Source organism: Marinobacter alkalisoli, from assembly GCF_045449855.1.
GTDB lineage: Bacteria > Pseudomonadota > Gammaproteobacteria > Pseudomonadales > Oleiphilaceae > Marinobacter.
On the sequence record NZ_JBJJLC010000005.1, the window covers coordinates 56,575 to 113,136 of the forward strand.

Sequence of the window (56,562 nt, forward strand, 5' to 3'; positions counted from 1 at the left end):
CACGCTCTCTGAGAACGGGGAGTTGACACGCGTGGTCCTGCCGATTCACGGGTATGGTCTGTGGTCCACCCTGTACGGCTTTGTGTCCCTGGAAGGCGACGCCAACACCATCGAAGGGCTTGGTTTCTACGCTCACGCTGAAACACCGGGGCTTGGTGGCGAAGTGGACAATCCTCGCTGGAAAAGACAGTGGGTCGGTAAGGAAGTCTACGGCGATGAGCTGGAAGAGCCCCAGATCCGCCTGGTCAAAGGTGGTGTAAGCGCCGATGCTGCTGACAAGGAGCATAAGGTTGATGCGCTCTCCGGTGCGACCCTGACGAGCCGCGGTGTGCAACAGCTGGTTAACTACTGGATGAGTGACCGTGGCTACGCACCGTTCCTGAAAAAACTTCGTGAAGGGGAGGTCTGATCATGGCAGACGCTTCAGCCAAACAGGTTCTCTTCGAACCGATTTTCAGTAACAACCCGATCGCGTTGCAGATTCTTGGTATCTGTTCCGCGCTGGCGGTAACCACCAGCATGAGCGTAACCCTGGTTATGTGTATGGCGGTTATCTCGGTAACGGCCTGTTCCAACCTGGCGGTTTCGCTGGTACGCACCCAGATTCCGGGCAGTATCCGGATCATCGTCCAGATGACCATCATCGCGTCACTGGTTATTGTGGTCGATCAGATACTCAAGGCTTATGCCTACGAGATCTCCAAGCAGCTGTCGGTATTTGTTGGTCTGATCATCACCAACTGTATCGTGATGGGCCGTGCGGAAGGTTTCGCCATGAAGAACGGCCCGTGGCTGAGCTTCCTGGACGGCGTTGGTAACGGTCTGGGCTACTCGGTGCTGCTTATCTTCGTTGCGTTCTTCCGTGAGCTTCTGGGTGCGGGGTCACTGTTTGGTGTGTCCCTGATGCCAGTGGTGAACGAAGGCGGCTGGTACGTGCCGAACGGCCTGTTGCTGCTGCCGCCGAGCGCGTTCTTCATCATCGGTCTGGCGATCTGGGGCCTGCGTACCTGGAAGCCGGAGCAGGTTGAAGAGCCTGACTACAAGATGTCTCGCCACACCGCCAAGGAGGCCTTCTGATGGAACATTATATCAGCTTGATTCTGAAGGCCATTTTCGTTGAAAACATGGCGCTGGCCTTCTTCCTGGGGATGTGTACCTTCCTGGCGATCTCCAAAAAGATTGAGGCCGCCGCCGGTCTGGGCATCGCGGTTGTTGTGGTGCTTACCATTACGGTCCCGGTGAACAACCTGCTGTACAACAGCATTCTCCGTGAGGGAGCGCTGGCGTGGGCAGGTTTGCCGAATGTTGATCTGAGCTTTCTTGGCCTGCTGACGTATATCGGTGTCATCGCCGCACTTATCCAGATCATGGAAATGATACTGGACAAGTACATCCCGACCCTCTACGCGGCATTGGGGGTGTTTCTGCCGTTGATTACAGTGAACTGCGCCATCCTGGGCGCCTCACTGTTTATGGTAGAGCGCGATTATACCTTTAGCGAAAGCGTGGTGTACGGGTTTGGTGCAGGTGTTGGCTGGGCGCTGGCAATACTGGCCCTGGCCGGTATCCGTGAGAAGCTCAAGTACAGCGACGTTCCCGAGGGGCTGCGAGGCCTGGGTATCACCTTCATTACGGTTGGTCTGATGTCCCTGGGCTTTATGTCATTCTCAGGTATTTCACTGTAATCAACCCGGTGATTCGGTTTAACGAAAAGGCGAGACCATGAGTACAGAAATTATTCTCGGCGTGGTCATGTTCACCGTTATCGTACTGGCCCTTGTCGCAGTCATCCTCGCGGCACGGTCCAGGCTGGTAAGCACCGGTGATGTGACTATCGAAGTCAATGACGACCCGGAGCACACCCTGACCACCGAGGCCGGTGGCAAGCTCCTGGGGACGTTGGCGAACAACGGCATTTTCCTGTCATCAGCCTGTGGCGGTGGCGGTACCTGTGCCCAGTGCAAGTGTAAGGTTCTGGACGGTGGCGGCGCGATGCTGCCCACGGAAAAGACCCACTTCACCAATCGTGAAGAGAAAGAAGGCTGGCGCCTGTCCTGCCAGGTTCCTGTCAAGCAGGACATGAAGGTCGAAGTTCCGGAGGAATTCTTCGGGGTCAAGAAGTGGGAGTGCGAGGTCATCTCGAACCACAACGTGGCCACTTTCATCAAGGAACTGGTATTGAAGCTGCCTGAGGGCGAGGAAGTCGACTTCCGCGCCGGCGGTTACGTTCAGCTGGAGTGTCCTCCCTACGAGATCAATTTCAAGGACTTTGATATCGAGGAAGAGTTCCATGAAGACTGGGACAAGCACGACATCTGGCGTTACAAGGCGATCAACAAGGAAGAGACCATTCGCGCCTATTCCATGGCGAACTACCCGGAAGAGAAGGGTGTTCTCAAGTTCAACATCCGTATCGCCACGCCGCCTCCAGGCACGGATTACCCGCCGGGCATCATGTCCAGCTACGTGTTCAACCTGAAGCCGGGTGACAAGGTGACGGTCATGGGGCCGTTTGGTGAGTTCTTCGCCAAGAAGACCGACGCCGAAATGGTATTCATCGGTGGTGGTGCCGGTATGGCGCCGATGCGTTCCCACATTTTCGACCAGCTCAAGCGCCTGAACTCCAAGCGTAAGATCAGCTTCTGGTATGGTGCGCGAAGCGTCCGCGAGATGTTCTACGTGGAAGATTTCGACGGTCTGGCCGAGGAAAATGACAACTTCGAGTGGCACGTGGCCCTGTCCGACGCGCTGCCTGAAGACAACTGGGAAGGCCCCACAGGGTTCATCCACAACGTATTGTACGATAACTATCTGAAGGACCATCCGGCCCCTGAAGACTGTGAGTACTACATGTGTGGGCCCCCAATCATGAACGCGTCCGTGATCAAGATGCTCAAGGATCTTGGTGTCGAGGACGAGAACATCATGCTGGATGACTTCGGAGGGTAATTTACTCACATGACATCCCGCATGTTTCGGCCCGTCAGGGTGGTAATGGTCAGCGTCTTTTGGACGCTGGCTGTTGCCGCCCTGGCGGGTTGTTCGTTTGAGCCTGAGGAAAAGATCTGGGAAATTGCCGGCCCGGTGTTTGGCACCCAGTACCATATCAACGTCGTATTGACCGAGGACGAGTCCCGCCTTGAGAATCTGGGAAGCGGTATTGAACAGGTTCTGGAAGATGTGGACGCTTCCATGTCGACCTGGCGCGAGGATTCGGAGCTTTCCCGCCTTAACCGTCGGGAAGACCAATCGGAGTGGATTGAACTCTCGGAACCTCTCTACGAAGTACTGTTTGTGGCAGCAGAGGTGTCCAGTCTCACTGACGGGGCGTTTGATGTCACTATCGGCCCTGTGGTTAACCTCTGGGGGTTCGGCCCCGATGCCCGGCCAGACCAGGTCCCCGATGATCAGGAACTCAAGGCGAAGCTGGACCAGACCGGATACGAGCACATCGAGCTGAAGTCAGACCCGCCAGCGATGCGGGCCCATCGTCCTCAGTACATCGATCTGTCGGCGATTGCCAAGGGCTATGCGGTGGACGCAGTTGCCCGCTATCTTGAGGAGGCGGGAGTAGGCGCTTACCTGGTGGAGATAGGCGGCGAAGTTCGTGTCAACGGCCGCAAACCCAACGGTGATGCCTGGCGTCTGGCCATTGAGGAGCCCGTGTCGGAACGCCGTCAGATCAATCGCGTGGTGGCACTGGATAGGCAGGCCATGGCAACCTCCGGGGATTATCGTAACTATTACGAATCGGAAGGCCGCCGTTATTCGCATACAATAGACCCTGAGACCGGTAAGCCAATTCGGCACAAACTCGCTTCCGTAACGGTGATCGCCGAAAACACCATGCTGGCGGATGCGCTGGCGACCGGTTTCAACGTCATGGGTTTTGAGCGGGCACAGGCATTGGCCACCCGTGAGAACATGGCGGCTTATTTCATCGTACGAGGTGATAACGGGTTTGAGGCGCATTACACACCCGCATTCACTGCGTACCTAACAGACTAGGGGAGGGCTTATGGGTACCTTTCTGTTGGTTTTACTGATTGTTTCCGTGTTGGTGGCAGCCATGTCGATCGGCGTGATTTTCGGCCGCAAGCCGATCAGCGGTACCTGCGGTGGCATTGGCGCCATGGGTATCAGCAAGTCCTGTGATATTTGTGGCGGTAATACGCAGAAGTGTGAAGAGGAAAACGAGCGCCTTGCCAATGAGGGCAACACGGCGAGCGAGCTGAGCTACGACGCTACCAAAACCGGTGATCGCTGATCCCGCACCAATAAATAAGAACACATTTTAACGACGTAGATAAGGAGTCACTGCACGCATGGCAGAACATCATTACGACGTCGTCGTTATCGGCGCTGGTCCTTCCGGAGAAGGCGCAGCGATGAATGCGACGAAACACGGCAAACGTGTCGCGATCATCGAAGACAAGCCCACGGTTGGTGGTAATTGCACCCACTGGGGCACCATCCCCTCCAAGGCGCTGCGCCATTCGGTCAAACAGATCATCACCTTCAATACCAACCAGATGTTCCGGGATATCGGTGAGCCCCGCTGGTTCTCTTTTCCACGGGTATTGCAGAATGCCCAGAAGGTGATCGACAAGCAGGTTAACCTGCGAACCCAGTTTTACGCCCGTAACCGGGTGGACCTGATCAGCGGCCGTGCGTCATTTCTGGACAAGCACCGTGTCGAAGTCCGCGGTAACAAGTCAGTTGAGACCCTGCACTTCAAGCAGGCCATTGTTGCCACCGGGTCCCGGCCGTACCTGCCGCCGGATGTGAACTTCCGTCACCACCGGATCTACAACTCGGACACCATCCTGAACCTGTCCCATACCCCCCGTACCCTGATTATCTACGGTGCAGGTGTGATCGGCTCGGAATACGCGTCCATCTTTGCCGGCCTGGGTGTGAAGGTTGACCTCATCAACCCCGGTAGCCGTCTGCTGACGTTCCTGGATGACGAGATTTCTGATGCTCTGAGCTATCACCTGCGTAATAACGGCGTGCTGGTTCGCCACAACGAGGAGTACGAATCGGTTGATGGCGATGATCATGGTGTGGTGCTGTCGTTGAAATCCGGCAAGAAAATCCGTGCTGATGCCTTCCTGTGGTGCAATGGCCGCAGCGGTAACACCGAAAAGCTTGGCCTGGATAACGTCGGGTTGGTGCCCAACGGCCGTGGCCAGTTGGCGGTGGACGAACATTACCGTACCGAAGTGGATACCATCTATGCCGCTGGCGATGTGATCGGCTGGCCCAGTCTGGCCAGCGCCGCCTACGATCAGGGCCGCTCAGCGTCGTCCGATATCCTGCACGACGAATTCTTCCGCTTCGTATCGGACGTGCCGACCGGTATCTACACCATTCCCGAGATCAGTTCCGTGGGCAAGACCGAGCGCGAGCTGACCGAAGCCAAGGTGCCCTATGAAGTGGGCCAGGCGTTCTTCAAGGATCTGGCCCGCGCCCAGATCACCCGTGAAGCCGTGGGTATGCTGAAGATCCTGTTCCACCGCGAGACCCGCGAGATTCTCGGCATCCACTGCTTTGGTGACCAGGCGGCGGAGATCGTCCACATCGGCCAGGCCATCATGAACCAGGAAGGGGAAGCCAATTCCCTGAACTATTTCATCAATACCACGTTCAACTACCCGACCATGGCGGAAGCCTACCGGGTAGCGGCATTGAACGGATTGAACCGGATCTTCTGATCGGTGTGGCTGACGGGAACCGGGCTGCGGCTATCCGCACCCCGGTTTTTTTGTGCCTGTGATATCAGCTCGTGGATACGGCGGCGTCTTCCGCCTTGTTCTCCGTGGCGTTTCCCCGGGGCAGGCTGATCAGAGAGCGGGCGCGATTGTCAAAGTACATGCGGGTGCTGGTGGGGAAGTCGGAAATGATGCTGTCGACCCCCTGCTGCTCCAGTTCCAGCATGTCGTGGATCCGGTTGACGGTCCAGGCTGACACATGCATGCCGCGACGATGGGCGTCGTCCACCAGGGATTTCGAACAGATCTTCCAGTTTACACACAGGAACTCGCAGTGCAGCCGTGAGGCGACGTTAATCGGGCGCGGGAACTTGCGCTCGGCGACAAGGCCAATGGGAATGCCCGTGTCCCGCCGCCGGATTTGCTGCAGGAACCAGACATCTGACGAGGTCACGGTGACCCGCTGGTAAAGATTTCTGCGCTGGATGATCTCGGTCAGGCGGTTGCACAGTACGTTCAGCCGCTGACGGTTGTCTTTCTTGACCTCCAGCTGCAGGTGCTCCAGATCCGCGAATGCGTCCAGCAGCGTTTCCAGGGCCGGTATGCCGACCTTTCTGGACCAGGATGGGGTTGCGCCCTTTCTCGCATCCATCGCTGCCAGTTCCTCACTGGTGAAACTGGACACGGCGCCTTTCTGGCCGGTGGTGCGGTCCACCGTCAGGTCATGGATGATCACCGGCTTGCCGTCTTTCGACAACACCAGGTCCAGTTCGAAATGGCGGATGCCGTGCCGGTAGGCGTGGGAAAATCCGGCCAGTGTATTTTCAGGGGCTTCTCCCTTGGCCCCACGGTGTCCGTAGACAATCATTCTGTTGCTGTTTCCTTTAGGCGTTGATAAATGGCCTGGCGTTTTTTCCAGGTGTCGTGACACAGGCGGATATCTTCCAGGTAAGCCGGTAATTCGTTCATCAGCAGCGCCTGGGGGCCATCCACCAGGGCTTTCTCCGGTTTCGGGTGGAAGTCCACCAGCACCATGTTGGCGCCGGCAATCACGCCCTGGGCCGTTGCGTGCATGACATCGAGGATGCCGTCCGGCGCTTTCTCACGGCTGCCCACGGAGTGGGACGGGTCTACACACACCGGCATACGCGTCAGCCGCTTAACCGCCGGCACATGGGCGAAATCCACCATGTTACGGTGGGGCTGGCCCGCCTCGGTTTTCATGCCCCGCAGGCAGAAAATGACGTTGGCGTTGCCCTCGCTGGCCAGGTATTCGGCGGCATTCAGGGATTCATTCAGGGTGATACCAAAGCCCCGTTTCAGCAGCACCGGGTAGGTACTCTGGCGGCCAATGGCTTTCAGCAGCTCAAAGTTCTGGGTGTTGCGGGTGCCCACCTGCAACATGACTCCGGTGGGGCGGCCCAGTTGCTCGAGGCAGGTGTCGATTTCTTCGATGTGGCTCTCGTGGGTGATTTCCATGGCAATCACCTTGATGCCATGTTTACCCGCTTTTTCAAACACCCAGGGTAGACAGCCCTTGCCATGCCCCTGGAAGGAGTAGGGGTTGGTACGGGGCTTGTAGGCGCCCATGCGGGTGCAGACCTCGCCATGATCTTCCAGGGCCTGCATCATCATCTCTACGTGTTCGGGCACGTCAACCGCACACAGCCCGGCGAATATGTTCAGGTTGGACTGACTGAACTCCACATCGTTGTAGGTAAAGCCGCTTTGGCGTCTGTCATCCCGGTGGCGGCCCAGAATACGGTAGTCATCGGAGATGCGGATAGCCCGCTCCACCGCCGGCAGGGCTTCAATCTCTTCCTTGTCGAGGGATTTGGTGTCGCCCAGCAGATAGATTTCCGTCAGCCGCTGGCTGGCGCCCTGAACCTCATGAACCCGAACCGAAACGCCCGGCAGGTTCTCCAGAAAATGCATGGTCTGCCGGTAGGCGTCGCTGTCCAGTGGCGTATCGGGGTGGAGAATGGCTAGCATGTTGACTCCTTTAGCAGTCAGCCCGCGCCTTCCGCACGATGGCGAGCCTGCATGTATTCGCGGTGATTAAGATGCAGCAAATCGGCCATGCGGCGAATCAGATGTTCCTCGTATTTGTCGATCCGGCCATCGGCAAATGCCACCCGCCAGATGCTCTCCAGCAGGCTCTGCTTGGCGGTCTGGTCCAGGTGTTCATTGATCTGGCCGGTAAACTCATACAGTGACGTGGCGTCATCCGCGTGGCTGAGGGCATCCTGCAGGATTTCCTCGGCTTCATCGCGGGTGACCTCATGGGCACTCACGGCGCAATCCACAATGGTCTGCAGTTCCCGCTCATCCTCATTGTTGTCAATGCGCGAGAGCTGAACCATCAGCGCAGTGGCAGCCACGGCCAGCGAATGCGGGTCCGGCGCTTCCCGGGTTTCCTCGGTAGGGGCAAATAATTGCTTCAGACGTTCGATCATGACCTGAAGTGTTCTCCTGTATATGTACGACCGTTAATGCACGACAGTTACGCCGCTTTTGCCAGCTGCCTGACACGACCTTCCAGCTCGATCTGGTCTGCGGCAAAGCGGCGAATGCCTTCAGCCAGCTTCTCGGTCGCCATGGCGTCTTCGTTGGATTCCCAACGGAACAGGCGTTCGTCCATCGCACCGAATCCATCGGAGCTGTTGGCGGTGGCCGGTGACAACTGACGCTCCAGCGGCGTGGTATCGTCTTTCAGCTCCTGCAACAGGGCAGGACTGATGGTCAGGCGGTCACAGCCGGCCAGCATCTCGATTTCACCGAGGTTGCGGAAGCTGGCGCCCATCACCACGGTCTTGAAACCGTTGGCCTTATAGTAATTATAGATGCGGGACACAGACTGGACACCGGGATCCTCCGCTGCCGGGAAGCTGTCCCGACCGCTGTGGGCCAGGTGCCAGTCCAGGATACGACCCACGAACGGCGAAATCAGGAAAGCGCCGGCATCGGCACAGGCCGCCGCCTGCACAAACGAGAACAGCAGCGTCAGGTTGCAATGGATGCCTTCTTTCTCCAATTGCTCCGCCGCGCGAATACCTTCCCAGGTGGAAGCAATCTTGATCAGCACCCGGCTGGTGTCCACGCCTTGCTGCCGGTACAGGTCGACCAGCCTGCGAGCCCGGGCCAGAGTGGCGTCGGTGTCGAAAGACAGGCGGGCGTCCACCTCAGTGGAGACTACGCCGGGAATCAGTTCCAGAATCTCGCGCCCGGCCAGCACGGCCAGGGCATCCGTGGCGTAACCCAGCTGCTCGGCGTCAGAACCGCCTTGCTGGCTTGCCATGGCAACGGCCTTGTCCAGCATCGGGCGATAGGCGTCTGACGCAGCGGCTTTCAGCAGCAGGGAAGGGTTGGTGGTGGCATCCTCAGGGCGCCACTGGGCGATGGCATCCAGGTCACCGGTATCGGCAACCACCGTGGTCATGGCTTTCAGTTGTTCAAGCTTGCTGGTCATTCGTCGTCCTGCCGTCCCGTCAGAGTTGTTTTCCCTACAATAACGGCCTGCTCTGACAGGAACAAGACAACAAAACGTATAGACCCGATTAAGCCGTCGCTATTGCCGGCTCCGATGGCTCCTTTACCTTCGTCAGGGCTTCCTGGATGACCTCCAGCCCGGCCCCGGGTTTATGGGCATTCTCGCTGATGTAGCGGCGGAACTGACGGCCGCCGGGTTGTCCGTGGAACAGTCCCAGCAGGTGACGTGACATGTGTGTAAGGAACACGCCCCGCTCCAGTTCGCTCTGGATAAACGGCAGCATGGCACGCAGGGCATCATGGCGGTTTTGTACCGGAGCGGCTTCACCAAAGAACTCGGGATCAACGCCTGTCAGCAGCCACGGGTTATGGTACGCCTCACGGCCCAGCATCACGCCATCCGTGTGTTCCAGGTGCTGGCGGCACTCGTCAAAGGTCTTGATGCCGCCGTTGATGATGATCTCCAGCTCCGGGTATTTGGCCTTCAGGCGATACACCCAGTCGTATTTCAGCGGCGGAATGTCCCGGTTTTCCTTGGGGCTCAGGCCCTCAAGAATGGCAATGCGGGCATGAACAATGAACGTACGGCAACCGGCGGCCGCGACCTTCTCAATAAACTCGCACAGATCATCCCAGGACTCCCGCCCGTCAATACCAATGCGGTGCTTGACCGTTACCGGCAGGCCGGTGGCGTCGATCATCGCCCCCACACCCTCGGCCACCTTGTCCGGGTGCCCCATCAGGCAGGCGCCAATCATGTTGTTCTGCACCCGGTCACTGGGGCAGCCCACATTCAGGTTCACCTCATCAAACCCGTACTGCTCCGCCAGCTTCGCACAATGAGCCAGTTCACCGGCGTCACTGCCGCCAAGCTGCAGCGCCAGCGGATATTCCGCCTCGTCATGACGCAGAAACCGCGCGGTATCGCCGTGAATCAACGCACCGGTGGTCACCATTTCCGTGTAGAGCAGGGTGTGCCGGCTGAGCTGGCGCGCCAGGTAACGGTAGTGGGTGGTAGTCCAGTCCATCATGGGGGCCACGCAGAACTTCCGGGAGGGCCCGGAGCCGGTGCTTACGCTCATTGCCGGTGAATGGTCGACGTTGCCTGTTGTGCTGTTTGCGGTCATTGACTGCCCAATCTGAATCTATCCGTCATCTGCTGTTGTGAGCTACGGAGCAATTAAAAACGGGCATTATTGTATCAGGAAAGCGGACCCGCTGGCCGTAAGGCTTTTGCGAAATTTATAGTCGATAGCTTCGTTGAGTTCCGCTTCCGCTGCGGGATGAAACGTGGGAACTTTTCGCCCTCGTTAAATATATCCGGTTCATTCGCGCGGTTCAGTTCTACCTACGGCAACACTTGGCTAGACTGAAGTTCAAGCCAAATTAGCCACCCCAAACGGAATATGCACCATCGGAATATCCCCGGCATCAGACTCCAGGTGCGACCGCTGATCATCAAAAAACATATGGGGCTTGAGCACACTCAGAATCCGGTCTTTTTTCATGCCGCCCAGGAAGAAAACCTCGTTCGCGTTCACGCCCCAGTGTTCCAGGGTGGTAATTACCCGCTCGTGTGAAGGGGCGTTTCGGGCTGTCACGATAGCGGTCCGAAGCACTCTGCGGTAGTCCGGATCCTCAGCGAGCGCCTGATCTTCGAGCTGCTGCAAGTGAGCAAGTTTGCGGAAAAGACTTCCCAGCGGGCCAGGATTGTGGGGTATGTGGGATCGCGATGTTTCGTGCTCCTGAAATTCCTCCAGAGAACCATCTTTGTATACCCGTTCGGAAGCATCATCGGCAATTACGCCGTCAAAGTCGAAGGCAATACGGAGTTCGGCATCATCGGTGTCGTCAACAACCTGGCTTGGCAGAACAGTGCCGGCCGGATGGCCATAATCAATTGCCTGAAGCACATCGTTCTCATTCCCTGACAGAAACAGAGCCGCGTTGAACGCTGGAATATAGGCATAGGGCGATTTGCCCTCCAGGAATGCCGCGCGTGTAATATCCAGGCCGTGGTGGTGAATGGAGTGGAATACCCGCTTGCCTGTAATCGCCGAGTTGCGAGACAGCAGTACTACCTCCACCGGACACTGCTCCGGAAACTTCTGGTTCACGCTCAGGAAGCGCCGCACAAACGGGAAGGCGACGCCTTTGTCCAACGGCTTGTCCAGATGAGCTTCCTGGTACTGTCGGTACGCCTTCTCACCCTGTTCCCTGAAAACACGATCAGACTCCGCCAGATCAAACAGTGCGCTGGAAGCAACGGCGATAACAAGTTTGTGTTCTATCGGGTATGGCATCGATTCTCCGCTTCCGCATGGGTGGTATTTCAACTGGTAGGGCAGGTTGCCGCTTTTCTATCTCCGTAGCACAACCCTACAACACTATGGCGACAATATTTGTCGCAGCCCGCGGTGATAATAAAGCTTCATGGAAGTGAGGGCTGTGAATGTCAGTTGGCCATTGGATAACCACCTGCTAACCTGGTCCATCGATAAATAGGGTAAACACTAGTAGTAAGGAAACCGCTGATGCCAGACACGCTAGGCTATTACGAAAATAATGCCGCAGCGTTTGTAGAGTCGACATTTGAGGTCTCAATGAACGAACTCTACGATGAATTTCTACCAATGATCTCCGAGGGTGGTCATATTATAGACGCAGGTTGTGGTTCCGGCCGGGACGCCTTGTATTTTAACCAACACGGATACCGAGTAACTGCATTTGATGGTTCCAAGTCGATAACCGCTCTCGCCTCTCAGAAGACCAAATTGTCGGTCCAGCATCGCACGTTTTCCGACGTGTCTGAACTCAGTGCCTACGACGGTATTTGGGCTTGTGCCAGCCTATTGCATCTTCCTGTGTCTGAGGTTCCTGATGCGATTGAGCGTTTGTGGCGTGCCCTGAAGCCCGGCGGTGCGTTTTATATGAGTTTCAAGGTTGGCTCAGGTGAACGTGAGCACCATGGCCGGCACTTTACTGATGCCAACGAGACGTTGGTTGAACAGTGGGCGCATAGCTTGTCAGAGCTGGAAACGTGCCGTCTGTGGCGCACAGATGACCAACGTCCAGGTCGCGATGAGCAATGGCTGAACATTCTCCTAAGCAAACAGCCGGCACCCCATAAACAGTTGACCACAGGCGGCAAGAAGCATCACTTCCTGCCAAAGCTGTGCCAGGCCATTAAATCCGCCGATAAGGTGGATATGGCCGTCGCCTTTGTCAAAACAACCGGCTTGAATCTCTTATTCCCTGACCTGGTCAGTGCATTACAACGTGCTTCTTCACCAGCTAGCCTGCGTATTCTCACCAGCGATTATCTGGACATTACTGATCCGGAGGCGCTACGTAAGTTGATCCTTTTGCAGGAGCAGGGTGCCCAGGTAAGAATTTATGAAAGCAAGGGCAGTAGTTTTCACATGAAGGCCTATCTGTTTGCCGGGCACGTTGACAATTACCAGGCCTGGGGCAGGGCTTTTATTGGATCCAGTAACATAAGCCGGCAGGCACTGCAGGATGGTCTGGAGTGGAATTATCAGGTGGATTTTCCGCCGGATGTCGGTTATCTCGAGGCGGTCAGCCGGTTTGAAGAGTTGTTTCAACATCCCAACGTGGTTCCTCTGACAGATCGGTGGATTGATGAATATGCCCAACGAAGAGTGCCCCCGCCCCAATCGGTGGCGCCGGGTAGCGTAGAGCAAGAGCCGGCCCCTGAACCAAATGAAGTCCAGATAGCTGCGTTGGAGGCGTTAGAGCAAACCCGTGAAGAGGGTTACCGCAGAGGGTTGGTGGTATTGGCAACGGGGCTAGGTAAAACCTGGCTCTCGGCCTTCGATGCGGTACAAATGGGTGCTCGACGTATTTTGTTTGTCGCCCATCGGGAGGAAATTCTCTATCAGGCTGCGGAGACCTACCTCCGCATCAAGCCCGAAAGTCGTGTTGGCTTTTATATGGGCAAGCAACGGGATCGTTCAGTGGACATTCTTTGCGCCTCAGTTCAGACCCTGGGTAAAGATGCTCATCTCGAACGATTCAGTCCACAGCACTTTGATTATATTGTGGTGGACGAGTTTCACCATGCATCTGCGCCGACCTATCACCGACTGCTCAGTTACTTTGCCCCGCAGTTTCTGTTGGGGCTGACGGCAACACCTGATCGGACGGACCGTTCCGATATTCTGTCACTATGTGACGACAATCTCGTCTACGAGTACCCGTTATTTGAAGGTGTCCGAGGTCATTTTTTGGTGCCATTTCATTACTATGGCATTTATGACGATACCGTTAACTACACGGAGATTCCCTGGCGTAACGGTAAATTTGATCCTAATCTCCTCGCTCACAAGCTGGCCACTTTGGGGCGCGCCAGGCATGCACTGAGTGTATGGCGGCGGCACTGTCAAAGCCGGACATTGGCCTTCTGTGTGTCTCGGCAGCACGCAGATTTCATGGCGGCACAGTTCACCCGACAGGGCGTAGCTGCAGCAGCCGTCCATGGTGAATCTGACATGTCTCGTGGCGAGGCACTTGAGATGTTGGAGGATGGACAGCTGGAGATCATTTTCTCAGTTGACCTGTTCAACGAGGGGGTTGATTTGCCCGCCATCGATACAGTGTTATTGCTGCGCCCTACGGAATCCAAGGTTCTTTTCCTTCAGCAGATAGGTCGAGGGCTGCGGCGTAGCTCCGGGAAAAATAAATTGGTCATTCTGGACTTCGTTGGCAACCACCAGAGCTTTCTGCATAAGCCGCAGGCACTGATGGGACAGGCCATGAACCACCGCCAGTTAGCGGACTTTGCCCGTAAGGCCCAGGAAAACAGGCTCGAATTGCCCGATGGGTGCTTCATCAATTACGACCTGGAAGTGATCGACTTCCTGAAAGGACTTGATCAGAGAGGCGCTGAAAAAGACTACCAGGCACTGAAAGACACGCTTGGTCGCCGTCCAACCCTCACTGAGTACTATCATTTCGGGGCCAACCTCACTCAGACCCGCAAGCAACACGGCAGCTGGTTTGGCTTGCTGAACGATGTGGGCGATCTCACAGAAATTGAAGCTATCCTGTTGACTGAACAGGAACGTTTTCTGGTTGAGGTGGAGACCACCTCAATGACCAAGTCCTTCAAGATGATTTTGCTTGAAGCGTTCCAGCAGCTTAGTGGCTGGCGGCAGGCTCCGGAATTGCCGGAGCTTGCTCAGGAGTCATGGCGAATACTCAAGCGCCGGCCCAAGCTGTTTATGGAACTGGCAGAGTCGGTTCAGGATGTTGATGGGCTATCTTCTCAGTGGCTGCAATACTGGAAGAAGAACCCGGTCGATCATTGGACAAATAAAACGCCACCTCTGTTTCAAGCTGACGAGGATCGATTTACCCCCACTTTTGCAATCCAGGCTGGCCAATTAGAAACCTTTGAACAGATGGTGCAAGAGTTGATTGATTACCGCCTGGCCTCATACGAAGCCAGGTTGGACGCAAGGGTTGACCCTGCTCAAATAAACAATGTGACGCCCATTGCCCGAACCGGCACTGAGTTGCCTTACTTCCCATCGCTCAAAATTGCTTGTGGTCATTTTCGGACCAGTCGGGCGGAAGCAGAGGAGTATCGTTCTTTGGGGCAAGGATATGGTCGTATCGATCCCACCCGGCACTTTATTGCACGGGCTTCTGGTAACTCCATGAATGGAGGTAAAAGACCCATTCACGACGGAGATTATCTGCTTCTGGAACAAGTTAATCCGGAGCGAGCCGGCTCAATCACGGGTAGAACACTCGCCATTGAACGGATGGATGACGCAGGAGATACCCAGTATCTGTTGCGAATGGTTCAGAAGTCGTCCTCCGGTCAGTACGTTTTGAAAGCTGCCAACCCGGACTACGAAGATATTGTGGTGACGCCGGAATTGAGTGAGCAATTCCGTACCTTCGCTCGTTTAGATACCGTTATTGATCCGTTGGAAATGGCCATTGGGCAGGAACTGCCCAGAGAAGAAATTCCGGGTTTATTCGGTGAAACATTCAACCCGGGTAATTGGCAAAGCGGCCATGTCTTTCTTCAGGAGGCTGGGGCACATGTGCTTCTGGTCACCCTTAACAAGCAGGGGAAAATCGAGGAGCACCGGTATGTGGACCATTGGATTGATGAGCACACCTTTCATTGGCAGAGCCAGCGCTCGACCACACCGGAAAGTAAACGAGGTAGGGAACTGATCGATCACAAAAAGCTTGGTTTATCTGTTCACCTTTTTGTTCGTGAAAACAAGCTCCGCAATGGAAAGGGTGCCCCTTTTACTTATTACGGTCCGGTTGAGTACCAAAGCCACCAGGGAAGTGCGCCAATGAGTGTGGTTTTTCGTCTGGCGTCTGGACGCTGACTCAATTCCATTCATTGGATCCCACTGGGGGAGTGTCAGTCTTCACCCGGAACCCGGGGGTTCCCCCGCCGCCATTCACGCGGAGCCACCCCCGTCCAACTCTTGAAAGCCCGGGTAAAGTTCGCAGGATCGGCAAAGCCCAGCATGTCACTGATGCTCTGAATTTCCATCTCAGAATTTGCCAATAGCTGGCAACTGTCCCGTCGCCGGACATCATCCAGCAACTGCTTATAGCTCAGCCCCTGCTCATGCAACCGCCGGCGCAATGTTCTTGGTGTCAGGCACAGATTTTCAGCCAGTTGCTCGGGGGAGGGGTAGCCATTCTGGCCCAGCACCAAATGAGCGCGGACCTGTCGGGCAATGTCGTTATCGGTCTCTGTGAGAGCGCTTTCCCGTTCACATTGCGCCAGCGCCTGGGCCAGACCCTCCGGGTTGGCGGTTGGCAATGGTTGGTCCAGCCAGGATCTGTCACCGCCCAGAATCACGCCAGCACGGGGCATATTGAACCTTACGCCAGGCACTTGCTGCTGTCGGCTGCCATAGCCCCTGGGTTCTGGTCCGCATAACCAGATTTCCCGCTCGTTGGGCAGCATAGGCAACACGAACTCCATACCCCGAATCATGCTGGTCAGAATGGAGCTGAACATCATTTCTCGAAGTGGAACCGGGATGGGCACTTCCGGTTCGATTTCAAAGAACAGGTCGGTTTCCGACTCTTTCACGGCCATCAGTGTGCCGCGCCCGCGTAAGTGCCAGAACCGCTCCAGAATTGAAATAGCGTCACGCGGGGTCGGGGCGCACATCAGCGCGTATCCCAGGTTGCCGTGGGCGGTCAGTGGCAAGCGCAGGCCGGTATCGAACCCCAGTGCAGTGTCGCCAATCACGGCGTGAACCGCCTCGAAAAGCTGCAGGGTTTGCAGGTAGGAGATCCGCCCTGCGGGGTCGTCCAGTGTCTCAGCGGGCACCGCAGCACGCTGCAGGATTGCGCTTCGGCTTGCGCCAAGTTCCACCGCCGATGCGACAAACATGCGGGGGTAGGTCACAGGCTGGTTGGGCTGCCGGGTCCAGCCGGGCAACTTAGAGGGTGTGATGGTATGTGGAGATCTGTCGAACATTGGCCACCAATGACAAGTGCATTGTCCGCCAAACATCTCACGGGGGTATCCATCTGACCAGTACTCTATGGGCCAGATTACAAGAAATCCCGCATACCGGAGACTGTTCATGACTTCAGTCGTTAACCTCAAAGCTATTCGCTCACCGAAACGCAAGCCCGCCAAGTCACCCCTGAGTATGATTCCCCAGGTGCGCCGCCCGAATATCGACCTGGCAGAGGATGTGCCCAAATACTGGTGGGACAATGATCCGGTCAAAACCCTGTTGCTGGCTGCGTTGTCCTCCGGGTTCCCGCCGGGGGAGACCTTCTTTATCGATTCGGTACGCCATTACCAGGACCGCATCACCGATCCGGAATTGAAAAAAGCCGTGCGCGCGTTTATCGGTCAGGAGGCGCATCACTCCCGGGAGCACAAACTGCTGAACGGCTTTCTGGAAGAACGGGGCGTTGGTCTCGGCCGACTGGAGGCGGAAGTCCAGGCGTTTATGGACTGGATGCGCAAGAACTTCAGCGCCGAACGGCAACTGGCTCACACGGTGGCGGTTGAGCATTTCACCGCCCTGATGGCGGAAGAATTCCTGTTGAAGTATGACGCGCTGGAAGAAATGGACCCGCGCATGGCAAAGATCTGGGCCTGGCACGCCATTGAGGAATCCGAACACAAGGCGGTGGCGTTTGATGTGTTCAAGGCCGTTGGCGGTCGTGAGAGCGTGCGGTTGCAGGAAATGCTGATTGTGAGTGTTATTTTTCCGGTGTTTACCAGTATCCATCTGGTGCAATTGATGAAGGAAGACGGCCAGTTGGGCAATCTGAAGTCCTGGGCCGGCGCCCTGAACTATATGTGGGGCAAGCCCGGGGTGTTTCGGAGGCTTCTGCCATCCTATCTCAAGTTCTATAGCCCGAAATTCCATCCGTGGAATCATGATGCCCGCGCGCTGGTTGAAAAAGCCAAGGCAAAATGGCTCGGAGAGCCAAGCTGACCGGCGGCGATTACATGCATGATGAGTGCAAGATACCAATGGGCAATGCCTGTTTTAATTCAATAATAAGGAAGAATGAATGACCGCTTATACCGCTGTTTTGTTGTACGCCGGATGGATGTTGATTCTGGCGCTGATCTACGCCACTCCCCGAGTGCCCCAGGCCTTGACCGGTGCAAAACCCATCGACAGCTGGGAGCGCAACAAGCAGCCGATTGATGCGCCTATTCTGCAGCGTGCCAAGGCAGCGCACCTCAACTGCATTGAGAATTTCGCGGTGTTTGCGTCGGTTGTCGTCGTTGCCGGCCTGATGGATCGTCTGGAGGTGGTGGACTCTCTGGCGGCGTTTGTTCTTTATGCAAGAATTGCTCAAAGCCTGGTACATATCAGCGGTATATCGTTTATGCAGATATTACTGAGAGCGACGTTCTTCCTGATTCAGATTGTGCTGGTGTTGATTATGGTGTACCAGCTGTTGCTCGCCTGAACGATTTACTTCTGATAACAATTTCAAGGAACACCAATGAAAGACACCATCTTCATCACCGGCGCCGCCGCCGGCATTGGCCGTGAAACCGCACTTCTGTTTGCCTCCAAAGGCTGGTTTGTCGGGGCAGCGGACCGGGACGAGGCGGCATTAGCAACGCTGCAGGACGAGCTGGGTGAAGACCGCTGCAGCATCCATGTGATGGATGTGGTGGATGAGGCATCGGTGAAACAGGGGCTGGCGGATTTTACCGAGCGCACCGGTGGCCAGCTGCGGTTGCTGCACAACAATGCCGGTATTCTGAAGGTGGGGCGGTTTGAGGAGATCAGCATGGCGGCGCATCGGGCCATTATTGAGGTCAATGTGATCGGGCTGATGACGGTGTTACATGCCGCCTTTCCGTACCTGAAGGCGACGCCGGACGCACAGGTGGTGAATATGAGTTCGGCGTCGGCCGCTTACGGAATTCCGGATTTCGCGTCCTATTCGGCCAGCAAGCATGCGGTACGGGCGATGACCGAGGCCCTGGATATTGAGTGGGAGCCCCACGGTATCCGTGTCTGCGATCTGATGCCGCCGTTTGTGAATACCGGCATGGTGCAGCAGAACGAGCAGGGCTCACGGCTGTTCGAGCGTCTTGGCGTGAATCTGACGCCGGATGTGGTGGCCGCCCAAGTGTGGGCGCAGGTGGAGCAACCGCGCCTGCACCGGCCAATCTCGATGCAGTTTCGGGCATTGTGGCCCATTGCCAAGTCCGCGCCGGCGTCCGTCACCCGTGGTGTGCTGAGAAAGCTGTGGCGCAAATAAGGCACACCCGATCAAGACGCTAGCCTGCTAACTTTGTTATCCTTTCGGGCCTTGTGAGAGTGGGGTTCGGGAGAAATTCAACATGCCGGTAATGGTTCAGGCGCTGGTGCCTGTGTTTGCGCTGATTGTGATGGGGCACCTGTTCCGCCGCTGGAACTTCCCCGGTGAAGGCTTCTGGATGCAGGCGGAGCGCTTCACCTACTACGCACTGTTTCCCGCCATGCTGGTCTATAAACTGGGCCAGGCCCGCTTGCCCGCCTCCGCTTATGGCGACATCCTGCTTTTGATAGTAGCCATGCTGCTGGTGATGACACTGGTGCTGGCGTTGCTGCAGTGGTTCTGGCGCTGGCCAGGGCCGGTGTTCTCTTCCGTTTTCCAGGGCGGTATCCGTTTCAATTCTTATGTGGGGCTGGCGGCCGCCGGTATGCTGCTGGGCGACGAGGGGCTGTCGCTGATTGCCATTGCCGTGGCGGTCAAGGTACCGCTCCTTAATCTACTTTGCATTCTGATGTTCTCGCTGGCGGCGGGCCAGGGGCCACTGCGGTTGCGGCCGGTGTTGAAAGCGATAGTGACCAACCCGCTGATTGTGGGGTCGGTTATTGGTGTGATCTGGAGCTATTTCCAGATCGGGTTCCACCCTCTGGTTGCCGGTATTCTGGCGCCGTTGAGCGATCTGGCGTTGCCCATGGGGCTGATGACGGTAGGGGCCGGGTTGCAGTTGAAGGCGTTGCGGGGCGCGTCGACGCCGTTCCTGGTGTCGTCAGTGGCCAAGCTGGTGGCGTTTCCGCTGATTACCGCCGGGCTGGCATTGTTGTTGGGGCTGGACGGTATGCTGGTGCAGGTGGCGGTGTTGCTGGCGGCTCTGCCCACCGCAACCTCGTCCTACATACTGGCGCGCCAGCTCGGTGGTGACGCGCCCCTGATGGCCGGCATCATCAGTGGCCAGACGTTGCTGGCCATGATCACGATTCCACTGTTACTGGGCATTCTCTGGTAAGCACGTCAGCGCGTCGTCGGCGATACCCTGAAGAAAGTTCACGTAGCCATCCCGGTCGGATTCAATCTTCGTGGCCAGCGGATCCCAGGTGCTGAAGGTGATGTCCAGGCCTTCGGTGATGGTGCGCCACCACTGGCGGTTGAACTGGGGCTCGGTCAGCAGGCAGGGCTGGTTGGCCTTGCGCAGTTTGTCCTGAACCTCGGCGATGTGCCGGGCGCCCGGGGACAGTTCCGGGTTCAGGGTGAGGATGCCGTCCAGCTTCAGGTTGAAGTGCCCGGCGTAGCGCGTGAAGGCGTCGTGGTAGGCGAACAGGCTGATGTCAGCCAGTGGCTCAAGGCGGTGTTGAATGTCTTCCTCGGCCTGCTTTAGTGTCTTCTCGAACCTCGCCAGGTTGGCGTCCAGTGCCTTGGTGTCGGCTCCGTCCAGCTGCGACAGCGCCTGGTGGATGTCCCTGGCCATGTCCAGCGCCAGTACCGGATCCAGCCAGATGTGTGGGTCCTCACCTGCGCCATGGTCGTGGCCGTGATCATCGTGACCATGATCGTCATGCCCGTGGTGATCCTCTTCATGCTCATCGTGGTGCGCGTCGGTGTCGTCGGCCGGGGGCACGTCATCACCGTGCATCAGCGATACTGTGCGCTCCCTGAATTCTTCACCGCCCAGCAGGCGGGACAGGAAAGTTTCCATTTCCGGTCCGATCCAGAAGATGACGTCGGAATTCTCCAGCGCCCGGCGCTGTGACGGGCGCATGGTGTAGTTGTGGGGGCTGGAACCTGCGGGCACCAGGCTGGTGACGTTGACATCGTCCGATGCGACGGCTTTGACCAGAAGTTCCACCGGTTTGATGGAGGTGACGACGTTGGTGGCGGCCAGTGCTGAAAGCGGGCTCAGTAACGCCGCCAGTCCCAGCGCGGCGGCGCTGGCTCGTGATTTGTTGGGCATGATGGTGTCGTGCTCTGAAACAGGATTGAAACGTTATAATATAACAAGCTGGCCACTGATTAAAGATCGGGTCGCTCCAATCATGCGAAATTCGTTCTGGGCCGTTATAATGCGTGGCTTTCCAGTCGGCCACTTATCTATCAGGATCGTTACATGACCGTACGTACCCGAATTGCTCCGTCACCCACCGGTGATCCACACGTTGGTACCGCCTTCGTGGCCCTGTTCAACCTGTGCTTTGCCCGTCAGCACGGCGGCCAGTTCATTTTGCGTATTGAAGATACCGACCAGGCCCGCAGCACTGACGAGTCCGAGCAGGACATCCTGCGTGCCCTGCGCTGGCTGGGAATGGAATGGGACGAGGGCCCGGATGTCGGCGGGCCACACGGTCCGTATCGCCAGTCCGAGCGCAAGGACTCCTACCGTCAGTACGCATTGGATCTGGTGACCGCCGGCCATGCGTTCTACTGTTTCCGCACCCCGGAAGAACTGGAAGCCATCCGCGAAGAGCGTAAGGCCCAGGGCCTGAACCCCGGCATCAAGGGTAATCTGGAATTGCCGGAGGAAGAAGTGAAGCGTCGCCTGGACGCTGGCGATCCCTATGTAATTCGCATGAAAGTTCCGGATGAGGGCGTATGCGAGATCCGCGATATGCTGCGTGGCACCATTGAGATCGATTGGTCCCAGGTGGACTGCCAGATCCTGCTGAAATCCGACGGCATGCCCACCTATCACCTGGCCAACGTAGTGGACGATCACCTGATGGAGATTACCCATGTGTTGCGGGGTGAGGAGTGGATCAATTCCGCGCCCAAGCACAAGCTGCTGTACCAGTACTTCGGCTGGGATATGCCGGAGCTGTGCCACCTGCCGCTGCTGCGCAACCCGGACAAGAGCAAGCTGTCCAAGCGCAAGAACCCCACCAGCATCAATTTCTACGAGCGTATGGGCTTCCTGCCGGAGGCGGTCACCAACTACCTCGGCCGCATGGGCTGGTCCATGCCTGATGAGCGGGAAAAATTCACTCTGAACGAGATGATCGAGAACTTCGACATTCAGCGGGTATCCCTGGGCGGTCCGGTGTTCGATGTGGAAAAACTGCGCTGGCTGAACGGAATGTGGCTGCGCGAGGATCTGAGCGACGATCAGTTCGTGGAGAAAATGCGTGACTGGTGGTTCAACGAAGACGCCCTGCGCGCGCTGATCCCGCACATCAAGGGCAGGGCGGAAGTCTTCTCTGACGTAGCGCCCATGGCCGCCTTCATGTTCTCCGGCATGCTCAATCTCAAGGCGGAGGATTTTGCCCACAACAAACTGGAGGAAGCCCAGATCAAGCGGGTACTCCAGTTCACCCTGTGGAAGCTGGAAGCCCAGCGCCACTGGAGCAAGGACAACATCTTTGCCGACATCAAAACCCTGGCCAAGGCCATGGAGCTGAAAATGGGCGATTTCATGTTTTCCATCTTCGTGGCCATTGCCGGCACGCCTAATTCCTGGTCGGTGATGGACTCCATGGCACTGCTCGGACCGGACATGACCCGGTCACGGTTGCGTCATGCCCTGGAAGTTCTGGGTGGCTTCTCCAAGAAAGAAACCAAGCGAGTGGAAAAAGAATACGCCGCATTGCTCGCGGAATAACCGCTTTGGTGAAGAAGTGAACGGAATGGACAGGGATGTTCAGAAAACTGAAAAAATTGAAGAAAAGAGGTTGACGCCCATAGGGCGGATCCTTAATATACGCAGCCGTTGAGGGGCCATAGCTCAGCTGGGAGAGCGCAACACTGGCAGTGTTGAGGTCAGCGGTTCGATCCCGCTTGGCTCCACCAATTTCTAGTCCCCTTCGTCTAGTGGCCTAGGACTCCGCCCTTTCACGGCGGCAACAGGGGTTCGAACCCCCTAGGGGACGCCAATACGGCTTGACGGTTTAGTCCACCGGAAAGCCATAAAAGAAACCGCCTTCGGGCGGTTTTTTTTATGGAAAACTGAAAACCCTCGCCATATTGGCGGAGGCTTGTTTTAGCTCCTTATTCCATCCCCTCCACCGAGATCGTTTCGGTGTTCTTTATCTCCCGCAGGGCAAAGTTTGAGTTCACCTGCGCAATACCTTGCAAGGTAAAGATCTTTTCGTTCAGAAAACGGTCGTAGCTGGCCATATCAGGCACGATGACCCTCAGCACAAAATCTGCGTTCCCGGTAACCGCGAAACACTGGAGTACCTCAGGGTAGCTGCTGACCTGCTGCTCAATCTCTGCCGTGCTGTCGATGCTGTGCCTCTGTAATGACAGGTTGACCAGCACGCACAGGCCCTGACCAATGCGCTCCGGATCCACTCTTGCGCTGTATCCCCGGATGATGCCGCTTTCCTCGAGAGCCCGCACCCGCCGCCAGCAGGCCGCCGGTGACAACCCCACCTGTTCCGCCAGTAGCTGATTACTGATGCGCCCGTCTTGCTGCAACGCCGACAGAATTCGTCGGTCCAGTTTGTCCAGATCAACCTGTTTCATTTAGTAACACCGGATTTTTATCAAAGAATCTTTCTTATTATTGTCATTTAACAAATAGTCTTTCGCAAGTTCCGAAAATCTTCATTCAATAAGCAAGCACCTTTTGCGGACTTCCCTCTAGAATTTTGGTCATAAAATCGACAAAAAGGAGGGCGCCATGTCCGCCGATACCCCCCAGCTCGACAATTACAAACTGGAAGACCGCTACCTGCGGGCATCAGGTCGGGTTTTCCTGACCGGAACGCAGGCTCTGGTTCGCATACCTCTGATGCAGGCAGCCCTGGATCGCAAACAGGGACTGAACACGGCGGGTCTGGTCAGTGGTTACCGGGGTTCTCCCCTGGGCGCGTACGACCAGGCGCTCTGGCAGGCCCAAACCCTGCTCGATGACAACCGCATCGACTTCGTACCGGCCATTAATGAAGACCTGGCCGCCACCATCATGCTCGGCACCCAGCAGGTGGAAACCGACGATGATCGGCAGGTGGATGGTGTGTTCGGCCTCTGGTACGGCAAAGGCCCCGGCGTGGACCGCGCCGGTGATGCACTGAAGCACGGCACCACCTACGGCTCATCTCCCCACGGTGGTGTTCTGGTGGTTGCCGGTGATGACCATGGCTGTGTGTCCTCCTCCATGCCCCACCAGTCCGATGTGGCGTTCATGAGTTTCTTCATGCCCACCATCAACCCGGCCAACATCGCCGAGTACCTGGAATTCGGCCTCTGGGGCTACGCTTTGTCCCGTTACAGTGGCTGCTGGGTGGGTTTCAAGGCCATTTCCGAGACGGTTGAAAGCGCGGCCTCCGTGGAGCTGCCACCGGAACCGGAGTTTGTAACACCCGATGACTTTACGGCACCGGAAGGCGGTCTCCACTACCGCTGGCCGGACCTGCCCGGGCCCCAGCTGGAAACCCGTATCGAACACAAGCTGGCCGCCGTGCAGGCGTTTGCCAGGGCGAACCCGATTGACCGCTGCCTGTACAGTAACCAGCAAGCCCGTTTCGGCATTGTGACCACCGGCAAGGGCCACCTGGACCTGCTCGAAGCCCTCGACCTTCTGGGGATTGATGAAGACAAGGCCCGGGACATGGGGCTGGATATCTATAAAATCGGTATGGTCTGGCCTCTGGAGCGCAGCGGCATCCTCAACTTCGTTCATGGCAAGGAAGAGGTCCTGGTCATCGAAGAGAAACGGGGCATCATTGAGAGTCAGATCAAGGAATACATGTCCGAGCCGGATCGCCCCGGCGAGGTGCTGATTACCGGCAAACAGGATGAGCTGGGCCGCCCGCTGATTCCCTACGTCGGTGAGCTGAGCCCGAAACTGGTTGCCGGCTTCCTGGCTGCCAGGCTTGGCCGGTTTTTCTCGGTGGACTTCAGCGAGCGCATGGCGGAGATCAGCGCCATGTCGAACGCCCAGGACCCGGGTGGCGTAAAGCGGATGCCTTATTTCTGCTCCGGCTGCCCCCACAACACGTCCACCAAAGTTCCCGAGGGCAGTAAGGCCCTGGCGGGCATTGGTTGCCACTTCATGGCATCCTGGATGGGGCGGGACACGGAATCCCTGATTCAGATGGGTGGTGAAGGGGTCAACTGGATCGGCAAGAGCCGTTATACCGGCAATCCTCATGTGTTTCAGAACCTGGGTGAGGGCACCTATTTCCACTCCGGCTCCATGGCCATCCGCCAGGCCGTAGCGGCAGGCATCAACATTACCTACAAGATTCTGTTCAACGACGCTGTCGCCATGACCGGTGGCCAGCCGGTGGATGGCCAGATCACCGTTCCCATGATTGCCCAGCAGGTGGCCTCCGAAGGCGTTCGCCGGGTGGTGGTACTGAGCGATGAACCGGAGAAGTACAAAGGGCATGAGGACCAGTTCCCGAAGGACGTCACCTTCCACGACCGCTCCGAACTGGATACGGTTCAGCGGGAACTCCGGGACATTCCCGGCTGCACTGTGCTGATCTACGATCAGACCTGTGCCGCTGAAAAGCGCCGGCGCCGCAAGCGCAAGCAGTTCCCGGATCCGGCAAAGCGGGCGTTTATCAACCACCACGTTTGCGAGGGTTGTGGCGATTGTTCGGTGCAATCCAACTGCCTCTCGGTGGTGCCTCGCAAAACCGAACTCGGCCGTAAGCGCAAGATCGACCAGTCCTCCTGCAACAAGGACTTTTCCTGCGTCAATGGCTTCTGCCCCAGCTTTGTCACCATTGAAGGGGGGCAGCTGCGCAAGTCTCGGGGCATGGATACCGGCTCGGTGCTGACCAGCAAGCTGGCCAAGATACCCGCTCCGGCACTGCCGGAGATGACCGGTTCCTACGACCTGCTTGTGGGTGGCGTTGGCGGCACAGGCGTGGTCACCGTGGGTCAGTTGATCACCATGGCCGCACACCTGGAATCCCGGGGCGCCTCGGTACTGGATTTCATGGGCTTCGCCCAGAAGGGCGGTACCGTTCTCAGCTATGTGCGCATGGCGCCGTCTCCAGACACGCTGCACCAGGTGCGGATCAGCAACGGCCAGGCCGATGCGGTTATTGCCTGTGATCTGGTGGTGGCTTCCTCCCAGAAGGCCCTCAGTGTACTGAGGCCGAACCACACCCGGATTGTTGCCAACGAAGCGGAGCTGCCCACCGCCGATTATGTGCTCTTCCGCGATGCCGACATGAAGGCCGACAAGCGACTTGGTCTGCTCCGGGATGCGGTAGGTCAGGACCATTTTGATCAGCTTGATGCCAACGGCATCGCCGATAAGCTGATGGGCGACACCGTGTTCTCCAATGTCATGATGCTCGGCTTCGCGTGGCAAAAAGGGCTGCTGCCCTTGTCCGAAGCCGCCTTGATGAAAGCCATCGAACTCAATGGCGTTGCCATTGATCGCAACAAGGAAGCCTTCGGCTGGGGCCGCGTGGCTGCTGTTGATCTGAGCGCGGTAACGGACCTGCTGGACACCGGCAACGCGAAGGTTGTCGAAGTTAAGCCTGAGCCGACTCTTGATGAGCTGATCGCGACCCGTCACGGGCACCTGGTCAACTATCAGAACCGGCGCTGGGCCGACCAGTACCGGGCCAGTGTTGCCGAAGTCCGGAAGGCCGAGGAAGCCGTAGGGCAGACCAACCTGCTCCTGACCCGGGCTGTCGCACAGCAGCTTTATCGCGTCATGGCCTACAAGGATGAGTACGAAGTGGCCCGGCTGTTTGCGGAAACTGATTTCATGAAAGAGGTTACGGAAACCTTCGAAGGTGACTTCAAGGTCCATTTCCACCTCGCCCCGCCACTGCTCAGCAAGGAAACCGATGCGCAGGGACGCCCGAAGAAACGCCGCTTCGGTCCCTGGATGTTCCGGGCCTTCAGGCTACTGGCGAAGCTCCGCCGCCTGCGCGGAACCGCGGTGGATCCGTTCAGCTACTCAGCAGACCGGAAACTGGATCGTGCGATGTTGAAAGATTATCAGAGCCTCGTCGCCCGCATTGGCCGGGAACTGAACGCCAGCAACTACGAAACTTTCCTGCAACTGGCAGAGCTGCCAGCCGACGTTCGGGGCTACGGGCCTGTCCGCGAGCAGGCTGCAGAAGCCATCCAGGAAAAGCAGACCCAGCTGATCAAGGCGCTGGACACCGGCCGCCCAACCCTCATCCGCACACAGCAGGCCGATAAGGAGGCGAATCATGTTTGAAGCCCTGAAGCCCCTGCCACAGGACCCGATCCTGCAATTGATGCAGATGTTCCGGGAAGACACCCGCCCGGAAAAGGTGGACCTGGGCATCGGCGTTTACAAGGATGACGCTGGCAATACTCCCATCCTGGCCGCCGTGCACGAAGCCGAACGTCGTCTGCTGGAAGGCGAAACCACCAAGAGCTATGTCGGGCCCGCGGGTTCTGCCGGCTTCAACAACGCCATGGCAGAGCTGATCCTGGGAGACAACAGCCCGCTGATCCGGGATGGCCGGACATCCGTTGTGCAGACGCCGGGCGGCTGTGGTGCCCTGCGCATGGCGGCCGAGTTTCTGCGCCTGTGCAAACCGGACACCACGGTGTGGGTGAGCACTCCCACCTGGGCCAATCATCTTCCCCTGCTGGGCGGAGCCGGCCTGACCATCCGCGAATATCCGTACCTCAATCCGAAAACGCTGGAGGTAGACTTCGCCAGCATGTTGGAAACCCTCGAAGGGGCCGAGGCGGGCGATGTGGTGCTGCTCCATGGCTGTTGCCATAACCCGTCAGGCGCAGATCTGAGCCTGTCGCAATGGAAGGAAGTCACCAGCCTGATTCAGCGTAAGGGCCTGCTGCCTTTCGTGGACATGGCCTACCAGGGGCTTGGTGAAGGCCTGGAAACCGATGCGGCAGGCTTGAGGCACCTTGCTGGAGAGGTTCCAGAGATGTTGATTGCCGCGTCCTGTTCCAAGAACTTTGGCCTGTACCGCGAGCGCACCGGGGCCCTGGCTCTTATCTCCGGGACGGCAACTATCAACTCGGCTGCCACCAGCCAGCTGCTGAGCGTCATCCGCTCGCATTACTCCATGCCACCGGCCCATGGCGCGGCCATCGTGGAGACCATTCTGGGAGATGAGGGATTGCGAGCCCAATGGCAGGAGGAATTGAACGGCATGTGCAAGCGCATCCTGCACCTTCGCCACGCCTTTGCCGATACCTTGGCCCCGGTTGGCGACTTCAGTTTCATAGCCCGTCAGCGAGGCATGTTCTCGTTCCTCGGGATCAGCCCGGAGCAGGTCGGCCAGTTACGGACGGAGCATGGTATCTACATGCTCGACAGCAGCCGCGTCAATGTCGCGGGGCTTAACGACCGCGTCCTGCCACGGGTGGCGGAGGCACTGCGCGAGGTGCTCAAGTAAGCAGCCCGTTCCGACAATAAATCAGACCAGCAACGTTAATCCGACAAAAACAACTAGCCGGAGACCACAATGAGTGAGAGTACCCAACCACACCAGCAGGCCAACAACCTCTGGTCTTCACGGATGGCCTTCATCCTGGCAGCTGCCGGCTCGGCAGTCGGCCTCGGAAACATCTGGAAGTTTCCCTACATTACCGGTGAGAACGGCGGCGGGGCTTTTGTCCTTATCTATCTCGCCTGTATTTTCCTTATTGGCGTGCCGGTATTGATCGCTGAAACCATGATCGGCCGCCGGGGTGGCCAGAGCCCTGTCGCTACCATGCGCACCCTGACCAGAACCGAAGGCACCGCCAGGGGTTGGAGAGCGATCGGTTGGAACGGCGTTATCGCCTCATTCCTGGTGCTGTCGTTCTACGCGGTCATCGGTGGTTGGGCCCTGGTATACATCGGCAAGGCCGCCGCCGGGTTGTTTACCGGGGCGGATGCCGAAGCCATTGGGGGGCAGTTCGGTGGGCTGCTGGCAAACCCCTGGGAGCTATTGCTCTGGCATTCCGTGTTCATGGCGATTGTCGTGTTTATCGTTGGTCGGGGCATCCGTTCCGGCCTTGAAAAGGCGGTGAACACGTTGATGCCGTTGCTGTTTGTTCTGCTGATTGCCATGGTGTTTTATGCCATGAACAGCGGCAGCTTTGGTCGGGCGGTGAGCTTCATGTTCTCTCCGGATTTCAGCAAGCTGTCCACGGCCGGCGTTCTGACCGCCCTGGGCCATGCGGCCTTTACACTGAGTATCGGTATTGGCGTGCTTATGGCTTATGGCTCCTACCTGCCGAAGAACGTCAACATTGCCAGAACCGCAATGACCATCGCCGTTCTTGATACCAGTGTGGCGCTGCTCGCCGGGCTCGCCATCTTTCCGCTGGTGTTTGCCAACGGTCTCGAACCCGGGACAGGCCCCGGCCTGATCTTCGTGACCCTGCCACTGGCTTTCGGCCAGATGAGCGGCGGCGCCTTCTTCGGTACCATCTTCTTCGCCCTGCTGCTGGTGGCAGCGATTACCTCCGCTATTTCCATGCTGGAGCCGGTGGTGGAATGGCTGGAAGAACACAAGGGTGTCAGCCGGGCCAAGAGTGCTGTTGGTGGTGGGCTGGCAATCTGGTTTATCGGCATCGGCACAGTGCTGTCGTTCAACGTTTGGGGCGATCTGCACCCACTGGGCTTCATTGCCTTCTTCGAAGGCAAGACCGTGTTCGATCTGCTCGATTTCCTGGTCTCCAACCTGATGATGCCCCTGGGCGGACTCGCTATTGCCCTGTTTGCGGGCTGGGCCATGAAACGAGAAGGACTCTCGGCGGATATTGGTCTGGAAGGCGGTGCGTTCAGGGCCTTTATGTTTGTACTCCGATACCTGGCGCCCGCCGGCATCGCCGTGGTGTTCCTTTACAATCTGGTTTAGTCAGCGTTCGATCAAGAATCATCGCTTCACAAGCCAAAAGGCCCGGTGCAAAACACCGGGCCTTTTGGCGCAAATCCGAGCGTTGTGGTCCGCTTAACGAGACGCAATCGCTCCCTTGCCAACCCCCTCGTAGGCCTTCACCCGAATGGAGTCTTCCGGAAACTCCGCCTTCAGCTGATCCGCCATATGCGCGGCGATCAATTCCACGGTGGTGTCTGTCGCCAGCATATAAACCCGTCGCTCGGGCAGCGTCAGCGCGAACTCGCCCTGGTTGGCCTCATACTCAAAGGTCACATAGGCAACGCCGTCCTCGGCCACCCACCGCTGGGTCACGTCCTCTTCCGAACCCACGTAGATATCCCGCCACAGCGTCGCCCAGCGCTTTTCCAGTTCATAATCACGGTGATCATTGCGATCAATGCGGATAGGGGAGCGGTGACCATGGGCGATGCGCTGGCAGTTACCCAGATGCTTCTTCAGGCCGTGAACATAATGGTAGTAGGGGCCTTCGATCACATCCTCGCGCAGGTGGACCTCAACATCGGTAACGTTGCCCGGCAAAACCGCCATTAACTCCCGCTCCAGCAGTGCGGCTACGGCAGAGGGCAAAACCCGTTCCGAGGACAGCCAGACGACGGCTTCATCCGGGGAGCGGTGTACAATCCGCGAGCCGTCCGTCAGCGTCCAGGTAAAGGTATCGGGTTCTTCCTCGGTCCAGGCCAGGCCATCATAGCCACGGGGAACCACCAGGCGGTGGTCCACGCGTTCGTCGATGACCCGCTTGATGGTGCGCTTCACGTTGCTGAAGTCGAACACCATGCCCTGTTCGTCCAACTCGCCGCCGAGGACCACATCGGCAATCCAGCTTTCCCCCACCAGACCGCGATTCGGATCCAGGTAAGCGAAATCAATAACGGTGAGGTTGTCCACAAACAGGTGATTCATCGGGAAGTCCGAAAAGGATGAGGTTGATTGATAGGCGGATTCTACCAAAAATCCCCGGAACCTATCAGCCTTTTCGTTGCGGCGGGCGCTGCGGCAGCGCCTCAGCCAAACAGGCCCGACAACCAGGCGATCCCGACTGTGAAAATGCTGAGGCTGATGGTCAGGCCAACGGTGTAGAACTTCGATGTGGAAGAGTGCTGCCGGGCCACGTACAGATCAATGGTGCGCTGGGCAATGTCTTCCGCTGTCTCCCGTGAGATCTCGTGAGCCTGCTGTATGGCTTCCGACTGCAAGGTTTGCCAGAACTCCGTATCAATGGTCTGCACGCTGGTAATGTGGTCCTTGAGTTCGGCCATATGGTCGCCGGTAAAACCGTTGGTGCGCGACAGATCCATGCGCAGTTCTGCCAGTTCCCGCCCCAGGTTGAGGTTGACCTCGGCGGCCACTTCATCCCGCAGATTGCGGGTACGTTCCTCCACCAGGTCGGCCAGCGCTCCAAGTTTCTCGTCAACGGTGGCTGCCTGCTTTTTGCCGGCGTCGTCCAGGGCTCGTTTCAGGTGATCGAACTGTTCATCAAACAGATCGCTCAGCAGTTCGTGCAGGCGGTTGTTGATGTGGGTTTTGATTGTCGAGCGGGCTACTTGCTCCGCCAGATCCCCGTCCTCAGGAAGGGCTGCTGTTCCGTTCACGGGTGTCGGTGGTTCTTTCGCCGGCTCCGGAGATGCGACCGTCGGCTGCGGGGGCTCGGGCAGGGTGCCGTTGGAGACATCGCTCGTCAGTTGCTCCAGGACCAGGGTCAGTCCCTCGGTGTGAGGCGGTTTGGTGAGGACGTTGTAGATGCCGAAATTACGGGCTTCCTCCATAAAAGAGGGGGATTTCCGGGACGTACACATGATGACGGGAATGCCCGCGGTCTCCGGGTTGCCTTTGATGGCCTTGGTGGCTTCCACGCCATTCATGCCGGGCATCAGGTGATCCATGAAGATCACGTCCGGGCGGTTATGGCTATTGAGAAAGTCCAGCGCCTCTTCTGCGGAGCTGGCCATGTTGACTTCCAAGTCATGGTTTTCCAGCAATTTGCTCAGGGCAAATCTCGCCACCTTAGAGTCGTCTACCAGGAGTGCGTTCTTGATCGCCATGTCACAACCTCAACCTGTTACAGCTATGCGTTCATTATCGGGCCGGTGATTTACCAGCCGTCCAGTTGCGGGCACTGGGTGGCCCGGTAACTCTTGTCCCGATAACAAACACCGGGTTCCGTGGTGCGGGCGGTGAAAACCTCGCCGGCCGCGGTTGTCAGGCGAACCTGTCCATAGGGTTCGCCGTATTTGAAGGTGGCTTCAATGGAGCTGCCGTTGGGATTGCGTAGCAGGCCCTTACCGTGAAACTTGCCTTCGATGTATTCACCCTCGTATTTCTTTCCGTCGGCAAATACTTCGGCGCCGGAGCCGTGAAAATCACCATTGGAAAACTCGCCCTCGTAAAAACGACCATCGGGGTAGGTCAGGCTGCCCTGACCGTGAAATTCGCCCTGTCGGAAGCCGCCCACATAGAACATGCCGTCTGCCGTGGTCAGGGAGCCATGGCCGTTCAGCCTGCCTTCGGCCCATTGGCCGGTGAGGATGTCGCCGTTGCCCCGGGTCAGGGTGCCCTGGCCGTGGAACTGGCCATCCTCGAAGTGGCCTTCATAGCGCAGCCCTTCGCTGTTTTCGTAGGTGCCGTCTCCGGTTTTCACGCCGCCAATCCAGGTGCCATCCCGGTAGTTCACCGTGGTGTAGGCTTTTAACCTGCCCACCAGGGTTTTTTCCTGCCCGGCTTTCATGGCAACGGTCTGGCGCCAAGGCTTGAAGCCGTCCTTGCTGATGGTGACTTCGTATCTGCCCGGGTCCAGTTCCAGATCAAGCCGGGTGGCGCCGTATTCGCGACCGTTGATGGTGACGGAATCGCCCACAACGTTGGAGCGCAGAACCAGCTTGGCGGTCGTAGGTTCCGGTTCTGCGGGCTGCGGTTGAACGTCAGGCGGGGGCTCCGGCATGGGGGCGATGGTAAATGGCTCTACGGCCGGGATGTTGCGAACCACGGCTTCGGAGGGAGGCGAGGCCGCAGTCACGGTCTCGATGTGTTGGATGTCAGGTGCTGGCGGAGCGACTTGTTCAGGCTCCGGGGTGGAGTCAGCCAGGGCCACTTGCGGGGCTTCCGCTTCGTCAGCAGCGGTGTGGGGCAGTGATGTGTCCTGGCGGATCGAGGCAAACCCCGCCGTGACCAATAGCATCAGGGCCAGCGCATTGACGAACAGCAGTGGTCTGGCGTCGACCATGGGAAACCTCGCATTCCTGCATTCCAGACGCCATCATCTTAACCAGTGAATGCAATGTTATGTAACAGAAAGTATCTGAACTTAACGAGAATGCAGGACAAATCACACTTTGTCCGGAAGTTGGTCATGGTTGAACTGTTCCCAGGATCTCATGTAGACATCCGCCTCGTATTCATAAGGGGAACGAAACGGCGTCAGCACGAAGTCGAACACCAGGAAGAAAAAACCCACGGAGGCCCAGGCAATGACCAGGGTGCTGACGGTGGTGGCCTGAACTTCCGGGTTGGAGTCGACAAAGCCCTGAAGCATCGGAATCAGGTCGGTCGCCATCACCACGGGGTTGAAGCTGGACAGCACGAACGGCACCCAGAAAGCCAGGAAGATGGGGAAGAATCCGAACGACCAGAGAATGCGGCGCAGCAGGTACATGCCGGCTTCGCGCCAGTAACGTTGCCTGACTTCGGGAACCTTGCGGATGCGCTCGATATAACGGCGGCGCTCCGCCCAGTAGGCCGCTACTTCCGGGGCCTGTACGGCGCCCGCCGTTGTTTCGGCGGGTTTCGGCGCCGGCTCGCTGGCGGCGTCGGTCAGATCCTGGCTGGCGTCGTTTCGGCTTTCTGTGGTCATGGATTCGGATAATACCTTAATTGGCTACAGGGCTGACTGATTGGCTACAGGACTGATGCATGATAATAGATAGTACGTGTTACCCTACAAGTCTAAAATCGTTAAAGACAGGATAGATTGAATGGCTGCAGTGATCGACAACGCAACCCATCCGGCTTTTGAGAAGCTTCGCAGTCACCGGATTGGGACTCTGAACCTGACGGTTGAAGAGTATCGTCATCGCAAAACCGGCGCGCGGCACCTGCACATGGCCGCTGATAACGACGAGAATGTATTTTTCGTGGCCTTGCGCACCTTCCCGATGGATTCCACCGGTGTGGCCCATGTTCTGGAGCATACCGCGCTTTGCGGCAGCGAGCGTTACCCTGTGCGGGATCCTTTCTTCATGATGATTCGCCGCTCGCTCAACACCTTCATGAACGCGTTCACCAGCAGCGACTGGACCGCCTATCCGTTCGCCAGCATGAACCGCAAGGATTTCGATAACCTGCTGTCGGTGTATCTGGATTCGGTGTTCTTTTCCACGCTGGATCCGCTGGACTTTGCCCAGGAAGGGCACCGCCTGGAATTCGACAAGCCGGACGACCCCGGGACCGATCTGGTCTACCGGGGCGTGGTCTACAATGAAATGAAGGGAGCGATGAGCGCACCCACCTCCCAGTTGTGGCAGAACCTGTCGAGCCACCTGTTCCAGACCACGACCTATCACTACAACAGCGGCGGCGAGCCGGATCACATTGTCGATCTGAGCTATGACGACCTGGTGAAATTCTATCGTCACCACTATCACCCGAGTAACGCGATTTTTGCCACCTACGGCGATATTCCTGCCCATGAGCACCATGAGCGCTTTGAGGAACTGGCCCTGAAGCGGTTCGATCGACTGGACATTGAACTGCCGGTACGGGATGAGAAGCGCATGTTTGCGCCGGTGCGGGTCGAGCAGGGGTATGCCGTCAACGAAGGCGAGAGCACCGAAAACAAGACCCATATCGTGATGGGGTGGTTGCTGGGCCACAGTTTTGACCTGCAGGAAAATCTGGAAGGCCAGCTGCTGTCAGCGGTACTGCTGGAGAACAGTGCCTCGCCGTTGATGCGGGCCCTGGAAACCACGGATATCGGTCATGCCCCGTCCCCGATGTGCGGGCTGGAGGACTCCAACCGCGAAATGACCTTTGTCTGCGGCATTGAAGGCAGTGAGCCGGAGCAACACAAGGCGTTGGAAGAGTTGATTGAAGGCACCCTGCACAAGGTGGTCGAAGAGGGCGTCAGCGAGGAGCGTTTGGAGGCGATCCTGCACCAGCTCGAGCTGCATCAGCGTGAAATTGCCGGTGATCAGTTCCCGTACGGGTTGCAGTTGATCATGCAGGCGATTGCCCCCATGGTTCATGGCGGCGACCCGGTGGAGCTGCTGGACCTGGAGCCGGTGCTGGCGGATATGCGTGAAAAAATCCGCGATCCCCGTTATGTGCCGGACCTGATCCGCAGGAAACTGCTGGAGAACCCGCACAGGGTAACCCTGACCCTGCGCCCCGATGACAAGCTGGATAGCCGTCGCCAGCAGGCGATTCGCGAGGCGCTGGCACGTCGCAAGGCGGAGCTGACGGAAGAGGAAGTACGGCAGATTGTTGAGCGCGCCCAGGCGCTGGAAGAACGCCAGCAGCGCAAGGATGACGATTCCATCCTGCCGAAAGTGGATCTGACCGACGTGCCCCTGCAGATGCCGGAGCCGGAGAGCCGCTACGATGGTGATATCGCGGCAACGGTGTTTGCCCGTGGCACCAACGGCCTGGTCTACCAACAGGTTGTTCTGCCGGTACCTGAATTGACCGAAGAGGAACTCCTGCTGCTGCCGTATTACACCACGCTGATTCCCGAAGTGGGATGTGGTGAGCTGGATTACCTGCAGATGCAGGACCGCATTTCTGCGGAATCCGGTGGCATCGGCGTCTCTTTCTCGGCCAAAGGTCGTGTTGATGACGTCCAGGACCTGTCCGGTTATCTGATCTTCAACGGTAAAGCGCTGGCGCGCAATCGCAGCGAGTTGAGCCGGTTGTTGCACGATGTGTTCCATGGCGCCCGCTTTGATGAAAAAGAGCGGGTGCGGGAGCTGATTGCCCAGATCCGTGCCCGTCGGGAGCAGGCCGTGACCGGAAGTGGTCATGGGTTGGCCATGGGAGCGGCGTCCCAGGGTATGAGCCCGGGCGCCTGGTTGTCTTTCCGCATTGGTGGCCTGGAAGCCATCCGCGGCACCAAGGCGCTGGACCAGGCGCTGAACGATCCCGCCGAACTCGATGCTTTCTGTGCCAGGCTGGCGGCGTTGCACCAGAAGGTCCGGCAGCAATCGCGGCAGTTCCTGGTGATCGGTGAGGAAGAGCAGCTGAACCCGATGCTGGATGACCTGAAGTCCTGCTGGCAGGGCGCCGGGCCGGCCGCACCCGGTGGCTGGAAGATGGACCCGGTGAGTTACACCACACGCCAGGCCTGGCTCACTTCCACCCAGGTTAACTTCTGCGCCAGAGCCTACAGCACAGTGGCTGTGGACCATGAGGATGCCGCGGCACTGACCGTGCTGGGTGGTTTCCTGCGCAATGGTTACCTGCACCGGGCGATTCGCGAGAAGGGCGGAGCCTACGGCGGTGGCGCCGGACAGGACAGCGTCAATGGCACGTTCCGGTTCTTCTCCTACCGTGACCCCAGGCTGGCGGACACCCTGGAGGATTTTGACAGTGCGCTGACCTGGTTGCAGGAAACCGAGCACGATCCCCAGGAACTGGAAGAATCCATTCTCGGCGTGATTGGCCAGTTGGACCGCCCCCGGTCACCGGCTGGTGCGGCGAGACATGCCTTCCATAACGAGCTGTTTGGCCGTTCACCGGAGCAGCGCGCCAGATTCCGCGAGCGCGTTCTGGCGGTGACCATGGATGATATCAAACGGGTGGCCCGGCAGTGGCTGGTGCCCGGCAATGCGAGTACCGCCGTGGTGACCAGTCCGGAAAACCGCGAGGTGGCGGAGCAGCTGGGTCTGGACATTCAGGAGCTGTGAGCCCTGAAACACCGGAAACAGTCCCTGGCGGGGCTGTTTCCGGAATATCAGGAATCGGAATTTACCGGTTCCGCTTCAACCCGGTGGCCACCATGATCCGGGTGGAAATCTCTTCCACTGAGTAGGCCGTGGTGTTCAGGTACGGTACCCGCTCCCTGCGATACATCAGTTCAATCTCTTCGATTTCGTGCATACACTGTTTGAGTGACGAGTACCGGGAGTTGGGGCGTCGCTCATTGCGAATGGTTGCCAGTCGCTCCGGTTCAATGGTGAGCCCGAAGATCTTTTCCTTGTGGGGTCTCAGGACTCCAGGCATTTGCTGGTCATTCAGGTCTTCTTCCGTGATCGGGTAGTTGGCGGCTTTCACGCCGTATTGCAGGGCCAGATAGAGGCAGGTAGGGGTTTTGCCGCTGCGGGAGGCTCCCACCAGGATAAGGTCGGCTTCATCGTAATAGCGTGTGCGGGCGCCGTCATCGTTGTCGAGCGCGAAGTTCACAGCCGCGATGCGGCGCTCGTAATTGCCTTCGTTGTTTATCGAGTGGGACTTGCCCACCGAGTAGGACGAGGACGACTGCAGCTCTTGCTCCAGGGGGCTCAGGAAGGTGCCGAAGATATCCACCATGAAACCGTCTGCGGTGGATATAATGTCGCGAATATCGCTGTTGACGATGGTATCAAACACCAATGGCCGGCTCTGATCGGCTTTCGACGCCTGGTTGATGCGTTTGACCATGTCCCGGGCCTTGTCGGCATCATCGATGTAGGGCACGGTAACGCGCTCGAAATCTATTTTTTCAAACTGGGCCAGAAGGCTGTTGCCGAGGGCTTCGGCGGTAAGGCCTGTACCGTCGGAGATAAAGAAAGCAGTTCGTTTCATTGTGTGTGGTCCAACTCCGGATTCGACGGGTTCCCTAGGTAATTGCCGCAGGTTACAGTATCATACACGCCCAGTTCGAGACTGCGCAGCGCAGAATGCTCTAATGAATCAAGGGAGACGTGCTTTGGAAGATTACATTATCTGGTTTGATCACCTGGGAATGTCCGATGTTGACCGGGTAGGGGGAAAGAATGCCTCTCTCGGAGAAATGATCAGTAATCTCGCCAATGCAGGTGTTACCGTTCCGGGTGGTTTCGCGACCACTGCCCATGCCTACCGTGAGTTCCTTGCCACCGATGGTCTCAAGGACAAGATCGATAAGGCCCTTGACGAGCTGGATGTCAATGACGTCAACGAGCTGGCCAGGGTGGGTTCCCGTATCCGTCAGTGGGTTATCGATACGCCGTTCCCGGACGTGCTTGATAATGCCCTGAAAGAAGCTTATGCCAAACTGCGGGATGGCAATGACAAAATGGCCGTCGCCGTGCGTTCCTCCGCTACCGCGGAAGATCTGCCGGATGCGTCCTTTGCCGGTCAGCAGGAGACCTTTCTGAACGTGGTGGGCCTGGAGCAGGTGCGCACTTCGGTCAAGGAGGTGTTTGCCTCCCTGTTTAACGACCGTGCGATCTCCTATCGGGTTCACCATGGCTTTGATCACAAGCTGGTGGCCCTGTCTGCCGGCATCCAGAAAATGGTGCGCAGTGAAACCGCCGCCAGTGGCGTGATGTTTACCCTGGATACCGAATCCGGCTTCCGCGACGTGGTGTTTGTAACCGCCTCCTATGGCCTCGGGGAGACCGTGGTTCAGGGTGCCGTTAACCCGGATGAATTCTACGTTCACAAGCCGACCCTGCAGGGTGGGCGCCCGGCGGTGCTGCGCCGTAACCTGGGCAGCAAGGCCATCAAGATGATCTACCATTCCAGCCCCGGTGAAGGCCAGTTTGTCGAGACCGTGAAGGTTGAGCAGGAAGATCGTAACCGCTTCTGTATTAACGACGCGGAAGTGGAAGAGTTGGCCAAACAGGCCATGATCATCGAAAAGCATTACCAGCGCCCGATGGATATCGAATGGGCCAAAGACGGTGATGACGGCAAGATCTACATCGTTCAGGCCCGCCCTGAAACCGTCAAGAGTCGTGCTGCGGCCAACGTCATGGAGCGTTATCTGCTGAACGAGACCGGCAAGGTGCTGGTGGAAGGCCGTAGTATCGGTCACAAGATTGGCAGCGGTCCGGTCAAGATTGTCGAAAGTATCAACGAAATGGATCGGGTTCAGCCGGGGGATGTCCTGGTCACGGACATGACGGATCCGGACTGGGAGCCGGTGATGAAGCGCGCCTCCGCCATCGTCACCGATCGTGGCGGCCGTACCTGTCACGCCGCCATCATCGCCCGTGAGCTGGGTATTCCGGCGGTCGTCGGCTGTGGTGATGCCACGGAAGTGCTGAAAGATGGCCAGGAAGTGACCGTTTCTTGTGCCGAGGGCGATACCGGCATGATTTATGAGGGCGCCCTGGACTTTGAACTGCGGGAAAATACCGTCGATTCCATGCCCAATATTCCGTTCAAGATCATGATGAACGTGGGCAACCCGGATCGTGCGTTTGATTTCCAGGCGCTGCCCAACGAGGGCGTCGGTCTGGCCCGCCTGGAGTTCATCATCAACCGTATGATTGGTGTCCACCCCAAGGCATTGCTCAACTTTGACGGCCTGCCACGGGACATCAAGCAGACGGTTGAAAAGCGCATTTCCGGCTACCCGTCTCCGGTCGACTTTTACATCGACAAGCTGGTTGAGGGTATTTCGACCCTGGCGGCAGCGTTTGCGCCCAAGAAGGTTATCGTGCGTCTTTCGGACTTCAAGTCCAATGAATACGCCAACCTGATCGGTGGCACCCTGTATGAGCCGGACGAAGAAAACCCGATGCTGGGCTTCCGTGGCGCCTCCCGCTATATTTCCGAAACCTTCCGGGACTGCTTCGAGCTGGAATGCCGTGCCCTGCAGAAAGTACGCAATGAGATGGGGCTGACCAACGTTGAGGTCATGGTGCCGTTCGTTCGTACCGTTGGCGAAGCCGAGCAGGTGGTGAACCTGTTGGCGGAGAACGGGCTGAAGCGGGGCGAAAATGGCCTGCGGGTGATCATGATGTGTGAGCTCCCGGCCAACGCCATTCTGGCGGAGCAGTTCCTGGAGCATTTCGACGGTTTCTCCATCGGCTCCAACGACCTGACCCAGCTTACTCTGGGGCTGGACCGGGATTCCGGCATCATTGCGCACCTGTTCGACGAGCGGAACGATGCCGTCAAGGCGCTGCTGTCCAATGCGATCCAGGCCTGTAAGAAAGCCAACAAGTACATTGGTATCTGCGGTCAGGGCCCGTCCGATCACCCGGATCTGGCCAAGTGGCTGATGGACCAGGGGATTGATACCGTGTCCCTGAACCCGGATTCGGTACTGGATACCTGGTTCTTCCTGGCCGACGAAAAGATCGACTGAATTCATTTCCAGGATAAGGAGAGCGACAACGTGGCAAACATTATTACCCCCGACCTGTGTGACGAGTTTCCGGAAGTGAAGGTCGCGGAGCCTGGCTTCAATAATTACGGAGGCGTCAAGGCCTTTGGCGGCGAGATTGTGACCGTTAAGTGTTTTGAGGATAACTCGGTGGTCAAGGAGCAGGTTGGGTTGCCTGGTGAAGGCCGGGTGATGGTTGTCGATGGCGGCGGTTCAAAGCGCCATGCCTTGCTGGGTGATATGCTGGCGGAAAAAGCGGCGAGCAACGGATGGGCGGGCCTGATTATCTACGGGTGCGTCCGTGACGTGGATGAGATCGGCAATACCGAGCTGGGTGTTCAGGCCCTGGATACCTATCCCCGCAAGAGCGAAAAGCGCGGCCTGGGCGACCTGAACGTGCCGGTGACCTTTCACGGCGTGAGCTTCCAGCCGGGGCACTACGTGTATGCCGATAACAACGGCATCATCGTATCGGAGAAGCCGCTGGTCTGACCTTCGGTTTTCCCGGTACGAACAAAAACGGCGGCCAATGGCCGCCGTTTTTGGTTTCAGCGAGTCACTTCGCTGATGTTTGCCCCCAGGAGAAATCCATCACCCTCTGGTTCACATCGGACTACTTCGCACACGGTTTCCAGGGGAGGGAACTGGTCGCTGGAAGGATGAAGAACGGTCTGCAGTTCTTCACCAACCGCAACGGCGCGGTCAACATACAGTTGCATGCCGGCGGCGCTCAGATCCCGGCAGACGCCGGTGAAGGTCTCGCCGTTGCTGTCTGTGATCTTGATCTCTGAATTCACCTGCATGCGATGGAAATCGCGCTTTTCCGAGTAATCCTTCATAGGGTTACGCCCAGTTGTCTGTTTTTCTTGTGGGTTTGAGCATCGGAATAACGAGTGCCAGCAGGACACCACCCAGCACCAGCGCAGCGCCGAGCAGCATGAAATCGGATTCCTTGCTGGCTTCCAGCCGTTCGTTTTCGGCGGTCAGCACTTCCAGGTCATTGCGGATTTTCTGGTTTTCCTCCCGCAGTTCGCGGTTGCGCCGTTGAATGTTCAGTGCGTCGGCGGATACTTCCTTGATCCTTCTGAGTTCCTGCTGAAGCTCTTCGGAACGGCTGGACAGCGATGTTTTGGAGTTGCTCAGTTCGTCGCGCTCTGCAGTGACCTCGCTTAACCGTTCCTTGACGCTATTAAGTTCGCTACGGGCGTTTTCCAGATTACGAGTGGCCCTTTCCAGGCGATCCCGGGCAATGGGGGTGTCGGTGAGGTACTGGTTTCTCACGAAACCTTCGCGCCCTTTGGGGGTGCGCACCTTGGTGTATTCTTCCCCGGCAGTCTCCAGCACTTCGAGAGGGGTGCCGCTAGGTAGCGCATTTTCAATGATCCGATACTGAGAACCGGGGCCGGAGCGCACAGGCAGATACAGCTTGTCGTCCACATAAACCGTTTTCGCCTGGGCAACCGCTACCGAGGACACGACAATTAATAGAGAGAGAACAAGGCGAATAAACGTCACGGGCGATATTTCCTGATGTTTGCAATGGTCGGACAGTCTACGTTTTGGAAGACGCAATTTTGTCACAGCTTCCTCTGCGTTCAAGCGGCGTATTATTACAATACGCTCATGCGCCCTGGGGGTCAGGGCAGAACCGCCTTGAACGGTTTGACGGTAACCTGACGGTAGACGCCTGCATCCACGTAGGGATCGGCGTCGGCCCAGCTTTGCGCGGCTTCCAGCGAATCGAATTCTGCGATGACCAGGCTGCCGGTAAAGCCGGCTTCGCCGGGTTCCGGGGTATCCAGGGCCGGGTGAGGGCCGGCGACCAGTAACCGCCCCTCGGCTTTCAGCGCCTGAAGGCGTTCAATGTGTGCCGGGCGGGCGGTTTGTCGTAGCGGTAAACTGTTGTCGACGTCCTCGCTGATAATGGCGTAGTACATTTCATTCTCCGGGATATTGTTTGATACAGGTCACCACCTGGCTGGTACACTGCCAGTCAGGATTTCATGCCAGCTTCAGGAATTTGTGTGACTATAACCCAAGAATCCGCTTTCTGCATTGATCTGCATTGCCACAGCACCGCCTCGGATGGTGCCCTGGCGCCCGCTGATGTGGTGCGCAGGGCCGTCGAACAGGGTGTAACCCACCTGGCGTTGACCGACCACGACACCATTGAAGGTTTGCCCGAGGCGCAAGCAGCGGCGGATGCCTCCGGGATCACCCTGATCAGCGGCACGGAGTTGTCCTGTCTCTGGAAAACCCAGACCATTCATGTGGTCGGTCTTGATTTTGATCGTGACAGTCCGGCCTTTGTGGAGGCGCTTGCGCGTCAGCATGAGAATCGCTGGGCCCGGGCGCGGATGATTGACGAGCGCCTCCAAAAAGTGGGAGTCGCTGATTTGCTGGGTAAAGCCACGGATAAAGCCGGTGGGGATGTGCCGGGGCGGCCTCACTTTGCGCGGGTGTTGGTGGAAGAGGGCAAGGTGAAAGATTCGGCGCAGGCATTCAAGCGCTATCTGGGAGCCGGTAAGCCCGGGGACGTAAGGGCCTTCTGGCCGGAGCTGTCGGAAGTTGTCCAGTGGATCACTGAGGCTGGTGGCGTTGCGGTGCTGGCTCATCCTCGCAAATACCGTATGACGGCCACCAAATTGCGCAACCTGGTTCATGATTTCATCAGGGCAGGGGGGCGATCGATAGAAGTATCAACTTCCGGCCAATCCAGTGGTGACCTGGGGTTTTTGGCGGAACTGTGTCGTCGGCAGGAGTTGCTGGCTTCCCAGGGGAGCGATTTCCATTTTCCGGGGGCGCCCTGGTGTGAACTGGGCAATATCATGAAAATGCCAGACGGGCTGGAGCCGGTCTGGCATCATTTCAAACAACCTGCAGGGCATGGCGCGCCTGCTTCTTAGTCAGGCGCGTGGAAGAGCAGATACAGGTCGGTCAGTGAATCCGGGATAGCGTCAGCCATCTGCCGGGACAGCTTGTCGCTGTTGCGGACTTTCTGGAAGTCTTCATCGTCGAACAGGCCGGACAACGTCAGCATCGGCACCAGAAGGTCTGCGGTTTCATCCTCACCCCCGGTGTTCAGCCATTCATCCTCGCGCTCCAGGAAGGTGTCCACGAACCCGGCGCACCAGTTCTCCAGTGCGTTCATTGGATCGCCGTCTTCCGGTTCAGGAAGCTCGAGGGGCTGCCCCATATCCAGGGAGTGGGCCATGTCCCGGGTCAGCTGGTTGACGCAGTGGCTGAAAATCTCAGGCACCTGACCGTCGGGAAGCTGGTCGCTTCCCGTGGCCAGGCGGAAGATATCTTCCGCCGACAGTTCAACCGGTCCGACAACGCTGGCGCAAACCACTCCGTGAAGCCCGAAGAAATCCAGGGCATCGTCGCCCCAGGGTTCCGCGAACAGAATATCTTCCAGTGCTTCAATATCCGAATTGGATAGCATGCCTTAGTTACTCCCGGCCTTTTTGGCCTCTTCCGCCGCTCGCTGACGTTTGCGAACTTCTCTCGGATCATTGTAGGCACGTCCAGGCGTTACCGGTACTTCCGGTGCCTTTTCAGCGCTTGGTTGCTCGGCTGCTTTCTCCGGCTGCTTGGTCTCTGGCTCAGGCTGTTTTGCCTCGGGCTGCGACTGTTTGGCCTCAGGCTTGGGCTGCTTTGCTGCCTCTGCCGGCTTTTCTGCAGGCGCTGGTTCAACCTTGGCATCCGGTTTTTCCGGTTGTGCCGCTGGTTTTTCTGCCTTGGGCGCCGGCTGCTCGGGACTGCTTTCAGCTTTTGGCTCAGCCACGGTTTCAGCGGCCGGTGCCTCTGGCTTGGCGGCATCCGCCTTCGGTGCCTGCGCTTTGGCCTCAGCAGGTTGCTTGTCCTGATCAGCTGGCTTTGCGTCAGCTTCCGGCGCTTCAGTGGCTTTCGGAGCCTCGCTGGTGGTCACCGGCTTGCTGTCAGCTGCCTTGTTTTCGGTCCTGGGCGCTTCCGCGGCCTTGTCTTTCTTTTCAGGCTTGTCTGCGGTTGCTGCTGCCGGCTTTTCGGGCTGTGATGGCGCGGCTTGATCCTCTGCCTTGCTCTCAGTCTTGCTCTCTGTCTTTTTCGCCGGCTGCTTCCGTGCGGGCTTGCGCTCGGAGCTGGCTTCCGCCTTCGTCTCAGAGGCTGTAGCAGGAGCGCTCTGGGTCTTCTCGGCGGTCTTTGGTTCGTCTTTCTGCTCAGGCTTTTCAGACTTCTTCTCAGCCCTGGCCGGGGCCTGGCTTTCTGCCTTGGCAGTCTTTTCAGCAGGTTTGTTCTCGGCCTTTGGCGTCTGGGTCTCTGCAGCCTTGGGCTTGGCATCGGCTTTCACCTCCGGTCTGGAGGTATCCTGATGCTCTTCCGGCTGGGTATCTTTCTGATGCCGCTCGCTGCGAGACGCCTTGCGATCCGCCGGGGTGGATGCCGGAGTTTCAGTTGGCGACCCATCACGGTTGCGGGCGCGGCGCGGCTTGCGGCGCTTGTCGTCACTGCCGGCTTTTTCCGGAGCGCCCTTGGCGGTGTTGTCCTGCTGCTCGCGGTTGTCCTTCTGATCCTTTTGGTCGCGCTGGTCTTTCTGATCGCGCTGTGGGCGGTTGCGGCCCTGGCCACGACCCTGACCGCCGCGACGGTTATCGCCACCTTTGTTATCGGAGCCCTTGTTATCGGAACCCTGACGAGCCTGCTGGCCACCGCGGCTCTGGTCGTCGCCACGATTACGGTTGCGATTGCGGTTGTCGTCGCCCCGGTTTTGCTGGCCTGACTGCCTGCGATCGTTGCCGCTGCGGTTGCCTGAACGGCCATCCTCTCTTGCGACACGGGATTTGCGGCGATCCTGACGACCCTGGTTGCGGCGATCCTCGCGAGCGGTCCGGGCGGTCTGTTGCTGTTCGGACTCGGCAGTGGCATCGTCACCACTGAAGAAGCAGGCGATCTTACGGCCCAGTTTGCGGAACAGGCCTTCTTCCTGATCATTGGCTGCAACGGTTGTCTTGGTCGGAGCCGGTGCCGGGGCGGTCGGCCGGATGGCTTTTACGGCAGCCTGTTCACGAACCGGTTGCTGGGCGGCAGGTGCTTCGAACACCTCTTCTTCACGCTGGGTGTATTCTTCGGCAACCTGGTAACTGGATACATGCTCGGCACCTGATTCATCGTCGCGCATACGGACGATTTCAAAGTGCGGCGTTTCCATGTGTGGTGCCGGAACCACGACAACGCTCACTTCCTGGCGAGCTTCAATGTCGGCCAGTTGCTTGCGTTTCTCGTTAAGCAGGAACGTCGCTACGGCAACCGGAACAATGGCGCGGACTTCGCCAGTCTTCTCCTTGGAGGATTCCTCGTAGACCAGGCGCATGATGCTCAGGGCGAGGGATTCAATGCCCCGGATGGTGCCCTGGCCTTCACAGCGCGGGCACACTTCGCTACGGGTTTCACCCAGGGAAGGGCGCAGGCGCTGGCGTGACATTTCCAGCAGGCCAAAGCGGGAGATCTTGCCGACCTGAACCCGGGCACGGTCGATTTCCAGCGCTTCGCGCATCTTCTGTTCGACTTCGCGCTGGTGTTTGGCCGGGGTCATGTCGATGAAATCGATCACGATCAGGCCGCCCATATCGCGCAGGCGGAGCTGGCGGGCGATTTCTTCCGCGGCTTCCAGGTTGGTCTGCAGCGCGGTTTCCTCGATGTCATGGCCCTTGGTGGCGCGGGAGGAGTTGATGTCGATGGACACCAGCGCCTCGGTCGGGTCAATGACGATGGAGCCGCCGGAAGGCAGTTTCACTTCACGCTGGAACGCGGTTTCGATCTGACCTTCGATCTGGTAGCGGCTGAACAGGGGGATTTCATCCTTGTACAGCTTGATCTTGTTCTCGAAGGTGGGCATGACCGCGCGTACAAAATTCAGTACGTCTTCGTAGACGGTCGGTGCGTCGATCAGTACTTCGCCGATGTCCTGGCGGAGGTAGTCACGCACGGCGCGGATAATAACGTTGCTTTCCTGGTGGATCAGGAACGGCGCCTTGCGCTCGCTGGCGGCCTGGGTAATGGCTTCCCAGAACTGCACCAGATAATCGAGGTCCCACTGGAGCTCTTCCGTGGAGCGGCCAATTCCGGCGGTTCGAACGATGATGCCCATGGATTTGGGCACCTGAACGTCGTTCATGGCCTCTTTCAGCTGGGCGCGTTCTTCGCCTTCGATGCGGCGGGAAATGCCGCCGGCACGGGGGTTGTTGGGCATCAGCACCAGGTAGCGGCCGGCGAGGGAAATGAAGGTGGTCAGGGCTGCGCCCTTGTTGCCACGCTCTTCCTTATCAACCTGAATAATGACTTCCTGGCCTTCGGAGACCACGTCCTTGATGTTGATCTTGCCTTCGATCTGTCCCGGGGATTTCTTGAAGTACTCCTTGGAGATTTCCTTCAGGGGCAGAAAACCGTGCCGCTCCGCGCCGAAGTCCACAAACGCGGCTTCCAGGCTGGGCTCTACGCGGGTAATGCGACCCTTGTAGATGTTGGCTTTTTTCTGCTCACGGGAGCTGGATTCGATATCAAGATCAAACAGACGCTGGCCGTCAACGAGGGCGACGCGCAACTCTTCAGGATGAGTTGCATTGATTAGCATTCTTTTCATGGAATGAAAGGATTCCTGTCGTTTGGTTTTGACAGAAAACCGGGGGGAGATGCATCTGCGAAGCAGAACGTGCGTGCCGCGGGCTTCCTACTGCTGAAGCGAACCGGCGGCCAGACGGATCAGGCCCTTGGGGGAAACTGTCCCGTGAGCCTGAGACCACCGCCGACGGTCCGTCTGCCTAAGGGCAGGGAGATGTCGTGTAAGGTAAGTGTCTGTTGACGCATGTTATCCGTTTTCAGGTTCACACTGGTGCCTGGGTCTCACGTCGTATTCGTATGCTGGACGGCCCGGCCCTGCGTGCTGGTAATGATTCTTCGCGATGTCGCCCGACGGTTTTCCGTACGGTTGTTTTCACTCTCCCGGGATCCGGTCAGAGGCCTTTATGTGGCATGCCGTGATGGCCGGGGAGCATTTTAATCGCCGTACCCGGTAATGATTGGGCTTGCGGCGTTCAAACTCTCAAATAGTGTCGGTATACTTCTGCCGCTCCGGCTTCTGACTCATTAGGTCAGGCCGTAGACAAACGGCAAAGCACGCCGGAATATAACAGTATTCTTCCGGGTCTTCAATCCCGCATTCACATCACCGATAAGGTATCCATGTCCAAAGCGCCCAAAAACAGGCAGGCACAGCGTTCCGGCTCCCGGCGGAGCAAACCTGCCCAGCATCAGAAGCCGAGAACGGGAGGTCGGCCGCAGCATGCTTCTGCGCCAGCAGAGGCCAACACCGGCGAGGTTCGTCAGGGCGTCCGTCGGGTCACTGTGGATGAGGATAACGAGGGGCAGCGGTTGGACAATTTTCTGCTGGCGCAACTTCGCGGCGTTCCCAAGAGCATCATCTATCGCGTGATTCGCAAAGGCGAAGTCAGGGTCAACAAGGGCAGGGTCAAGCCGGATACCCGGATCAAGGCCGGCGATGAGGTGCGTATTCCTCCAGTGACGCGCAAGGAAAAACCGGAGCAGGTGGCGCCGGGGTCGCGGGTGCAGGGGGTGATGGAAAGCGCCATCGTCTTTGAGAACGAGCACATGCTGGTGGTGAACAAGCCCGCTGGCATCGCCGTGCATGGTGGGAGCGGTCTGAGCTTCGGGCTGATCGAAGTGCTGCGTTCAGCCCGCCCGGAAGCCCGTTTCCTTGAGTTGGTGCATCGCCTGGACCGGGATACCTCGGGTCTGGTGATGGTGGCCAAGAAACGGTCGGCCCTGCGTTACCTGCAGGAGGAGTTGCGCCAGAGGCGTATACGCAAGCACTATCACGCGCTGGTCGCAGGTGACTGGCCTGATGGCGTGAATCGGGTGGAGCAGCCCCTGTTGCGTTATGAAATGCCCAATGGTGAGCGTCGGGTCAGGGTGGATGAAGCGGGCAAGGCTTCGCTGACCACGTTCAGGTGTCTCTCGGCCTTCAGCGGTTACAGTCTGGTCGAGGCGTCACCGGTGACGGGCCGAACCCACCAGATTCGCGTGCATGCGTTGTGGGCCGGTCATCCGATTGCCGGGGATGACAAGTATATGGATGATGTCAGCCTGAAAGCGTTTCGTGCGGCTGGCGGGCAGAGGCTGATGCTGCACGCCCGTGCGCTGGAGTTTGCCCTGCCCGTGACCGGCGAGCCGGTGCGGCTGGAAGCAGCTTATGACGATGCGTTTCAGCAGTTTCTCGACAGGCTGGCGTCACGTCGCAATTCAAACCGGTAATTCCGGGCTTTTGTGCCGGTTTATCGGGAGAGCAGGAACAGTTTTATGGACGTTAAAGTCATAATTTTTGACTGGGATGGCACCCTGGTGGATTCCGTGGAGCATATTGCGGACAGCCTTCATCAGGCCGCCACCGAGTTGGGCTACCCGGCGCGTGAGCGTGAGGCATACCGGGACATCATCGGGCTGGGAATGGTGGAGGCGCTGGAAAAGCTCTACCCGGGCATCAGCCGTGAGGAAATGAGCGCGATCCGTGAAGGTTATGCCCGGTACTTTTTTGCCAAGGTGACCACGCCCCAGAATGTGTTTGAGGGCATGGCGGATGTGGTGGCGGATATTCGCCTCGGCGGCAAGGGGTGTTCGGTAGCGACGGGCAAAAGCCGGAGGGGATTGGAAGGTGCGTTGGTGTCCAGTGGGCTGGGCCCTCACTTCGATATTACCCGGTGTGCCGACGAAACCCGTTCCAAGCCGGATCCGGCTATGTTGAAGGAAATCATTACGTTTTATGGAATCGAGCCCGCCGAGGCAGTGATGATTGGCGATACCCGCTACGATCTTGAAATGGCTCAGCGCATCGGAATGCCGTCCATCGGAGTTGAGTGGGGTGTCCACAAGCGGGATGTTCTCGGGCATTATGCGCCACACGCCATTGTCGAATCCGTGCAGGATTTGCGGGAAGTGCTGGGTTTGTAAGCAGTATCAGTAGTCATTAAGGGAAGCTGGGTATGAGTGATTGGAATTCTGACGACAAACCCGAGTGGGGGGATACCCCCGTGGAGAGTCAGTCGCCCAAGGGTGGTAAGAAGCCGAACCTGCCGCCGGAAAGCGGCCGTGACTGGAAGCTGATTGAAAAACTGGTGCTTTCACTTCAGTCCGAGCAGCGGAAAAGTCGCCGCTGGGGAATCTTTTTCAAATTGCTGACATTCACCTACCTGTTTGCCCTTCTGTTTATTTTTAAGTTTCCCCTGGGTGGCAGTCTGGACGCGGCCACCGGGGCGCACACTGCTCTGGTCGATATTGACGGGGTCATAGCCGCGGATGAGTTGGCCAGCGCTGACAATATCGTCGGCTCCCTGCGTGAGGCGTTCGAGGCGGATAATTCCGTTGCGGTTGTGCTGCGTATCAACAGCGGCGGTGGCAGTCCGGTCCAGTCCGGCTACGTCTATGATGAGATACGTCGTCTTCGTGGTGAGCACCCGGACAAGAAAGTGTATGCCGTTATTTCCGATATTGGTGCGTCCGGCGCCTATTACGTTGCAGCGGCTGCGGATGAAATATACGCCGACAAGGCCAGCCTGGTGGGCTCCATCGGCGTGGTGGCCGGCGGCTTTGGGTTTACAGAGGCGATGGAAAAAGTGGGGGTTGACCGCCGCCTCTATACCGCGGGTGAGAACAAGGCGTTTCTTGACCCGTTCTCACCGGAAGATGGCGAGGAAGTGGCGTTTTGGCAGGATGTGCTGAAAACCACCCACAACCAGTTTATCGAGAAGGTCCGGCAGGGGCGTGGCGACCGCCTGACTGATGACGAGCGCATATTCTCCGGCCTGGTGTGGAGTGGGGAGCAGGCGCTGGAGCTGGGGCTGGTTGATGGTCTCGGCAGCACATCCCATGTGGCTCGCCAGGTCATTGGCGAGGAAGATCTGGTGGATTACAGTCGTCGCAAATCTCCCTTGCAGGGATTTGTTGACCAGTTCGGGGTGTCTATTGGTAATGCCCTGGCCGACCGCATGATGGAAGCTCGCTTCGAACTCCGATAAGGGGGCGTGCTAGCGTAGCAGGGGATTCAGTCCCCAGGCTCGCAGCATGTCGATCAGCGCGATCAGCGGCAGGCCGACCAGGCTGTTCGGGTCCCGGCCTTCAAGGGATTCGAACAGCGCGATGCCCAGGCCCTCCATCTTGAAGCTGCCGGCGCAGTCATAGGGCTGTTCCCGTTCCAGGTAACGCTCTATTTCCGCGCCTTCCAGAGTGCGGAAGTGAACCTGAAATGGCTCGCAATGGGTCAGGGCGACGCCGGTGTCAGCATTGATCAGCGCAAGTCCGGTTAAAAAGGACACCTGCTGGCCGCTGCTTCGGGTGAGTTGGCGAATGGCTGCTTCATGGTTGCCCGGTTTATTGAGGATGGTGCCGTCCGGCAGGCAGGCGACCTGGTCCGAGCCGATGATCCAGTGTCCGGGGTGGGTGGGTGCCAGTGCCCCGGCTTTTTCGGCGGCAAGTCTGATGGCCAGGCCTTCGGCGGACTCGCCCGGCTGAATGGATTCATCGATGCCGGGGCTGGCACAGGTAAACGGCAGGCCGAGCCGTTGCAGCAATTCCCTGCGATAAGGGGAGGATGAGGCGAGTAGTAATGGTTGCGACTTCATGAATCTGCCTGTTTTGCACCGGTCGTGCCGGGATTTGTCGTAGAATACACCTATTCATACCGGAACCGTTGCGCAAAAGGCAATGAAGTCTTTGACAGCGGCCGGTCGGGCCCCTAAAATTGCGCGCCTATGTCAAAAGCGTCAAACGCCGAGTTGCCCAGATCTGTCGATCCCTATCGGTTGGCGGAGCAGAACACCGTGTTGGAGGGAGAGATTCCTCTGAGCGGATTGTCACGTTTCCGTGAAGCGATATTGGGGTATGACGAAGGGGCCGTGTGCCGGGTTCGACTGTCATTCACCATGGACAGTCAGCGTCGTCGCATCGTATCGGGTGAGTTGCAGGCTCCGGTCGATCTGGAATGTCAGCGTTGCATGAATGCCATGCACCAGGCACTGGATTCAGAATTTACACTGGGGCTCGTTACCAGCGATGAACAGGCGCAGCAGTTACCGAAGGAGCTGGAGCCGTTCCTGACGGACGAATTCAGCGCGGACCTCTGGTCCATGTGTGAAGACGAACTGCTGCTGGTGCTGCCACCATTCCCGCTTCACGACCGGAACGACTGTCCGGCCCGGGAAGATCTGGAAGCATACGAGCCTGATGGTGAACCGGCCGCGCCGGAGAAAGCACCAGGCGAGAACCCGTTCAGTGTGCTGGCGGATCTCAAAACGAAGAAGCATTAACCGGGCGCGGTGTCCTGCGGGAAGCCAGCGCGTTATTAACGAACACACGTTACTGTTTTAGTTCACGTTAACAGGTCAGGAGCATAATCATGGCTGTACAGAAAAACCGAAAGACCCGCTCAAAGCGTGGCATGCGCCGTTCACACGACGCCCTGAGCGCGACAACTCTGTCCACTGACACCACTACTGGCGAAGTTCATCGTCGTCACCACGTGTCTCCGGACGGTTTTTACCGTGGTAAACAGGTAATCGAAGCGCGCGACGAGTAATTCGTTGCAATCAGGCCGCAATCCAGTGCCGGATGCAAAAAGGGTGACGTCAGTCACCATTGCGATTGATGCCATGAGCGGTGATCGCGGGGCAGCAGTGGTTGCCTCCGCGGCACTGGATGCGGTGCGCGAAAATGAAGCCTTGAGTCTTGTTCTGGTTGGTATCCGGAGCGAGCTCGAGGCTTTTTTGGATCCAGGGCATTCCCGGATTCGCATCGTCGAAGCGGCGGATGTGGTTCGGATGAACGAGCGCCCCTCCCACGCGCTCAGGCACAAACGCAATTCTTCCATGGCCGTGGCGCTCGGTCTGGTGCGTGACGGTGAAGCCCAGGGTTGCGTGAGTGCGGGCAATACCGGCGCCCTGATGGCGTTTGGTCGTTCCATTATTCGCATGTACCCGGGTATCGAGCGCCCGGCGATTTCCAAGTTGATCCCCTCCCTGCGCGGTCGGTGCCATGTGCTGGACCTGGGCGCCAATGTCGATTCCACCGCTGAAAATCTCTATCAGTATGCCCTTATGGGTTCGCTGATGGCGTCCGCTATTTGTGCCCAGCCAGAGCCCCGGGTGGCGTTGCTGAATGTGGGTGAGGAAGAAATCAAGGGCAATGAGCAGGTTCGCCTTGCGTCTCACATGCTGGCCCAGTGCGATACCATCAACTATATCGGGTACGTGGAAGGCAGTGATCTGTTCCGCGATGTGGCCGACGTCGTGGTTTGCGATGGGTTTGTCGGTAACATTGCCCTGAAAACCGGGGAAGGGGTGGCCGGCCTGCTGATAGAGTTGATGGAGCAAACCTTTACCCGCACATTGTACGGGCGGTTCGTGGGGCTGTTGGCCCGCCCGATTATTGGTCGTTTGCTGCGGTTGATGGACCCCTCCCGCCATAATGGCGCCAGCCTGCTGGGTCTGCAGGGCGTGGTGATCAAGAGTCACGGGAACGCCAATGAGCGCGCCATGCTCTCCGCCATTCGTCAGGCCGTCAAGGAAGTTGAACTGGAGGTGCCCCAGCGCATCAATGAGCGCCTGGATGATTTGATGGTTTGACCTGTCTGAGACTAAAGTCTGTCCCCTGAAGCCGGTACATTGGTGAGATGATGTCTTAAATTGTACTATTGGCTAATCTCCCGCAACCCTCCAATGACGGTAAGATCCCGCTTATGAAATCAGCCTTTATTTTTCCCGGACAAGGGGCGCAGTCAGTAGGCATGCTGGCATCAGCTGCCGAGCACTGGCCCATCATTGAGCAGACCTTCTCTGAAGCGTCTCAACATCTTGGTTATGATCTGTGGCACCTTTGCCAGAAAGGCCCTGCAGAAGAGCTCAACCAGACTACGGTAACCCAGCCTGCGTTGCTGGCGGCGAGTGTCGCCCTGTGGCGTCAGTGGTTTGTTGCAGGCGGCAAGAAGCCCGACTTTCTGGCGGGCCACAGCCTGGGTGAATATAGTGCACTGGTAGCGGCGGAAAGCCTGGACTATCTCGATGCCATCGAGCTGGTGCGCCTGCGTGGCGAGCTGATGCAGAATGCAGTGCCTGCCGGAGAGGGCAAGATGGCTGCCATTCTGGGGCTGGAAGACGCTGACGTGGTTGCTGCGTGCGAAGACGCAGCCAACGGGGACGTGGTTTCCGCCGTCAATTTTAATGCGCCGGGGCAGGTTGTGATTGCCGGCTCCGCTGCAGCGGTGGAGCGCGCGATCGAAGCCTGCAAGGCGAAAGGGGCTCGTAAGGCCATGCCATTGCCGGTGAGTGTGCCCTCTCATTGTGCGCTGATGAAAGGCGCTGCTGAGGAATTGGCCGCCGCGCTGGACGAAGTCAGCTTTAATGATGCTGTCATCCCCGTTATACAGAATGTTAACGCCTCGGCGGAGAAGGATTCCGATACACTGAAGGCCAACCTGGTCAAGCAGCTGTATTCGCCGGTGCTCTGGACCGACTCTGTGCGTGCGCTGGTTGCCAGTGACGTACAGGTTGCCGTGGAATGTGGGGCTGGTAAGGTTCTTGCTGGTCTGATCAAGCGTATCGACCGCAATTTGTCGGTGTATGGAATCGAAGAGCCGGATGCGCTCGCGAAAGCAATGGATGCATTCGGACAGTCCTGAACCATCCTGAAAAGTCCTGAACCATCTTGAAAAGTCCTGAAAAAAACAGCCTTGAGCTGTTCTGGACAAAGGGAGCAAGATATGTCTCTTGAAGGCAAAACCGCACTGGTTACTGGTGCGACCCGGGGTATTGGCAAGGCCATCGCACGGGCATTGGCAGAGCAGGGCGCCGAGGTTATAGGTACGGCGACCAGCGCTGAGGGTGCTGAATCGATTTCGGCTGCCATAAAAGATGCCGGGTTGAAAGGCTACGGCATCGTGATGAACGTGGCGGACCCCGCCAGCATCGAGGACGGGCTGAAAGCGGTGACGGAAAAATCCGGCGCACCGGTGATTCTGGTCAACAACGCCGGTATTACCCGTGATAACCTCCTCATGCGTCTGAAGGACGATGACTGGACATCCGTGCTGGAAACCAACCTTTCCAGTGTGTACCGCACCAGCAAGGCGGTGCTTCGTGGGATGGCCAAGGCTCGCTGGGGGCGGATCATCAATATCAGCTCCGTAGTAGCGGGCATGGGCAATCCGGGGCAGGGTAACTACTGCGCTGCGAAAGCCGGCGTGGAAGGGTTTACCCGAAGCCTGGCGAAGGAAATGTCGAATCGTGGCATCACCGCAAACTGCGTGGCGCCCGGATTTATCGACACGGATATGACCCGAAAACTGGACGATAAGCAACGCGAGGCTATGCTGGAAGTCATACCCGCAGGTCGTCTGGGTGAGCCGGAAGAAGTGGCAGCCGTGGTTGCCTTTCTGGCGTCGGAACCGGCCGGTTACGTAACGGGTGAAACCATTCACGTAAACGGCGGCATGTACATGGGATAAGCCCGTTTCCGGGCTTGTGCGCAACTCCTTGTCGCACAACATGTTTGACAGAATCCCTGCTTGTTTGCAGGTAGGGTTTAAACTAAACTGGCAGCACTTAAGTTGCTTGGTTGACACAAAAGTGAGGACATTATGAGTACAGTTGAAGAGCGCGTGAAGAAGATTGTTTGTGAACAGTTGGGCGTTAAAGAGTCCGAAGTTCAGAACTCATCTTCTTTTGTAGAGGATCTTGGCGCTGACTCACTGGACACCGTTGAGCTGGTTATGGCCCTGGAAGAGGAATTTGAAACCGAGATTCCTGATGAAGAGGCCGAAAAGCTGGCCAGTGTTCAGGACGCGATCGACTACATCGTCGCGCACACCTGATACTCTGCACGTTTTATAAGCCAGGCCCGAAGCCGTCCTTGTGTAAAATCTGAGGACGGCTTTTTTATTGGCTGACCATTCAGATTCAATCAGTTTTCGGTTTCACATAGTCCAAATCAGGTGAAAGGGGTTATGACTAAACGACGTGTTGTGATTACGGGCATGGGCATGCTGTCGCCGCTGGGTAATAGTGTTGAGTCCTCTTGGGAAGGAATCCGGGCAGGGCGGAGCGGAATAGGGATGATCGATCGCTTTGATGCTTCCGGTTACAACACCCGGATAGGCGGTGCCATCAAGGATCTCGACATCGAGCCCTACCTGTCCCCAAAGGATGCCAGGAAACTGGATGCCTTCATCCATTATGGTTTGATCGCTGCGCAGCAGGCAGTGGAAGCCAGTGGTCTGGATCAGTATTCCGAACTGGATAGCGAGCGGGTCGGCGTTGCCATCGGCTCCGGTATCGGTGGGCTGGAGTTCATTGAGAAAAGCGTGCTTGCCATGGACAAGTCGGGGCCGCGGAAGGTGTCTCCGTTCTTCGTGCCGGCCTCCGTTATCAATATGATTTCCGGAAACGTGGCGATTCGCTTTGGTTATCGCGGGCCCAATATCGCCATTACCACGGCCTGCACCACCGGTACCCACAATATCGGTTACGCTGCGCGAACCATTGCCTACGGCGATGCCGATGTGATGCTGGCCGGTGGCTCCGAAATGGCCACCACCCGCACCGGCGTGGCGGCGTTCTCCGCAGCCCGGGCGTTGTCTACCCGCAACGATGAGCCGGAGAAGGCCAGCCGCCCCTGGGACAAGGAGCGGGATGGCTTTGTGCTGAGCGATGGCGCCGGGGTTCTGGTGCTTGAGGACCTGGAGCATGCCCAGCGCCGGGGTGCGACCATTTACGGCGAGGTGATCGGGTTTGGCATGAGCGACGATGCCCACCATATCACTGCTCCGCCGGAGTCCGGCGAGGGCGCCGCGCGTGCCATGAAGAACGCCATTCGGGATGCGGGCATTGAACCCTCCGAAATTAGTTACATCAATGCTCACGGCACTTCGACCCAGGTGGGAGACGTGGCCGAAGTGGCCGCGGTGAAGAGTGTGTTTGCCGATCACGCCAGTAAACTGGCCATGAGCAGTACCAAATCGATGACGGGGCACTTGCTGGGGGCTGCCGGTGCGGTTGAGGCGATTTTCTCCGTTCTGGCTATCCGTGAGGGCGTATTGCCACCGACCATTAACCTGGACAACCCGGACGAAGGCTGTGATCTGGACCTGGTTGCCAACCAGAGCCGCAAAGCGGATGTTCGTGTTGCCCTGTCCAACTCCTTTGGTTTTGGTGGCACCAACGGTACGTTGATTTTCCGTCGTTACGAGGACTAAGCCGGTTTGTTGAACGTGATTTCAGCGAACAGTAGCAGCGTTTCGGCGACCGATCGTGGCCTTGCATACGGCGACGGACTGTTTGAAACCATTCGTATGGACGGGCGCGGGGCCGTTCTGCTTTCCCGGCACATCCGGAGAATGGTGACGGACGCGGCCGTACTGGGCATTGCGGTCACCGAGCGTGAACTGCGCGATGCCGTGCGCGATGCTGTTGGTCGGCATGCT

At 57.8% G+C, this 56,562-nt stretch carries 51 protein-coding genes and 2 tRNA genes (2 of these 53 cut by a window edge); 33 read left to right on the forward strand and 20 right to left on the reverse strand.

The window, feature by feature from the left end; translation table 11 throughout:
* The 7 genes in view from ACJO5Y_RS02395 to sthA are tightly spaced (at most 58 nt apart) and all read left to right on the forward strand, a layout consistent with a single transcriptional unit that may run on beyond the window.
* A protein-coding gene (locus ACJO5Y_RS02395; protein WP_406984785.1) for a Na(+)-translocating NADH-quinone reductase subunit C crosses the window boundary here: on the forward strand, positions 1-409 show its 3' portion. The gene continues 395 nt to the left of window position 1, outside the view; only the last 409 of its 804 coding nucleotides appear in the window; its start codon lies beyond the left edge, outside the window; it ends in the stop codon at positions 407-409.
* A gap of 2 nt (positions 410-411) precedes the next feature.
* Entirely contained in the window at positions 412-1,077 is a 666-nt protein-coding gene (locus ACJO5Y_RS02400) for an NADH:ubiquinone reductase (Na(+)-transporting) subunit D (protein WP_406984786.1), read from the forward strand.
* The gene (nqrE, locus tag ACJO5Y_RS02405; RefSeq protein WP_406984787.1) at positions 1,077-1,685 is read left to right on the forward strand and encodes an NADH:ubiquinone reductase (Na(+)-transporting) subunit E; all 609 of its coding nucleotides are present in this window, start codon (positions 1,077-1,079) and stop codon (positions 1,683-1,685) included. Before ACJO5Y_RS02400 ends, nqrE begins: the two co-directional genes overlap by 1 nt.
* Positions 1,686-1,722: 37 nt before the next feature.
* Entirely contained in the window at positions 1,723-2,949 is a 1,227-nt protein-coding gene (nqrF, locus tag ACJO5Y_RS02410) for an NADH:ubiquinone reductase (Na(+)-transporting) subunit F (RefSeq protein WP_406984788.1), read from the forward strand.
* Between the two features lie 9 nt (positions 2,950-2,958).
* Positions 2,959-4,008, forward strand: coding sequence for an FAD:protein FMN transferase (locus tag ACJO5Y_RS02415; protein WP_406984789.1), 1,050 nt, complete (start codon positions 2,959-2,961; stop codon positions 4,006-4,008).
* 10 nt (positions 4,009-4,018) lie between these two features.
* Positions 4,019-4,267 (forward strand): (Na+)-NQR maturation NqrM, encoded by a 249-nt coding sequence (nqrM, locus tag ACJO5Y_RS02420; protein ID WP_406984790.1) that lies wholly within the window; start codon positions 4,019-4,021, stop codon positions 4,265-4,267.
* A 58-nt stretch (positions 4,268-4,325) separates the two neighbouring features.
* A complete protein-coding gene (gene sthA / locus ACJO5Y_RS02425) occupies positions 4,326-5,717 on the forward strand; it encodes a Si-specific NAD(P)(+) transhydrogenase (RefSeq protein ID WP_406984791.1) in 1,392 nt (463 codons plus the stop codon).
* 64 nt (positions 5,718-5,781) lie between these two features.
* On the opposite strand, the gene ACJO5Y_RS02430 is transcribed toward sthA, so the two are convergent.
* From ACJO5Y_RS02430 to ACJO5Y_RS02455, 6 genes are all read right to left on the reverse strand, one after another.
* Entirely contained in the window at positions 5,782-6,582 is an 801-nt protein-coding gene (locus tag ACJO5Y_RS02430; RefSeq protein ID WP_406984792.1) for a glycerophosphodiester phosphodiesterase, read from the reverse strand.
* Positions 6,579-7,706 (reverse strand): 3-deoxy-7-phosphoheptulonate synthase, encoded by a 1,128-nt coding sequence (locus ACJO5Y_RS02435; RefSeq protein WP_406984794.1) that lies wholly within the window; start codon positions 7,704-7,706, stop codon positions 6,579-6,581. The genes ACJO5Y_RS02430 and ACJO5Y_RS02435 overlap by 4 nt, the downstream gene beginning before the upstream one ends.
* A gap of 17 nt (positions 7,707-7,723) precedes the next feature.
* The gene (locus tag ACJO5Y_RS02440; RefSeq protein ID WP_406984795.1) at positions 7,724-8,170 is read right to left on the reverse strand and encodes a tellurite resistance TerB family protein; all 447 of its coding nucleotides are present in this window, start codon (positions 8,168-8,170) and stop codon (positions 7,724-7,726) included.
* Positions 8,171-8,217: 47 nt separating this feature from the next.
* Positions 8,218-9,183 carry a transaldolase gene (tal, locus tag ACJO5Y_RS02445; RefSeq protein WP_406984797.1) on the reverse strand — a complete coding sequence of 322 codons (966 nt, stop codon included), beginning with the start codon at positions 9,181-9,183 and terminating at the stop codon, positions 8,218-8,220.
* An 88-nt stretch (positions 9,184-9,271) separates the two neighbouring features.
* Positions 9,272-10,285, reverse strand: a complete 1,014-nt coding sequence (gene dusA / locus ACJO5Y_RS02450; protein ID WP_406985029.1) for a tRNA dihydrouridine(20/20a) synthase DusA — start codon at positions 10,283-10,285, stop codon at positions 9,272-9,274.
* A 294-nt stretch (positions 10,286-10,579) separates the two neighbouring features.
* On the reverse strand, positions 10,580-11,506 hold the full coding sequence (locus ACJO5Y_RS02455) for a 5'-nucleotidase (RefSeq protein WP_406984798.1): 927 nt from the start codon (positions 11,504-11,506) through the stop codon (positions 10,580-10,582).
* A 231-nt stretch (positions 11,507-11,737) separates the two neighbouring features.
* Between ACJO5Y_RS02455 and ACJO5Y_RS02460 the strand changes: the two genes are divergently transcribed.
* On the forward strand, positions 11,738-15,580 hold the full coding sequence (locus ACJO5Y_RS02460) for a DUF3427 domain-containing protein (RefSeq protein WP_406984799.1): 3,843 nt from the start codon (positions 11,738-11,740) through the stop codon (positions 15,578-15,580).
* A gap of 35 nt (positions 15,581-15,615) precedes the next feature.
* On the opposite strand, the gene ACJO5Y_RS02465 is transcribed toward ACJO5Y_RS02460, so the two are convergent.
* Complete coding sequence (locus tag ACJO5Y_RS02465) at positions 15,616-16,695, reverse strand: AraC family transcriptional regulator (protein ID WP_406984800.1); 1,080 nt, start codon at positions 16,693-16,695, stop codon at positions 15,616-15,618.
* Positions 16,696-16,804: 109 nt separating this feature from the next.
* Between ACJO5Y_RS02465 and ACJO5Y_RS02470 the strand changes: the two genes are divergently transcribed.
* The 4 genes from ACJO5Y_RS02470 to ACJO5Y_RS02485 all read left to right on the forward strand — a co-directional run bounded on the left by ACJO5Y_RS02470 (position 16,805) and on the right by ACJO5Y_RS02485 (position 19,968).
* Positions 16,805-17,677 (forward strand): metal-dependent hydrolase, encoded by an 873-nt coding sequence (locus ACJO5Y_RS02470; protein ID WP_406984801.1) that lies wholly within the window; start codon positions 16,805-16,807, stop codon positions 17,675-17,677.
* Positions 17,678-17,756: 79 nt separating this feature from the next.
* Complete coding sequence (locus tag ACJO5Y_RS02475) at positions 17,757-18,164, forward strand: MAPEG family protein (RefSeq protein ID WP_406984803.1); 408 nt, start codon at positions 17,757-17,759, stop codon at positions 18,162-18,164.
* 36 nt (positions 18,165-18,200) lie between these two features.
* Entirely contained in the window at positions 18,201-18,971 is a 771-nt protein-coding gene (locus ACJO5Y_RS02480; RefSeq protein WP_406984805.1) for an SDR family oxidoreductase, read from the forward strand.
* An 82-nt stretch (positions 18,972-19,053) separates the two neighbouring features.
* Positions 19,054-19,968, forward strand: a complete 915-nt coding sequence (locus ACJO5Y_RS02485) for an AEC family transporter (protein ID WP_406984807.1) — start codon at positions 19,054-19,056, stop codon at positions 19,966-19,968.
* On the opposite strand, the gene ACJO5Y_RS02490 is transcribed toward ACJO5Y_RS02485, so the two are convergent.
* The gene (locus ACJO5Y_RS02490) at positions 19,948-20,910 is read right to left on the reverse strand and encodes a zinc ABC transporter substrate-binding protein (RefSeq protein ID WP_406984809.1); all 963 of its coding nucleotides are present in this window, start codon (positions 20,908-20,910) and stop codon (positions 19,948-19,950) included. The two genes, ACJO5Y_RS02485 and ACJO5Y_RS02490, sit on opposite strands and share 21 nt — an antisense overlap.
* 153 nt (positions 20,911-21,063) lie before the next feature.
* Here ACJO5Y_RS02490 and gltX point away from each other — a divergent pair, with 153 nt between their 5' ends.
* From gltX to ACJO5Y_RS02505, 3 genes are all read left to right on the forward strand, one after another.
* Entirely contained in the window at positions 21,064-22,548 is a 1,485-nt protein-coding gene (gene gltX, locus ACJO5Y_RS02495) for a glutamate--tRNA ligase (protein ID WP_406984810.1), read from the forward strand.
* A 112-nt stretch (positions 22,549-22,660) separates the two neighbouring features.
* A tRNA-Ala gene (locus ACJO5Y_RS02500) sits at positions 22,661-22,736 on the forward strand.
* Between the two features lie 7 nt (positions 22,737-22,743).
* Positions 22,744-22,819, forward strand: a tRNA-Glu gene (locus ACJO5Y_RS02505).
* Positions 22,820-22,934: 115 nt separating this feature from the next.
* On the opposite strand, the gene ACJO5Y_RS02510 is transcribed toward ACJO5Y_RS02505, so the two are convergent.
* Positions 22,935-23,414: an Lrp/AsnC family transcriptional regulator gene (locus tag ACJO5Y_RS02510; protein WP_406984811.1), complete on the reverse strand. Its 480-nt coding sequence runs from the start codon at positions 23,412-23,414 to the stop codon at positions 22,935-22,937.
* 157 nt (positions 23,415-23,571) lie between these two features.
* Between ACJO5Y_RS02510 and ACJO5Y_RS02515 the strand changes: the two genes are divergently transcribed.
* The 3 genes from ACJO5Y_RS02515 to ACJO5Y_RS02525 all read left to right on the forward strand — a co-directional run bounded on the left by ACJO5Y_RS02515 (position 23,572) and on the right by ACJO5Y_RS02525 (position 29,719).
* The gene (locus ACJO5Y_RS02515; RefSeq protein ID WP_406984813.1) at positions 23,572-27,090 is read left to right on the forward strand and encodes an indolepyruvate ferredoxin oxidoreductase family protein; all 3,519 of its coding nucleotides are present in this window, start codon (positions 23,572-23,574) and stop codon (positions 27,088-27,090) included.
* The gene (locus ACJO5Y_RS02520; RefSeq protein ID WP_406984814.1) at positions 27,083-28,267 is read left to right on the forward strand and encodes an amino acid aminotransferase; all 1,185 of its coding nucleotides are present in this window, start codon (positions 27,083-27,085) and stop codon (positions 28,265-28,267) included. Before ACJO5Y_RS02515 ends, ACJO5Y_RS02520 begins: the two co-directional genes overlap by 8 nt.
* A 69-nt stretch (positions 28,268-28,336) precedes the next feature.
* Entirely contained in the window at positions 28,337-29,719 is a 1,383-nt protein-coding gene (locus ACJO5Y_RS02525) for a sodium-dependent transporter (protein ID WP_406984815.1), read from the forward strand.
* A 93-nt stretch (positions 29,720-29,812) separates the two neighbouring features.
* Here ACJO5Y_RS02525 and ACJO5Y_RS02530 read toward each other — a convergent pair whose 3' ends face one another.
* From ACJO5Y_RS02530 to ACJO5Y_RS02545, 4 genes are all read right to left on the reverse strand, one after another.
* The gene (locus tag ACJO5Y_RS02530) at positions 29,813-30,664 is read right to left on the reverse strand and encodes a 6-carboxytetrahydropterin synthase (RefSeq protein ID WP_406984816.1); all 852 of its coding nucleotides are present in this window, start codon (positions 30,662-30,664) and stop codon (positions 29,813-29,815) included.
* A gap of 101 nt (positions 30,665-30,765) precedes the next feature.
* Entirely contained in the window at positions 30,766-31,803 is a 1,038-nt protein-coding gene (locus ACJO5Y_RS02535; RefSeq protein ID WP_406984817.1) for a response regulator, read from the reverse strand.
* A gap of 50 nt (positions 31,804-31,853) precedes the next feature.
* Complete coding sequence (locus ACJO5Y_RS02540) at positions 31,854-32,981, reverse strand: PEGA domain-containing protein (protein ID WP_406984818.1); 1,128 nt, start codon at positions 32,979-32,981, stop codon at positions 31,854-31,856.
* A 102-nt stretch (positions 32,982-33,083) separates the two neighbouring features.
* Positions 33,084-33,608: a hypothetical protein gene (locus ACJO5Y_RS02545; protein ID WP_406984819.1), complete on the reverse strand. Its 525-nt coding sequence runs from the start codon at positions 33,606-33,608 to the stop codon at positions 33,084-33,086.
* A 121-nt stretch (positions 33,609-33,729) separates the two neighbouring features.
* Between ACJO5Y_RS02545 and ACJO5Y_RS02550 the strand changes: the two genes are divergently transcribed.
* Entirely contained in the window at positions 33,730-36,654 is a 2,925-nt protein-coding gene (locus ACJO5Y_RS02550) for an insulinase family protein (protein WP_406984821.1), read from the forward strand.
* A 61-nt stretch (positions 36,655-36,715) separates the two neighbouring features.
* Here the strand turns inward: ACJO5Y_RS02550 and ppsR are convergent, their stop codons facing one another.
* On the reverse strand, positions 36,716-37,531 hold the full coding sequence (gene ppsR / locus ACJO5Y_RS02555; RefSeq protein WP_406984822.1) for a posphoenolpyruvate synthetase regulatory kinase/phosphorylase PpsR: 816 nt from the start codon (positions 37,529-37,531) through the stop codon (positions 36,716-36,718).
* A gap of 103 nt (positions 37,532-37,634) precedes the next feature.
* Here ppsR and ppsA point away from each other — a divergent pair, with 103 nt between their 5' ends.
* Both ppsA and rraA read left to right on the forward strand, forming a co-directional pair.
* Complete coding sequence (gene ppsA, locus ACJO5Y_RS02560; RefSeq protein ID WP_406984823.1) at positions 37,635-40,028, forward strand: phosphoenolpyruvate synthase; 2,394 nt, start codon at positions 37,635-37,637, stop codon at positions 40,026-40,028.
* Between the two features lie 30 nt (positions 40,029-40,058).
* Positions 40,059-40,538, forward strand: coding sequence for a ribonuclease E activity regulator RraA (gene rraA / locus ACJO5Y_RS02565; protein WP_406984824.1), 480 nt, complete (start codon positions 40,059-40,061; stop codon positions 40,536-40,538).
* Between the two features lie 56 nt (positions 40,539-40,594).
* On the opposite strand, the gene ACJO5Y_RS02570 is transcribed toward rraA, so the two are convergent.
* The 3 genes from ACJO5Y_RS02570 to ACJO5Y_RS02580 all read right to left on the reverse strand — a co-directional run bounded on the left by ACJO5Y_RS02570 (position 40,595) and on the right by ACJO5Y_RS02580 (position 41,983).
* A complete protein-coding gene (locus ACJO5Y_RS02570; RefSeq protein WP_406984825.1) occupies positions 40,595-40,885 on the reverse strand; it encodes a PilZ domain-containing protein in 291 nt (96 codons plus the stop codon).
* A 4-nt stretch (positions 40,886-40,889) separates the two neighbouring features.
* Positions 40,890-41,561, reverse strand: coding sequence for a TIGR04211 family SH3 domain-containing protein (locus tag ACJO5Y_RS02575; protein WP_406984827.1), 672 nt, complete (start codon positions 41,559-41,561; stop codon positions 40,890-40,892).
* A gap of 122 nt (positions 41,562-41,683) precedes the next feature.
* Positions 41,684-41,983: a YciI family protein gene (locus ACJO5Y_RS02580; RefSeq protein WP_406984828.1), complete on the reverse strand. Its 300-nt coding sequence runs from the start codon at positions 41,981-41,983 to the stop codon at positions 41,684-41,686.
* Between the two features lie 87 nt (positions 41,984-42,070).
* On the opposite strand from ACJO5Y_RS02580, the gene ACJO5Y_RS02585 reads away from it, so the two are divergent.
* The gene (locus tag ACJO5Y_RS02585; protein ID WP_406984829.1) at positions 42,071-42,952 is read left to right on the forward strand and encodes a PHP domain-containing protein; all 882 of its coding nucleotides are present in this window, start codon (positions 42,071-42,073) and stop codon (positions 42,950-42,952) included.
* On the opposite strand, the gene ACJO5Y_RS02590 is transcribed toward ACJO5Y_RS02585, so the two are convergent.
* Positions 42,949-43,491 carry a YecA/YgfB family protein gene (locus ACJO5Y_RS02590; protein WP_406984830.1) on the reverse strand — a complete coding sequence of 181 codons (543 nt, stop codon included), beginning with the start codon at positions 43,489-43,491 and terminating at the stop codon, positions 42,949-42,951. The genes ACJO5Y_RS02585 and ACJO5Y_RS02590 overlap by 4 nt on opposite strands.
* 3 nt (positions 43,492-43,494) lie before the next feature.
* The gene (rne, locus tag ACJO5Y_RS02595; RefSeq protein WP_406984831.1) at positions 43,495-46,665 is read right to left on the reverse strand and encodes a ribonuclease E; all 3,171 of its coding nucleotides are present in this window, start codon (positions 46,663-46,665) and stop codon (positions 43,495-43,497) included.
* Positions 46,666-47,264: 599 nt separating this feature from the next.
* Between rne and rluC the strand changes: the two genes are divergently transcribed.
* Genes rluC through ACJO5Y_RS02610 form a run of 3 tightly spaced genes read left to right on the forward strand, consistent with a single transcriptional unit; the run spans position 47,265 to position 50,110 of the window.
* Complete coding sequence (gene rluC / locus ACJO5Y_RS02600; protein WP_406984832.1) at positions 47,265-48,353, forward strand: 23S rRNA pseudouridine(955/2504/2580) synthase RluC; 1,089 nt, start codon at positions 47,265-47,267, stop codon at positions 48,351-48,353.
* A gap of 45 nt (positions 48,354-48,398) precedes the next feature.
* Positions 48,399-49,046, forward strand: a complete 648-nt coding sequence (locus tag ACJO5Y_RS02605) for an HAD family hydrolase (RefSeq protein ID WP_406984834.1) — start codon at positions 48,399-48,401, stop codon at positions 49,044-49,046.
* 32 nt (positions 49,047-49,078) lie between these two features.
* Positions 49,079-50,110 carry a S49 family peptidase gene (locus ACJO5Y_RS02610; RefSeq protein ID WP_406984836.1) on the forward strand — a complete coding sequence of 344 codons (1,032 nt, stop codon included), beginning with the start codon at positions 49,079-49,081 and terminating at the stop codon, positions 50,108-50,110.
* A 9-nt stretch (positions 50,111-50,119) separates the two neighbouring features.
* On the opposite strand, the gene ACJO5Y_RS02615 is transcribed toward ACJO5Y_RS02610, so the two are convergent.
* Positions 50,120-50,713: a Maf family protein gene (locus ACJO5Y_RS02615; protein ID WP_406984837.1), complete on the reverse strand. Its 594-nt coding sequence runs from the start codon at positions 50,711-50,713 to the stop codon at positions 50,120-50,122.
* 129 nt (positions 50,714-50,842) lie between these two features.
* On the opposite strand from ACJO5Y_RS02615, the gene ACJO5Y_RS02620 reads away from it, so the two are divergent.
* From ACJO5Y_RS02620 to pabC, 8 genes are all read left to right on the forward strand, one after another.
* A complete protein-coding gene (locus ACJO5Y_RS02620; RefSeq protein ID WP_406984838.1) occupies positions 50,843-51,397 on the forward strand; it encodes a YceD family protein in 555 nt (184 codons plus the stop codon).
* An 89-nt stretch (positions 51,398-51,486) separates the two neighbouring features.
* Positions 51,487-51,666 carry a 50S ribosomal protein L32 gene (gene rpmF, locus ACJO5Y_RS02625; RefSeq protein ID WP_406984839.1) on the forward strand — a complete coding sequence of 60 codons (180 nt, stop codon included), beginning with the start codon at positions 51,487-51,489 and terminating at the stop codon, positions 51,664-51,666.
* A 43-nt stretch (positions 51,667-51,709) separates the two neighbouring features.
* Positions 51,710-52,711 (forward strand): phosphate acyltransferase PlsX, encoded by a 1,002-nt coding sequence (plsX, locus tag ACJO5Y_RS02630; RefSeq protein WP_406984840.1) that lies wholly within the window; start codon positions 51,710-51,712, stop codon positions 52,709-52,711.
* Positions 52,712-52,824: 113 nt separating this feature from the next.
* Complete coding sequence (fabD, locus tag ACJO5Y_RS02635; protein WP_406984841.1) at positions 52,825-53,763, forward strand: ACP S-malonyltransferase; 939 nt, start codon at positions 52,825-52,827, stop codon at positions 53,761-53,763.
* An 81-nt stretch (positions 53,764-53,844) separates the two neighbouring features.
* Positions 53,845-54,588, forward strand: a complete 744-nt coding sequence (gene fabG / locus ACJO5Y_RS02640; RefSeq protein ID WP_406984842.1) for a 3-oxoacyl-ACP reductase FabG — start codon at positions 53,845-53,847, stop codon at positions 54,586-54,588.
* 132 nt (positions 54,589-54,720) lie between these two features.
* A complete protein-coding gene (gene acpP, locus ACJO5Y_RS02645) occupies positions 54,721-54,954 on the forward strand; it encodes an acyl carrier protein (protein ID WP_012136033.1) in 234 nt (77 codons plus the stop codon).
* Positions 54,955-55,086: 132 nt separating this feature from the next.
* Positions 55,087-56,334 carry a beta-ketoacyl-ACP synthase II gene (gene fabF, locus ACJO5Y_RS02650; RefSeq protein WP_406984844.1) on the forward strand — a complete coding sequence of 416 codons (1,248 nt, stop codon included), beginning with the start codon at positions 55,087-55,089 and terminating at the stop codon, positions 56,332-56,334.
* A gap of 15 nt (positions 56,335-56,349) precedes the next feature.
* Positions 56,350-56,562, forward strand: the 5' portion of a protein-coding gene (gene pabC, locus ACJO5Y_RS02655; protein WP_406984846.1) for an aminodeoxychorismate lyase. The gene runs 600 nt beyond the window's last position; only the first 213 of its 813 coding nucleotides appear in the window; the start codon lies at positions 56,350-56,352; its stop codon lies beyond the right edge, outside the window.

Excerpts from the sequence above, each read along its gene's own strand:
- fabF (WP_406984844.1), top strand. The coding sequence starts at position 55,087 with ATGACTAAACGACGTGTTGTGATTACGGGCATGGGCATGCTGTCGCCG.
- fabD (WP_406984841.1), top strand. The coding sequence starts at position 52,825 with ATGAAATCAGCCTTTATTTTTCCCGGACAAGGGGCGCAGTCAGTAGGC.
- rpmF (WP_406984839.1), top strand. The coding sequence starts at position 51,487 with ATGGCTGTACAGAAAAACCGAAAGACCCGCTCAAAGCGTGGCATGCGC.
- ACJO5Y_RS02540 (WP_406984818.1), bottom strand. The coding sequence starts at position 32,981 with ATGGTCGACGCCAGACCACTGCTGTTCGTCAATGCGCTGGCCCTGATG.
- ACJO5Y_RS02480 (WP_406984805.1), top strand. The coding sequence starts at position 18,201 with ATGAAAGACACCATCTTCATCACCGGCGCCGCCGCCGGCATTGGCCGT.
- ACJO5Y_RS02470 (WP_406984801.1), top strand. The coding sequence starts at position 16,805 with ATGACTTCAGTCGTTAACCTCAAAGCTATTCGCTCACCGAAACGCAAG.
- nqrE (WP_406984787.1), top strand. The coding sequence starts at position 1,077 with ATGGAACATTATATCAGCTTGATTCTGAAGGCCATTTTCGTTGAAAAC.
- tal (WP_406984797.1), bottom strand. The coding sequence starts at position 9,183 with ATGACCAGCAAGCTTGAACAACTGAAAGCCATGACCACGGTGGTTGCC.
- ppsA (WP_406984823.1), top strand. The coding sequence starts at position 37,635 with ATGAATCAAGGGAGACGTGCTTTGGAAGATTACATTATCTGGTTTGAT.
- fabG (WP_406984842.1), top strand. The coding sequence starts at position 53,845 with ATGTCTCTTGAAGGCAAAACCGCACTGGTTACTGGTGCGACCCGGGGT.
- ACJO5Y_RS02460 (WP_406984799.1), top strand. The coding sequence starts at position 11,738 with ATGCCAGACACGCTAGGCTATTACGAAAATAATGCCGCAGCGTTTGTA.
- nqrF (WP_406984788.1), top strand. The coding sequence starts at position 1,723 with ATGAGTACAGAAATTATTCTCGGCGTGGTCATGTTCACCGTTATCGTA.
- ACJO5Y_RS02485 (WP_406984807.1), top strand. The coding sequence starts at position 19,054 with ATGCCGGTAATGGTTCAGGCGCTGGTGCCTGTGTTTGCGCTGATTGTG.
- ACJO5Y_RS02400 (WP_406984786.1), top strand. The coding sequence starts at position 412 with ATGGCAGACGCTTCAGCCAAACAGGTTCTCTTCGAACCGATTTTCAGT.
- rluC (WP_406984832.1), top strand. The coding sequence starts at position 47,265 with ATGTCCAAAGCGCCCAAAAACAGGCAGGCACAGCGTTCCGGCTCCCGG.
- ACJO5Y_RS02525 (WP_406984815.1), top strand. The coding sequence starts at position 28,337 with ATGAGTGAGAGTACCCAACCACACCAGCAGGCCAACAACCTCTGGTCT.
- acpP (WP_012136033.1), top strand. The coding sequence starts at position 54,721 with ATGAGTACAGTTGAAGAGCGCGTGAAGAAGATTGTTTGTGAACAGTTG.
- ACJO5Y_RS02440 (WP_406984795.1), bottom strand. The coding sequence starts at position 8,170 with ATGATCGAACGTCTGAAGCAATTATTTGCCCCTACCGAGGAAACCCGG.
- ACJO5Y_RS02475 (WP_406984803.1), top strand. The coding sequence starts at position 17,757 with ATGACCGCTTATACCGCTGTTTTGTTGTACGCCGGATGGATGTTGATT.
- ACJO5Y_RS02580 (WP_406984828.1), bottom strand. The coding sequence starts at position 41,983 with ATGTACTACGCCATTATCAGCGAGGACGTCGACAACAGTTTACCGCTA.
- ACJO5Y_RS02550 (WP_406984821.1), top strand. The coding sequence starts at position 33,730 with ATGGCTGCAGTGATCGACAACGCAACCCATCCGGCTTTTGAGAAGCTT.
- ACJO5Y_RS02430 (WP_406984792.1), bottom strand. The coding sequence starts at position 6,582 with ATGATTGTCTACGGACACCGTGGGGCCAAGGGAGAAGCCCCTGAAAAT.
- ACJO5Y_RS02515 (WP_406984813.1), top strand. The coding sequence starts at position 23,572 with ATGTCCGCCGATACCCCCCAGCTCGACAATTACAAACTGGAAGACCGC.
- ACJO5Y_RS02455 (WP_406984798.1), bottom strand. The coding sequence starts at position 11,506 with ATGCCATACCCGATAGAACACAAACTTGTTATCGCCGTTGCTTCCAGC.
- ACJO5Y_RS02610 (WP_406984836.1), top strand. The coding sequence starts at position 49,079 with ATGAGTGATTGGAATTCTGACGACAAACCCGAGTGGGGGGATACCCCC.
- nqrM (WP_406984790.1), top strand. The coding sequence starts at position 4,019 with ATGGGTACCTTTCTGTTGGTTTTACTGATTGTTTCCGTGTTGGTGGCA.
- ACJO5Y_RS02570 (WP_406984825.1), bottom strand. The coding sequence starts at position 40,885 with ATGAAGGATTACTCGGAAAAGCGCGATTTCCATCGCATGCAGGTGAAT.
- ACJO5Y_RS02520 (WP_406984814.1), top strand. The coding sequence starts at position 27,083 with ATGTTTGAAGCCCTGAAGCCCCTGCCACAGGACCCGATCCTGCAATTG.
- ACJO5Y_RS02510 (WP_406984811.1), bottom strand. The coding sequence starts at position 23,414 with ATGAAACAGGTTGATCTGGACAAACTGGACCGACGAATTCTGTCGGCG.
- ppsR (WP_406984822.1), bottom strand. The coding sequence starts at position 37,531 with ATGAAACGAACTGCTTTCTTTATCTCCGACGGTACAGGCCTTACCGCC.
- dusA (WP_406985029.1), bottom strand. The coding sequence starts at position 10,285 with ATGAGCGTAAGCACCGGCTCCGGGCCCTCCCGGAAGTTCTGCGTGGCC.
- ACJO5Y_RS02465 (WP_406984800.1), bottom strand. The coding sequence starts at position 16,695 with ATGTTCGACAGATCTCCACATACCATCACACCCTCTAAGTTGCCCGGC.
- ACJO5Y_RS02435 (WP_406984794.1), bottom strand. The coding sequence starts at position 7,706 with ATGCTAGCCATTCTCCACCCCGATACGCCACTGGACAGCGACGCCTAC.
- ACJO5Y_RS02415 (WP_406984789.1), top strand. The coding sequence starts at position 2,959 with ATGACATCCCGCATGTTTCGGCCCGTCAGGGTGGTAATGGTCAGCGTC.
- ACJO5Y_RS02620 (WP_406984838.1), top strand. The coding sequence starts at position 50,843 with ATGTCAAAAGCGTCAAACGCCGAGTTGCCCAGATCTGTCGATCCCTAT.
- ACJO5Y_RS02615 (WP_406984837.1), bottom strand. The coding sequence starts at position 50,713 with ATGAAGTCGCAACCATTACTACTCGCCTCATCCTCCCCTTATCGCAGG.
- ACJO5Y_RS02490 (WP_406984809.1), bottom strand. The coding sequence starts at position 20,910 with ATGCCCAACAAATCACGAGCCAGCGCCGCCGCGCTGGGACTGGCGGCG.
- ACJO5Y_RS02530 (WP_406984816.1), bottom strand. The coding sequence starts at position 30,664 with ATGAATCACCTGTTTGTGGACAACCTCACCGTTATTGATTTCGCTTAC.
- ACJO5Y_RS02590 (WP_406984830.1), bottom strand. The coding sequence starts at position 43,491 with ATGCTATCCAATTCGGATATTGAAGCACTGGAAGATATTCTGTTCGCG.
- ACJO5Y_RS02535 (WP_406984817.1), bottom strand. The coding sequence starts at position 31,803 with ATGGCGATCAAGAACGCACTCCTGGTAGACGACTCTAAGGTGGCGAGA.
- gltX (WP_406984810.1), top strand. The coding sequence starts at position 21,064 with ATGACCGTACGTACCCGAATTGCTCCGTCACCCACCGGTGATCCACAC.
- ACJO5Y_RS02605 (WP_406984834.1), top strand. The coding sequence starts at position 48,399 with ATGGACGTTAAAGTCATAATTTTTGACTGGGATGGCACCCTGGTGGAT.
- sthA (WP_406984791.1), top strand. The coding sequence starts at position 4,326 with ATGGCAGAACATCATTACGACGTCGTCGTTATCGGCGCTGGTCCTTCC.
- rne (WP_406984831.1), bottom strand. The coding sequence starts at position 46,665 with ATGAAAAGAATGCTAATCAATGCAACTCATCCTGAAGAGTTGCGCGTC.
- ACJO5Y_RS02545 (WP_406984819.1), bottom strand. The coding sequence starts at position 33,608 with ATGACCACAGAAAGCCGAAACGACGCCAGCCAGGATCTGACCGACGCC.